This window comes from Noviherbaspirillum galbum (assembly GCF_010974945.1).
Taxonomy (GTDB): domain Bacteria; phylum Pseudomonadota; class Gammaproteobacteria; order Burkholderiales; family Burkholderiaceae_D; genus Noviherbaspirillum; species Noviherbaspirillum galbum.
This window is the reverse complement of the sequence record NZ_JAAIVB010000046.1, coordinates 1-57,671: the sequence shown is the minus strand read 5'-3', so window position 1 is coordinate 57,671 and position 57,671 is coordinate 1. Positions and strand designations below refer to the sequence as shown.

Genomic DNA, 57,671 nt, shown 5'->3' with positions numbered 1-57,671 from the left:
ATCTACGGCACCATCCTTCTCGGCGTCGAGCCCAACCTGCGTGCCGGCGTGCCCAACGTTGCCGGCGGGTCGATCACGGAAGTGGCGCGCCTCGGCGTATTCCGTCCCTTGACCGGCATTGCCCTGGCATCGCGCGTGCCTTCCCTCATCAACGTGAAGGATCCCAGCGGCATCGCGTTCAATGAAAACATGCCGTTGCGCGACCTGCCGCCGGTCATCAACAACGTGCCCGGCGCGATGGAAATCGCCAAGGTGCTGGACTGGAACCAGTGGGCCCAGCAGGCCGGCAATCCGGTAGCGTATGCGCCGTTCATCCGCAAGCAGCCGCTGCCCGGCAATGCCGCCAAGCCGATCATCTTCCAGTTCGCCAAGGGTGACCAGACGGTGCCGAATCCCACCGCGACCGCAATCCTGAGAGCGGGTGACCTGGCGGCCAATGCCACCTACTATCGCAACGACCTGGCGTATGCCTTGAATCCGGCGGTGCCGAAGAACCCGCACACCTTCCTGACGAACATCGCCAGCGCGGCCGCGGCGCCTTATGCCATCGCCGCGCAGCGCCAGATCGCGACCTTCTTCGCGACGGGAGCAGTGATCGATCCGGATGGCGCGGGCCCCTTCTTCGAAGTGCCCATCAATCCTCCGTTGCCGGAAAGCCTGAATTACCTCCCCTGATTCAGGCTGACCGCGCAGGCACGACACCCGTGCCTGCGCGGGCGGTCCGGTACCCGGGCGCACGGGCCGGGCCGCAAGTCTTACTGCATTTGATGCAGATCCATAGTCCTGGCCCCTCCCGTGGACAAGCGCAGCATTGGCCCTTAGCCTGATTGATTCAAGGCAATCGCATTCCACATGAACGGAGACAATCACATGACATCCCCCAAACCGCTCCTGCCCAAGCGTTCCACTCTCGCACTCGGCATCGCCGCCACGCTGGCCGCTGCGCTGGCCGTGCCGGCATCGGCCCAGATTTCCGGAGACGTCGTTCGCATCGGATTGATCACCGACATGTCCGGCCTGTATGCGGACATCGACGGCGCAGGCGGCGCGGAAGCCGTCAAGATGGCGGTCGCCGATTTCGGCGGATCGCTCAATGGCAAGAAGATCGAGGTCATCGTCGCCGATCACCAGAACAAGGCCGACGTCGCGGCCAGCAAGGCGCGAGAATGGTTCGACCAGCAGGGCGTGGACTTGCTGATCGGCGGCGCGAATTCCGGCGCGGGCCTGGCCATGGCCAAGGTGGCAGCGGAGAAGAAGCGCGTCTACATCAACATCGGCGGCGCGACTTCGCGCCTGACCAACGAGGATTGCACGCCGTACACCGTCCACTATGCCTACGATACGGTCGCCCTGGCGAAGGGCACGGGCGGGGCCATCGTCAAGCAGGGCGGCAAGGATTGGTACTTCCTGACCGCCGACTATGCCTTCGGCGCCTCGCTCGAAAAGGATACGTCGGATGTGGTCAAGGCCAATGGCGGCCGCGTGCTCGGCAGCGTCAAGCATCCGCTGTCGGCTTCCGACTTTTCTTCCTTCCTGCTGCAGGCCCAGGCCTCCAAGGCGCAGATCCTTGGCCTCGCCAATGCCGGCGGAGACACGATCAATTCCATCAAGGCTGCCAACGAGTTTGGCATTACCAAGCAGATGAAGCTTGCCGGCCTGCTGGTATTCATCACCGACATCCATTCGCTGGGCTTGAACCTGACCCAGGGCATGTACCTCACCGATGGCTGGTACTGGGACCAGAATGACGATAGCCGCAAATGGGCCAAGCGCTTTTTCGACAAGATGAAGAAAATGCCCTCCATGCTGCATGCCGCGGATTATTCCGCCACCATGCAATACCTGAACGCGGTCAAGGCCATCGGTACGGATGATGCCGACAAGGTCATGGAGCAGCTGAAGAAAACCAAGATCAACGATTTCTTCGCCAAGGGCGGCACGATCCGGCCGGATGGCCGCATGGTGCACGACATGTACCTGATGGAAGTGAAGAAACCGTCCGAGTCCAAATATCCCTGGGACTACTACAAGGTCGTGCAGACGATTCCTGGAGACCAGGCTTTCACGAGCAAGGCCGACACGAAATGCCCGCTTTGGAAGTGATCATGTCCGCGCCGGGACCTGGTTTCTGACCTCGCCCCAGGCGCGCTGAGGTGTTGGCAAGTCGGCTTGCCGCATCCCCATGCGGATCGGCGTTACTGCCGGGAACCGTGTATATTCATCTCATGAAGTAATGTTGAGGTTCCGCCAAGACCACGGCCTTGGCGCAGTGCATCCTTGACCGCTGGCGCATGCGGTCATGCCAACAACCTTTCATTACCGCAGCTCCGTTCAACCCATAACCTGTTTGATACCTGTACCGCCAATGCGCTATCTGCTTGCGCTCGTCCTGTTTTTGCCTGCCCTTGCGTGGGGAGCCGACTGCGTGCTGCTTGCGCGCATGCAAAACGTGCAAGTGCGGGATTGCGGACGTCCCAAGCTGGAGTCCCTCGGTCCGGCCGGTGAAATACTGAGCGAGGAAGACTTTCCCGAAACGCCGACGGGCATTGAACACTTTCGGGCAAGGCAATGCCGCTGCGAACTATGGCAAGTGGTGGGCAGCGCAGGCTCGGGGTCGCGGATCGCGCGTTTCTACCGCGCAGGCGAGAACGGCGCCTTGCAGGCCTTGAACGGCGCCAGCTTCCGTTCGGATTCCGGCCTGATAGGAAGATACGAAACCCTCGATGGCCTGTTCATCGAAGTCCAGGAAGCCGATCCCAGCGGCCGCCACCTGGCCAGGAAGGTTTATGCGTTCGACGGCAACGGCTTCGTCCTGCTGCGACGCCCTCCCAGCGACGACAGGAGCCGCTAGGCACAACGGAAAACCGGATGTCCTGACGCGGATCAAATCCTGCCAGCGAAGATCGCGCAAACCTTTTGCAGCGCCGCGTGTTCCGATGCTTCCCCCTGAGTCAGAATGAGATGGCGCATTCCCGCCCGGTGAAACCTTGACGCTGGAGGATCCATTCATGCCGTACAGCACTCATGACTTGCGTAACGTGGCCCTGGTGGGCCATAGCGGATGTGGCAAGACGAGCCTGGTCGAAGCCTTGCTGCATGCCGCGGGCATGCAGGGTACGCCAGGCAGCGTGGATCGGGGCAATACCGTTTCTGATCACGATCCGCTCGAACGGAAATACCGCCATTCCCTGTCCAGCTCGGTGATCCATCTCGAACACCGGGATTCCCATGTGAATCTCATCGATACGCCCGGCTACCCCGACTTCATCGGCCACGCGATCAGCGCCTTGCCCGCCGCGGAGACCGCTGCAGTGGTCATCGATGCCCAGGCCGGCATCGAAATGGTCACGCTGCGCATGATGGAACTGGCGCGAGCGCGCGGCATGTGCCGGCTGATCATCGTGAACAAGATCGACCTTCCCGACGTCGACCTGCCCGGACTGGTGCTGCGCATCCAGGAGGCCTTCGGCAAGGAATGCCTGCCGATCAACCTGCCCGCCGGCCACGGGCAAGCCGTGGAAGACTGTTTCTTTCACGCGGACGGCGATGCCGACTTCTCGACCGTTGCCGCCGCGCACAGGGCGCTGATGGACCAGGTGGTGGAAGTCGATGCCGCCTTCATGGAAACCTACCTCGACCAGGGAGACATCGACCCGGAAGTCCTGCATGCGCCCTTCGAACAGGCGCTGCGCGAAGGCCACCTCATTCCCGTCTGCTTCGTGTCGGCGCAGAACGGGGCCGGGCTGCCCCAGCTGCTGGAGCTGCTGGTGCGCCTGATGCCCGACCCGACGGAGGGCAATCCGCAGCAGTTCTACCAGGATGCCGTCGGCAACGATGGGGACGACGGCACCGCCGGGCGCAAGCTGCTGCATGCCAGTCCCGACCCGTCCCTGCACGTGCTGGCCCATGTCTTCAAGATCGCGGTCGATCCCTACGTGGGAAAGATGGCGATATTCCGCGTTCACCAGGGCACAGTCCGGCGCGACAGCACGCTCTACATCGGCGACAACCGCAAGCCATTCCGCGTCGCCCATCTTTACCGGCTGCTCGGCAAGGAACAGATCGAAACACCCCAGGCTGTCCCCGGCGACATCTGCGCGGTGACGCGCATTGACGAGATCGGGTACGACGCGATCCTCCATGACGCGGTCGAAGACGCGCGCATCCACCTCGAGCCCAGCCCCCTGCCGCAACCGATCTATGGCCTGTCGATCGCGCCGCGCAAGCATGGCGACGAACAGCGCTTGTGGGACCTCCTGCAGAAGCTGTGCGCCGAAGACCCGTGCCTGCGCGTCGACCGGATGGGCAGCACCGGCGAAACCGTGCTGTCGGGTCTCGGCGAACTCCACCTGCGCAGCGTGCTCGACCGCATGACCGAGGTTTACAAGACCGAAGTGATCACCCATCCGCCCAAGATCGCCTATCGGGAAACGATCGCCGCAATGGCGGACGGGCATCACCGCCACAAGAAGCAGAGCGGAGGCGCCGGCCAGTTCGGCGAGGTCTTCCTGCGGATCGAACCCCTGCCCCGCGGCGCCGGCTTCGAGTTCGTCGATGCGGTCAAGGGGGGCGTGATCCCCCGGCAGTTCCTGCCTGCCGTGGAAAAGGGCGTGCGCCAGGCCATGGAAAGCGGACCCGTCTCGGGGCATCTCATGCAGGACGTGCGGGTGACGGTCTACGATGGCAAGAGCCATCCGGTGGATTCGAAGGAAGTCGCATTCGTCGTCGCTGCGCGAAAGGCGTTCCGGGACGCCGCGTCGAAGGCGCGGCCCATCCTGCTCGAACCCGTGGTCGCCTTCGAAGTTTCGCTGCCGGAGGACAGCACGGGCGACGTCACGGCAGACCTGTCCGGGCGCCGCGGCCAGATCAGCGGCATGCGGCGCGGGCATGGCAGCGTGGCCATCATCAGCGGCCACGTTCCGCTGTCCGAACTCAACGGCTACCAGTCGCGCCTGAATGCGATGACGGCGGCCAGGGGCAGCTATACCATCAGCTTCAGTCACTACGATGCCGTTCCTCCGCTGATGCAGCAGCGCATGGCGAGCCAGCACAAGGCAGTGGAGGACGATGCCTGACCGAACTTTCCGTGGCTTCCCCCGGCCTGCGGGGCAAGTCCTCCTTGGCAACCTGCCAAGCTTCGTCTCATCCTAGCCACTGTCCATCCGCTATCGGCCGACCCTGCGGTTTATGGTTAGGAAAGGTTGCAAACTTTCTGTTAAATTGCCTGATGCCCGTTACCTGGCGTCGCATGGGCGCGCCCGATGCAGGCGGAGTGTGCAGAGGTTTCCCTTGTCGATCACCGTTTCCATCGTCGAAGACAATTCCCAGTTCCTGGACCATTTCGCCGCAATCATCAAGCAGGCGCCCGGGATGTCGCTTGCCGGCACCGCGGGCACGGCCAGCGCCGCCATCGCCATGGCCAACGCCTGCAAGGCGGACGTCTACCTCGTCGACCTGGGCCTTCCCGATGCCAGCGGCATCGAGGTCATCCGACATATACGCGCATCCCAGCCCGGCAGCGAAGTGCTCGTGATCACCGTGTTCGGCGACGAACAGAACGTCGTCGCATGCATCGAGGCGGGAGCGACGGGCTATCTCCTCAAAGACAGTGCGCCATCCGAGATCGAGCACGCGATCCGTGAGATCCGCGATGGCGGCTCTTCGATCACGCCCGTCATCGCGCGCAAGCTGCTGCAGCGCCTGCAGGTGCGGCCCCGGCCCGCCGATCCGGCGAATGCCTTGACCGACCGCGAAAACATGATCCTCTCCGGATTGGCGAAAGGCATGACCTACAAGGAAATCGCTGACAAGTATTACATTGCCGTCGGTACAGTCAGCCATCACGTCAAGAACATCTACAGCAAGCTGGCGGTGCATTCGCGCAGCGAAGCCGTGTTCGAAGCCGCGCGCCGCGGCATCATCAGCATCTGAAGCCATGGCGGCCCGCTCTCTTGCCGCCCTGCCCTCGCGCCTGACGGCGATGCCCGTCATCCTGCTTCTCATCGCGCTGCTCGTTGCGCTATGCGCCGTCGTTCCCTCCGGCCTTGCCGCACCGGCCGGGAAAGTCCAGGCAGTCACCGAAGTGCGCGAAGCATTCTACGCAGTGTCCGATTCCGCCTCGATTCCCGCCGCTGATGCCGGCTGGCGGAAGACAGCCTTGCCGCACCGCGAGCCGCGGGCCGGCGACCACCTCCTGACGCCCTACTGGTACAGGTTTTCCATCGACACGGGCGAAAAAACGGACGACACCTGGCTTTACTTCCCCAAGCTGCGCAGCGGCGGCGCCGTCTTCGTCAATGGCGTGAAAATCCAACAGGTGCGCTCTGCCGATGCGACCCACCAGGTCAGGTGGTTCCGGCCGTTCCTGTTCTATGTACCGCCGTCGGCCCTGCACGCCGGCACGAACGAAATCGCGGTCAACTTCGCCATCCGAGAGCCGCTCACCAGTTTCGGCGAAGTCTACGCGGGGCCGGGCGCGCTGCTGTCGGTACGCTTCGACCAGGCCTTGTTCTGGGAACAGACCAGCAACAAGATCGCCGCCGTAGGCTGCATGCTTGCCAGCCTGTTCGTGCTCGCGCTTTGGATTCGGCGGCGCCAGGAAACCCTGTACGGCATGTTCGGCCTGTGCCTGCTCTTCTGGGGCGTGCGGACCTTCATTTTCCGGCTGCCGGTCGTGCCGGTCGACTGTTGGCTGGCATGGCGTTGCGCGTACTATCTGACCACCAACGGGTTCATCGTGTTCATCACGATCTTCCTGCTGCGATTTTCACGATCCGAATCACGGCATGTCACGCGCATCCTGCTGACGGCCTGGCTCGGCAGCCTGCTTGCCTTCGCGGTCATTGGCGCCAGCCTCAGGCCGGCGATGGACAGCATCGGCACCCTGTTCTACCTTCCCTTCACCTGCTACGCGGTGGCCAGGCTGATCCTGCATGCCATCCGCACACGGATGCCGTCGGCCATCGCGATGGTGGCATCGATCGGCGTCGCGCTGCTGCTGGCATTGCATGACTTCGCGGTGCAGCACGGCAAGCTCGGTTTTTCCGAAACCTACCTGCTGCATCTCGGCATTCCGCTTTACCTGCTAGTCATGGGCGTGGTACTGCTCGACCGCTTCATCGATTCGCTCAATGACATCGAGACGATGAACGCCACCCTGAGCCAGCGGGTCGCGGAGCGGGAGCGGGAATTGCTGGCGAGCCTCGAGGAAGTCAGGCGAATGGAAGATGCGCAATCCCGCGCGGATGAACGCCAGCGCATCATGCAGGACATCCATGACGGCGTCGGCTCCCAGCTCCTCACCACGCTCATGCTGGTGAAGCGCGGCGGCATGGAGACCGGCTCGGTGGCGGACATGCTGCAAGCCTGCCTGGACGACATGCGCCTGACCATCGACAGCCTCGCGTCCTCGACGCCGGACTTCGCGGCGGCGCTGGGAAACCTGCGCCTTCGCATGCAAGGCCGGCTGCAAGCGCTGGGCATCGCGCTCGACTGGCCGCACGTCGACTTCCCGGCCTGGTTCTGCCCGCCGCCGAGCACCACCATCAAGCTGCTGCGCATTTTGCAGGAGGCCCTGGCCAACGTGCTCAAGCATGCCGAGGCCAGCGCCGTACAGGTCGGCTTCGATTTCAGCGACGAGGCGCTGGTAATGCGCGTCCGCGACAATGGCCGCGGAATGCCTGGCGCCGTTTCGCCGGCCGGCCACGGCATGCGGAACATGCGCTCCCGCGCCGGGTCCATCGGTGCCACGCTGGACGTCGTTACCGGAAGCGAAGGAACCGAGGTGGCGGTGCGCGTTCCGCGGTCGAATCATGTTTCCGCCGCGGCATCGTCCGCGGCTTGAACTCATTTGCCGGGCGCAGGCGCAACCGGCCTTTGCTTCGCCTGCGCGATCAGTTGCCCGCATGGCACTTCCTCGCCCGGGCCGGGATTGATCAGCGCGATCACTGCGGCAAGGGGCGCCGCAAGCGTTCCGAGCGCGGTCGCCGCGCCGGCCTTCAGTGCCACGACGCCCTTGTCGATGCCGACGTCCGGTTTCTTGAAGGTGCCGTTGACGTACAAGGGCGAACGCAGGGAAATGATGCGGATGCCCTTGCTTTCCGGGTTGACCTTCAGCTTCATTTCCTCGGTGCGCAGGTTGATGCCGCCGTCGACGAAGATCGTCGCGTCCTGGGTATCGAGGAGGAAGACCTGGCTGCGCATGAGGCCGTCCTTGATGTCGAAGTCCGCCGCCATGCAATTGAGCTTCACCTGACGGTCGCCGAACAGCTTGGTCACCACCACGCTGCCCACGTTCAGGCCGGCAGCCTCGAGGATGAACTTGCTGATGCTGCCCTCGGTCACCAGCGACTTGAGTTCGCCATTGGAAGATCCCAGCAGCGCAGCGATGGAATTGCCGGCGCCAGTGAGCTTGGCGTTGCCATTGAGTTCGCCCAGGCTGGCGCGCATCGATTCGACGCCGGGGAACAGTTCCTTGAGCTTGAGTCCTCGCGCGGCGACCTGCATGCGCGCCTTCGCCGGATCGGCATGGCCGTCGATTTCCAGTTCAGTGGTCAAGCGGCCGCCGGCAACGCCGAAGTTGAGGGGCGACAGGCTCAGCACGCCATTCTTCATGCGCACGTTGGTCTGCAGGTTGTCGATCGGATATTTCTTGTCCTTGATGATCTTCTTGCCGGTGAAGCTGACCTGCACGTCCATCTTGTCCCAGCGGTCGGTCTTGAAGGGCGAGACCGGCAGCACCTTGTCGGGCGGCTGCTTGACCGCCGAGTTGTTTTTCTTTTCCCGCTCATCGCCGCCGACCAGGGCGCCGAGATCGCTCAGGTTGAGATAGTTCGACACCACCTCGCCGCTCAGCAAGGGACGCGGATCCTGCTGCTTGTAGTCGAGCGTGCCGCCGATGTCGCTGTCGCCGACCTTGCCCTTGAACTTCTCGTAACGCAATTCGAAGGCGCGCGGCTTGAGGCGGCCGATGACACGGCCTTCCGTCGAGAACTTCGGGGTGTTGGGCAGCAGCACCCCGCTGAGGGGAAACAGATCGGCCATGCTCGCGCCGAGGATCTTCAGGTTGACGTCGATTTCCTTGAGATTCGCCGGGTCGGTCAGCGCGCCATCTGCGGTGATCGTGGTCTGTCCGACCTTCAACTCGGCACTGACCGGGTAGCGCACGTTCTTCTCGCGCAGGCTCAGCACGGACCCGGCCTTGCCATGGCCGGTCAGCTTCTCGCCATTGAACTTCCCTTTCGCCTGCCAGACGACGCTGCCATCCTTTTCGGTGTCGACCATGGCGGTCGCGTCCGCCTTCTTCTCGGGATCGACGTAGCGCACGGCGGTCTGCTCCAGCGCCAGGCCATCGAAGGCGAATTGCCAGGGTGACTTCTCCGGCTTGTCCTTGCGGTCGAAAGTCCAGTTGTTGCGCTTCCCTTTCCCCTGTTCGAGATTGACCTGCGAGCCGCTGAAGGTGACGGAATCCAGGCTGATGGTCTTGTGCAGCAGGCCCAGGGGATTGAGGCGGAAGTCCGCGTCGGCGATCTGCGCCATCAGGGGACCCGACGTGGCCCATTCCGGATTGGAAAGCGTGATGTCCTTCGCATGGAAATGAGGCCATGGAACGAATCGTTGCCAGCCGGTGACGTGCTCCGGCCGTTCCCAGCGCAGGGAAAGGTCGCCGTTGATGGCAAATTGCCGCCCGATCGCCGTGCTGACCTTGTCGCCGATCCATGGCTTGAAGCGGTTCAGGTCGAGATTGGCAAGCAGGACCAGCGCCAGCACGATGATGGCGACCAGGGCGGCCAGGCTGGCCAGTGCGATCTTTATTCCACGTGACATAGCCATGTGATGTTTCCGTGGCATGACAGTTCACCCTCTTGACAAATCGCACTGCATCAGGCGGTCTTGGAGGAAAACCGTCAAGTGGCGAAGGTGCAACGCCGGTGTCTTGCCGCAAGCTTGCAAGACCGCTAGAGTGCAACAAGAAAACGTTGCCTCTTGCTCACATGATTGCGCCTCCCTTTCGCCTGCTTGCCCTGACCCTATCTGCTGCCGCATTGATTGCCGGCTGCGGCACGCCGCCCCCGGGCGCGCCGGCAAGCGATACCAGGGCATTGGCTTCGCAGCGCCCTGCCAGCCCGGAAGCGCAGGATATCGCGCTGACGGCACTCTCCCTTCTTCGCACCGGATACCGTTTCGGCGGAAAGAATCCGGAGGCCGGGCTTGATTGCTCGGGCTTCGTCACCTACGTCTACCAGCTTGCCCTAGGCCGCCAGCTGGCGGGCAACGCGGCTTCCCTGGCCCGCCAGGGCAAGGAGATCCCCCGCCAGCAGCTCCAGGCCGGCGACCTTGTCTTCTTCAATACCCTCGGCCGCCCCTACTCCCACGTCGGCATCTATCTCGGCAGCGACGAATTCATCCATGCCCCCAATTCCCGGGGAACCGTCAGGGTCGATAAACTGACCAATGCCTACTACGCCAGCCGATTCGAAACGGCACGCACGCTGCTTGACTGACGAAGCCCAAACCGCGTTCCTTCGCTGGCGATTATGCTTGACCAGGCTTGCCACAACTTGACTGCCACAACCGGAGGCGCCAGTAAAGTGCCATAAATGTCACAAGATGATTGATGCGTTCTCTCGAAGACCGGTATAATCCGCGTCCCTTTGCCAATTGGCAGAACGCGCTTTCCCCGCCAAATAATTTCCAACCATCAGAGACAACGGTCTGACGAAAAAACAGTCAGTCCATGGAGAGGTTTTGGCGTTTTTGAAAGTGGTCTGCATATCGCCTTGCCGGTGCCCGACAGAGTTTGCTGCACGAAGGCCAGCACGAAGAGAAATCCAGGCAGGTTTTACGTATTTCCAATGAACGAAAATTCGAAGACACTGACTTTGTCTGCGCGCGGGCCGCGCGCGACGACCGCTGTTCCCGCTGAATCGACCGAGACCTCTTCCGCCGCCGAAGCGCAGGAAAAGGCCACCCGCACCCCCATCGTCGTGGTGAGGCGCGCGCGGCGCGCGGTCGCCCCGCTCGACGCCCGGGCGGACAACGACGACCTGCCCGACAACCTGCCTCAAGCGCAAGAAGATGTGCACGACCTTGCGCAAGACGACACCGAAGTGCGCGACGTTCGCACCGCCTACACGCCGGAAGGCGGCATGACCGCCGCGAGCGCGCCGGTCATCATCCGCAAGCGGTCCCGGCTGGCGCCTGCCGTCGCTCCCGTGGTCCCCGCCGCCGTTCCGACAGCGACGCCCGCACAGGAACTTTCTCCGGAGGAGGCGTCGCAACCGGCGGAGCATGCTCCGCCAGCCCAGGCTGCGGCGCAAGCTGCCGATACCGGCGAGGCAACACCCGCTCCCGGCGTGCAGGACGCGTTGGATGCGGCAACTGTCGATGCAACAACCGCCGCGCCCGCTATCTTGCAAGACGCGGCAACCTCCGACGCCGCTGAAGCGCCTGCGATTACTGAAGCCGGTGATGTTGCCGAAGCCATTGACGCGACTGAGGCCACGGAGGCCACGGAGGCCACTGAAGCCACCGGCGAAGCCATGCCCTTTACCCCGCCCGCCCCTTCGGCCCCGCCAGTGGTGGTGGTGCGCAAGCGCTCGCGCGTGGCGGCCAAGGTCCCGGCGGAGCAGGCCGTGGAAGGCAGTCAGCCGCTCGCAACGGGTCTTGCAGCCGCTCCGGACGCCAACCCGGTCACGGCCTCCCCAGACATCCCATCCCCGGTCAAGGGCAAGACGCATGTGCTCGGCAAGCGCCCGGCCGCACAGGCGCAGCCGAAAGTGCAGCCGAGGGCGCAGGCAAAGGCAGCGCCCCAGCCAGCGCCGTCCGCGACGGCAAAACCAGCCGAGCCGACCCCGGTCGCAATGCCTGCCATGTCCGCCCCGGCCGAGCCGGAATCGCCCGCGGGCGACGCCGCTTCGGCCCGCGGCGGCCGAAAGCCTTCCGCATTCGTGTCCGACAGCGACGAGGTCGCCGAGTGGAACGCTGCCGAAAGCGCGGAAATGCGCGCGGCGCGCGCCCGCCGTTCCGGCGCGCGCGGCGGCAAGGCATCGTCGGAAAACCTCGACAACCGCCGCCGGCAGCTCGCGGCGCTGATCAAGATGGGCAAGGATCGCGGCTACCTCACCCATGCCGAGATCCATGACCAGCTTCCCGAAGACGCCCTCGAGGCGGAAGCGATCGCTGGCATCCTGCGCACCATCGAAGAGATGGGAATCTCCGTCTACGAGCAGGCGCCGGATGACGCCTTGCTGCTGCTGTCGGACCGCGTGGCCACCGGCACCAGCGACGACGACGTCGAAGCCATCGCCAACACCGCCATCGCCGCCGACGAAAGCGACTACGGCCGCAGCACCGACCCGGTGCGCATGTACATGCGCGAGATGTCCGACGCCGAACTGTTGACGCGCGAAGGCGAAATCGAGATTGCCAAGCGCATCGAGGACGGCCAGCGCGAAATGATCGGCGCGATTTCCGCCATTCCGTCCGCCATCGATGACATCCTTGCCTTCATACCGAAGATCGAGGCGGGTCAGGTTGCGGTCGACAGCATCGTCGACGGCTTGTCGAGCGGCGAGGATGACGTTTCCCTGTCCGGGGCCGCCGATGACGACGATGGCGCGGACGACGAGGACCTGCCGGCAGTGAGCGACGACGGGGCAATGTCCGACGAGCAGCTGCAGCAGCTGAAGTCGGCCGTGCTGCAGAAATTCACGCACATCGCGGAGCAGGCGCACGCCATGCGCGAGGATCCGGAAGGCTTGCTGGGCGCCCGCGCCCGGGCCGCGCAGGATGCCATCACCCAGACGCTGCTCGGCATCCGCTTCACGCCGAAGATCGTCGACAAGATCTGCTCCAGCGTGCGCAAGCACATGGAAGACGTCCGCGCCATCGAAAAGCGCCTGTCCACCATCGTCGATGTCTGCGGCATGCCGCGCGAGCGATTCATCAAGTCCTTTCCCGGCAACGAGACCGACCTGGATTGGGTCCAGCGCGAAGTGGACATGGCCTATCCCTACAGCGCCACGCTGGCGCGCCAGATCCCGGCCATCCGCGACCAGCAGGTCCGCCTTGCCGGCATCGAAGCGCAGGCCGGCTTGCCGCTGCCTCTCCTGCGCCAGGCCAGCAAGCGCATGCTTGCCGGCGAACGCCGGACCATGGAAGCAAAGCGCGAACTGACCCAGGCCAACCTGCGCCTCGTGATTTCTATCGCCAAGCGCTACGTTAACCGCGGCCTGCAGTTCCTCGACCTGATCCAGGAAGGGAACATCGGCCTGCTGCGCGCGGTGGACAAGTTCGAATACCGGCGCGGATTCAAGTTTTCCACCTACGCCACGTGGTGGGTGCGGCAGAACATTACCCGCGCGATCGCCGACCAGGCGCGCACCATCCGCGTGCCGGTGCACATGATCGAAACCATCAACAAGATGAACCGCATCATCCGCCAGACCGTCAGCGCCACCGGCCAGGAGCCCGATGTCGCGACGCTGGCGACGAAGATGAACATGACCGAGCAAAAGGTGCAGGAAGTGCTCAAGATCGCCAAGGAACCGGCTTCGCTCGACGCGCCGGCCGGAGACGACGGCGATGCGGTGCTGGGCGACTTCATCAGCGACGATCCCTCGCTTTCCCCGGAGGCCGCCGCGATGCGCGCCGGCTTGCAAAAGGCCATCGCCGAGGTGCTGGAAGATCTCGCGCCGAAGGAAAGAAAGGTCCTGCGCATGCGCTTCGGCCTGGACAATGTCGACGACCACACCCTGGAAGAAGTGGGCAAGCAGCTCGAGGTCACCCGCGAGCGCGTTCGCCAGATCGAAGCGAAGGCCATGGCCAAGCTGCGCCAGCAGACGCGCATGGACAAGCTCCGCGCCTTCATCGAAAGCGAATGACGCCGCATCTGGCCTGACCGTCCCGCAGGCCGTCCGGCCCGGGCTGGTCCCCCAAACATACTCACCCTGCCGGCGCGAGCCGCCAGGGTGTTTTTACATATTGCGGCGCCCGTTCAGCAAACCTGGTGGATGTCGAGATAGACCGTGCCGCCCTCACGCACGCCGCTGCTGACGAAGATGCTGTCATTGAGCCAGTGCAGCGCACCGGGCGGCGCGCTGAAGTGCAGCACGCCGCGGAAATAAGGCCCTCCATCCGGCGTGCCGCCTTCGGGTCTGGAGTCGTCACCGGCTCGCTTCTCGCGGCGCAGCCCGGTATTTTCGATCAGCAGTTTCCCCGCATCGCCAAAATCCGCGGCATAGCGTGCCGTCAGGCTGATCGTGCCATCCGCACGCACTTCCTGCAGGTCGCTGCCGCCGGGCAGGATCTGGCCGACCCTGCCAGCAACCTCGACGCTGCCGCCGAGGATGGAAATCAGCCGCCGCTCGGTCCCCGCCAGTTCGCCCAGCATCATCGGAGGCGCCACCTTGACCTCGATGCGTCCTGCCGGCTTCAGCACCGGCACGAAAGGTGACGTGGCTTCGTTCGGAGCGATCATGACTTCTTCCCCGCACCTACCGAGTCCTTGTCGAATCCCGCCAGGCGCTTGTAGCGCAACGAGATCGCTTCGAGCTGTTCGCGCGGAATCACATCATCGATGTTGCGGAACCCGTTCGGCGCACGCTCTTCCGCGAGCTGCATGACTTGCTCGGGTCCGTTCATGCGGTTGCGAAGCACGATGCCGGCCGTGCGCGGCAGGCGCTCTGCCTCGTATTCCCGCAACGCATAGGACGTGTTGGGATCGCTCGACAGGCAATCCGCCAGATAACGCGCGTCGAGAATGGCCTGCGCGCTGCCATTCGACCCGATCGGATACATCGGATGGGCCGCGTCGCCCAGCAGCGTTACCCGTTCGTAGGTCCAGCGCGGCAATGGGTCGCGGTCGACGAGCGGGAATTCGTACACCACCTCGGCGGCGTCGATGACGGCCGGAATGTCGATCCAGTCCCATTTCCAGCTTGCGAAGGGACCGGCGAACACCGATTTGTCCACCTTGCGGTTCCAGTCCGATTTCGGCAGTTCTCCATGCGGAACGCGCAGCTCGGCGATCCAGTTGATCAGCGAGGCGCCTTGGCGGCGCAAGGATTCCGAGATCGGGTAGCAGACAAACTTCTGGTCCTGGTGGCCGGCCATGAACATGCTCCTGCCATCCATGTAGGGCTCGGCCCGGGTAACGGCGCGCCACAGCATGCGTCCCGAAAAGCGCGGCTCGTCTCCCGTCGGATACAGGAACCGGCGCACCGCGGAGTGGATGCCATCCGCGCCCACCAGGACGTCCGACTCGACCTCGAACTCGGTATTGTCGGCGCGATTCGAAAAGGTAGAGACGACCTTGTCGGCTTCCTGCCTGAACGACAGGAAGGCATGCCCGGCATGGATGCGATCCGCGCCCAGACGTTCTCGCGCCTTTTCCAGCAAGGTCATCTGCAGCTCGCCGCGATGGATGGAAAACTGGGGATAATCGTATCCGGCGGCGCGGCCGCGGGGCTCGCGCCAGATCTCCTGGCCGAACTTGTTGAAATAGGCCAGTGTCGACGTCTCGATGCCTTTTTCGGCGAGACACTCCTCCAAGCCAAGGTCGCAGAGTTGCTTGCTTGCATGCGGCAACAGGTTGATGCCCACGCCCAACGGCTTGATCTCGCCGACCGCCTCGTGGATCTCGACGTCGATGCCCTTTTCGTGCAGCATCAATCCAAGCGTCAATCCGCCGATTCCTGCCCCGGCAATGACTACCTTCATGGATATCTCCTCGTTGTTCGGGCGCCATTCCGGAGCAAAATTACCGTCGGCGCGCGTGGTTGTTGGATCGGTTGTTATACTGTATAACAGTTAATCCGCATAACACAATACACAACAGGCGCTCGGCGAACGGGAATCCGCAAGGCGGTTCGCGCACCCGTCCGGACCGTGGCATCGGAGACAGGCATGGGACGGAACAAGGATCCGGAAACACCCAAGGAACTGGCGCACTTCAACGCCAGGATCGAAGGCATCGACTATGACGTGCTCGATGAACTCGTCGGCTATGCCGTGAGGCGCGCGCAACTCTCGATCTACGAAGACTTCGCCGCCTCGCTTGGCGAGGAAGACATCACGCCGCAACGCTTTTCTTCCCTGGTCATCATCGAGAACAATCCCGGCATTTCCCAGACCAGGTTGTCCGAAGTCATGGGCATCGCCCGTTCCGGCGTGGTCTCGATCATCGATCGTTTCGAGGCGCAGGGACTGGTGGAAAGGCAGGACGCCGGCGACCGGCGCTCCTACCAGCTCAGGCTCACCAGGGAAGGGCAGAAACAGCTGCGGCGCGTCAAGAAAATGGTGAAGGAGCACGACGAGCGCATTTCCGGAGCGCTTACCCCGGACGAACGGGTCCAGTTGTGCCGGCTGCTTCGGCAGCTCTGCAATTGACGGCCCCCAGCCAGCGGGGATCCAAGGCAAATCCCGGAACGGCAAGGTTTCCCACTATTGCATTAGGTACTCGACTTAATTATAGTGACTAACTGTTATGCGCCATAACAATCGACAACAGATTGGCGCTGACGCATGTTGGAGACGCGGGTGACGCGGCTACCTCGAATGGAAAGCCCGCATCCGACAGGTTGCCATGGCGGAAAACCGGCATGGCAGCCGATCTGGAGGAGCGATGGACTGGCAAATCATAGGAATCCTGACGCAGGATGGCGTGACATCGGGGGCAGTGTATGCCCTCCTCGCCCTCGCGCTCGTCCTGGTCTTTTCCGTTACGCGGGTCATTTTCATTCCGCAGGGCGAGTTCGTGTCGTTCGGCGCGCTGACCCTTGCCGGCATGCAGTCCGGCGCGATGCCGCAGATCACCTTGCTGCTCATGGCGATGGGGGCGGCAGTCTTCCTGCTCGAAGCGGCCGACGTCTTCCGGCGGGCAGCAAAAGGCGAGCGAGGCAATGAAGTGAACGGCGCCTCACCGGGAGCACGGACCTGGCTTCTTCTCGCATTGAAATACCTGGCGTTTCCTGCCGCGCTGCATGCCATCTGCCGCATCGTTCCCCTGGCCAGTTTGCCTGCGGCATTGCAGGCGGCGCTGGCAATCCTGATCGTCACCCCCATGGGTCCCATGCTGTATCGGATTGCCTATCAGCGCCTGTCCGAGGCAACCACCCTCGTGCTGCTGATCGTGTCAGTCGCCGCGCACTTGGTGCTGACCGGCGTGGGCCTGCTCGTGTTCGGCGCGGAAGGATCCCGCACCCGGCCATTCAGCGAATTGTCGCTGGACCTCGGCGGCGTTCCGGTCTCCGGCCAGGTGCTCAGCGTCATCGCGATTTCCCTATTGCTGATCGTTGCGCTCTACCTGTATTTCGATCGTTCCCTTTCCGGCAAGGCTTTGCGTGCCACAGCGGTGAACCGGGTCGGCGCGAGGCTCGTCGGCGTGGGAACGAACCAGGCCGGCAAGCTGGCATTCACGCTGGCGGCGGCGATCGGCGCCTTGTCGGGCGTGCTGATCGGCCCGATGACCACGGTTTTTTATGACTCAGGCTTCCTGATCGGACTGAAAGGCTTCGTCGGCGCGATCGTCGGCGGCCTGGTCAGCTACCCCCTGGCGGCGGCCGGTGCGGTGCTGGTCGGCTTGCTGGAATCCTATTCTTCGTTCTGGGCCAGCGCATTCAAGGAAGTCATCGTGTTCACCCTGATCATTCCAGTGCTGCTCTGGCGTTCGCTCACAAGCCGCCACGCGGACGACGAGCACTGAGGCGAAGGCATGACAAACATCCGCCATCAAGCGTTTTCGCTCCCGCTTCTGCTTCCCGTTGCGCTGCTCTGCATCGCCATCGCCTTGCCGCTGCTGCCGACGCCGGAATACTGGATCAACCTGCTGAACTACATCGGCCTGTACAGCCTGGTCGCCATCGGCCTGGTGCTCCTCACGGGCGTGGGCGGAATGACCTCGTTCGGCCAGGCTGCGTTCGTCGGCCTCGGGGCTTATGCAACGGCCTATCTGTCGACCAGGCATGGTGTGTCGCCCTGGCTCGGCCTGCTGGCGGGACTGGCGATCACCGTCATCTCGGCCTACCTCATCGGATTGATCACCATGCGCATGTCCGGGCATTACCTGCCGCTGGCGACGATCGCATGGGGAATTTCCCTTTACTTCATCTTCGGCAACGCCGAGATGCTCAACAAGTACGATGGCCTCAGCGGCATTCCGGCGATCAGCCTGTTCGGCATCAGCCTCGCCTCCCCGCGCGCCATCTATTTCCTGATCTGGGGTGCCGTCCTGCTGGCGATCCTGTGCCTTCGCAACCTGCTCGCCTCGCGGCCGGGACGGGCCATCCGCGCGCTCAAGGGCGGCAGCATGATGGCCGAGGCGATGGGTGTCGATACCCGGCGCATGAAAGTGACGATCTTCGTCATCTCCGCCATGCTGGCGAGCATTTCCGGCTGGTTGTATGCGCACTTCCAGCGTACGGTGAATCCCTCGCCCTTCGGCCTGGGCTACGGCATCGAGTATCTCTTCATGGCGGTGGTGGGCGGCGTCGGACACCTCTGGGGCGCGGTGCTTGGCGCCGGCCTGCTGACGCTGCTCAAGGACGGCCTGCAGAGCGTCCTGCCCCGCCTGCTCGGAAGCAGCGGCAATTTCGAGATCATCGTCTTCGGCGCCTTGATGATCTTCCTCCTGCAGTATGCGCAGGAGGGCATCTGGCCCCACCTGCGACGTCTTTTCCCCGACAAAGCCAACCCGGCGCCGCCCCCGCGCGCCGACGCGATCGCACGCTCCCCCAAGCCCCGCGCGGGCGAGCGCATCCTCGACGTGCAGCGCGCGAGGAAGCAGTTCGGCGGACTGGTGGCGGTGAACGATGTCAGCTTTGGCGTGGATGCCGGAGAAATCGTCGGCCTGATCGGGCCCAACGGCGCAGGCAAGTCGACCACGTTCAATCTGGTGACCGGGCTTCTTCCGCTGACCTCGGGCAGCATCGCTTACCGGGGCCAGGATATCAGCCGGTTTGCATCGCGCGACATCGTCCGCCTCGGCATCGGCCGGACCTTCCAGCACGTCCAACTGCTGCCGGGCATGAGCGTGCTCGAGAACGTCGCGCTTGGCGCACACCTGCGCGGCGATTACCGGCCGCAAGGCGGCGTGCTGGCCAGCGTGCTTCGCCTCAACCGCAGGGAGGAGGCCAAGCTGCTGCACGAGGCGGCATGCCAGCTCGAGCGGGTCGGGCTGAAGGAATGGATGTTCGCGGAGGCGGGAAGCCTCGCATTGGGCCAGCAGCGCATCCTGGAAATCGCGCGCGCCTTGTGCAGCGATCCGGCGCTGCTGTTGCTGGATGAACCCGCCGCTGGCCTGCGCTACCAGGAAAAGCAGGCGCTGGCGACCTTGCTCAGGCAACTGCGCGACGACGGCATGAGCATCCTTATCGTCGAACACGACATGGATTTCGTGATGAACCTCACCGACAAGCTCGTGGTGATGGAATTCGGCACCAAGATCGCGGAAGGAACGCCGGAGACCATCCAGCAGCATCCCGCGGTGCTCGAGGCTTACCTCGGCGGCATCGAATAAGGAAGGGGCATGGAGACCATACTCGAAGTCGACGACATGCATGTCAGCTACGGCAAGGTGGAGGCGGTACACGGGGTATCGCTGCGCGCCGGAGCCGGTCGCATCGTGTCGGTGATCGGTCCCAACGGGGCCGGCAAGTCCTCTACCCTCGCGGCGATCATGGGGATCCTTCCGGCCTCGGGAAACGCGCGCGGCAACGTTCACTTCCTTGGCGAGAACCTGGCAGGCGTGCCGGTGGAAGAGCGGGTGCAGCGGGGCATGTCGCTGGTGCCTGAAACGCGCGAGCTGTTTTCCACCATGAACGTGGAAGACAACCTGAGGCTTGGCGCCTACCCGCGCAAGCGGGCGGGAGAGAGGCATTACATGGACCAGCTCGACACCGTCTACCAGCTGTTCCCACGGCTGAAGGAAAGGGCATCGCAGGAAGCAGGAACGCTTTCCGGCGGCGAGCGCCAGATGCTGGCGCTGGGCCGCGCGCTGATGGCCAAGCCTAGGCTGCTGATGCTTGATGAGCCCAGCCTCGGCCTCGCACCGCTGATCGTCAAGGAAATCTTTCGCATCATCAACGGACTTCGCAGCACCGGCGTCGCCATCCTCCTGGTTGAGCAAAACGCGCGCGCGGCCTTGCAGGTCTCGGATTACGGCTATGTCATCGAAACCGGCGATCTCGCGCTCGAAGGCGAAGCGTCCGCGCTCGCGGCCAATCCGAGGGTCGTCGAAACCTATCTCGGACTCACGAAGAAGACAGCACCACAAGCCCCATGATCTACCGCATCGCAATTCATTCACCGACCAAGACACGAGGAGACATCATGAAACCCGCATTCCGACCGCTCATCGCTTCGTTCGCTCTCGCGTTCAGCTGCGCCGCCCAGGCCGACATCACCATCGGCGTCAGCTTACCTCTGACCGGCCCCGCCTCTGGCCTGGGCATTCCCACCAAGAACGGCATTTCCCTCTGGCCCGAGACCATCGGCGGCGAAAAGGTAAAGATCATCATGCTGGACGATGCTTCCGATACCACCCAGTCGGCCAAGAACGGGCGCCGTTTCATCACCGAAGACAAGGTGGACGTCATCGTCGGCTCGACAGCCACGCCGGCATCGGTGGCGCTGGCCGATGTCGCCTCGGAAGGAAAGACGGTGCAGATCTCGACCTCGCCGGTCGAACTGCCCGAAGGCAAGGGCACCTATACCTTCCGCGTGGCGCAGTCCACCGCCTTGATGGCGAGCGCGATCGTCGACCACATGAAGAAAGCCGGCGTCAACACCTATGCCTACCTCGGTTATTCGGACGCGTACGGCGAAACCTGGCTCAAGTCATTCAACGAGCTCGCCGCCAAGGCAGGCTTGAAGTCGGTGGCCACGGAGCGCTTCGCGCGCGCCGACACCAGCGTGACCGCGCAAGCCCTCAAGATCGTCTCTGCCAAGCCGGATGCGGTCCTCATCGGCGCCTCAGGCAGCGGCTCGGCAATGCCGCACAAGGCGATCGTGGAGCGCGGCTACAAGGGCAAGATCTACCAGACCCACGGTGCGGCGTCCCGCGACCTGATCCGCCTCGGCGGCAAGGACGTGGAAGGCTCCGTGGTCGTCGCCGGCCTCGCGGTCATGCCCGAAGCGCTGCCGGACAATCATCCGTCGAAAAAGGTCGCGGTCGATTTCGTCGACCGCTATGAAAAGCAGTTCGGCGCCGGGTCGCGCAACCAGTTCGCGGCGCATGGCTACGATGCGCAGCTGCTCTTGCAAGCAGTGGTCCCCGAGGCGCTCAAGAAAGGCAAGCCGGGCACCCAGGAGTTCCGGACGGCGATCAAGGACGCACTCGAAAGCGGCAAGAGCATCACCATCACCCAGGGCGTAGTCCGCTACACGCCCAAGGATCACTTTGGCCTGGAAGACAACGCGCGCGTGCTGCTTACCATCGATAACGGCAACTGGAAGCTGGCAAACTCTAAGTAATCAGCAACGCGGCGGAGGGCGCTCCCCTCCGCCGCGGCCGCGATGGCCTGGGCAGGGTTTTAAATGGCCGTTGCGATCGTCATTGCGCCTGCTGCGGTCCGCGCTGCCGATGTTGTCGGAAGGCATGGACGAGTAGCGCCCATTCCAATTCTTCCTGATAGAGGGTGGCGCTGCGTTCGACGTAGTGATAAACCCACGTGCATTCGCAACATTCCGGGCAATCCAGGTCCGGAATGGCGGCCGCCATGCGCGCCGCCAGCTCTTCCAGCTGCGCGAGGCTGAGTTCCTTCTCGTTCATCGTCTTTCCATTGGCAATGTTGTATTGACTGTTTGATACGTATGACGCGAATGAATTCCGTTGCGTGCGGTTTCGCCCGCCATGCAGGGATTCTTTGCCGGCCGCGCGCATCTATTCATGACAAGGAGGTGGTCATGAAAGATGAATTCAAGACGGGCGACAAGGTGCAATGGCATTCTTCGCAAGGCTTGGTCAAGGGAACGATCAAGAAAAAGCTGACGGCTCCCATGGAAATCAAGGGCCACCACGTGAACGCCTCTCCGGATGAACCGCAATACTTGGTCGAGAGCGACCAGACCGGCAGCGAAGCAGCGCACAAGCCCGATGCGTTGAAGAAACTACACTAGATCCATCATTCCAGTCCCTCGCCTTCGATATAGCGACGAAGGCCGGCGCTGCAAGGTCCTCGCGACCTTTCGGCGCTCAATCGTTCGACCCTCCTCCGGGCGGCGTCCTTGCGCCCGCGCCCTCCGTTGCCCCCTTCAATAACCGTGCGATGGGCTTCTCCCCGAATTTCCCAATCACCGGCCTAGCCCGCACTTAGGCCGCTACGTGCCGTACAGCGGGGCTATAATGGAATTTCCCCATGGCAGCATCGACCGGGAACAAACGGAAACGACTGGCGCTATTGCACCGAGCGGCATCCAGCCTGAGTGAAAGAGAAGCAATGATAGATTGGCCCTATCCGCCCCATTACGAGCGAATTCCCGAGCAGGATCCGATGATGAAGGATCTGTCCACCATCGCTACCGTGGTTCACCGGAACGGCAAGCGAACGGTGGGAAAGGTACTCCGCATCGACACCGGCGCCGAGATCATCGACTTTCGCGCGGCACGGGGCGACACCAATGCCCTCATTCCCTTCTCCCAGATCCACAGCCTGCATTTCAAGATGCCGATCGGCATGCGCCGGCTGGATCTTTCCGCCGAATCGGCACTCGAAGATTTTTCCAAGACGCAGGCGGTGCAGCGGTTCAGCGTCCGGTTCAAGGACCAGACCACGCTCGACGACGAAACGATGGGATATGTGGCAGAGGAATGCGGCCTGTTCCTGTTTCTGGTAAGCGCGCCGGAAAAGGTGCACCGCATGTTCATCCCGGCGGACGTCATCGATAGCTACCAGATCGGCGAACAGCTGGGCAAGCTGCTGGTGGAAAGGAATCTGCTGTCGATGGAGGAGGTCGAAGCCGGCCTCGCCGAACAGAACAAGCTGCGCGAACGCAAGCTGGGCGATTACCTGCAGATCAAGCAACTCGCCACCCAGGAACAAATCGAAAAGGCACTCGTCGCCCAGAAGAACCGTCCCCAGCTCCGCCTCGGCGAAGCGCTGCTGCAGGAAGAAGTCATCACCAAGGACCAGCTCGAGCTTGCCCTTCAGGCGCAGAGCAAGGACCGCACGAAGCCGCTCGGGGACATCCTCGTCAACATGGGCATGGTGTCGTTCGAAGCGATCAAGCGCGTCCTGGCGCAGAAGGTCGGCATTCCTTTCGTGGGCCTGGAAAACTATTCCTTCCAGTCCAGCATGACGCGCATCCTTCCGGGAGACCTGGTCAGGAAATACGTCGTCATGCCGCTCTACCATACCGAGACGCGGATCGTGGTGGCGATGGAAAACCCGCTGATGCCGGACGCGCTCAAGGAAATCTCCTTCGTCACCCGCCTCGCGGTCGATCCGGTCATGGCATCGGGAGAGGAAATCCGCACGGCGATCGACCGCATCTATGGTCCGGAGGCGAGCGGCACGGACATCTCCGAGCTTGTATCGCAGCTCGACGCGCAGCGCGACATCGACTTCGAACTCGAAAACCGCGCCCATGTCACCGAGTCGGACAACCTCCTGGTGCGGCTAGTCAACAAGATCATCATCGATGCCTATGTCGCCGGCGCGTCTGACATCCACATCGAGTCCATGCGCGACAACAAGCCGACCCGGGTGCGATTCCGCAAGGATGGCATCATGTCGGACTACTCCAACCTGCCGGCCAATTTTCGCAACGCCGTCGTCTCGCGCATCAAGATCATGAGCCGTCTCGACATTTCCGAGAAGCGCCACTCGCAGGACGGCAAGATCAATTTCGAGCAGTTCGGGCCGGTGAAGCTCGAACTGCGCGTGGTAACGATCCCCACTACGGATGGCGTCGAGGACGTCGTGATGCGTATCCTGGCGCCTCCCAAGGCGGTATCGCTCGGCGCGATCGGATTGGCAGAGGGCGTGCTGGACATGCTGCAGCAGGCGGTCACCAAGCCGCATGGCCTCCTGTTCGTCTGCGGACCCACCGGTTCCGGTAAGACCACGACCCTGCATGCCCTGCTCAGCTACATCAACACGCCGGAGCGCAAGATCTGGACGGTGGAAGACCCGATCGAAATCACCCAGGACGGCCTGCGCCAAGTGCAGGTCCAGCAAAAGGCCGAATGGACCTTTCCGCTGATCCTGCGCAGCTTCCTGCGCGCCGACCCGGACGTCATCATGGTCGGCGAAACCCGCGACAAAGAAACCGCCCACATCGTCATCGAAGCCTCCCTCACCGGGCACCTCGTGCTGTCGACCATGCACACCAACAGCGCGGTGGAGAGCGTGATCCGGCTGCTCGACTTCGGACTCGACCCGTACAACTTCGGCGACGCGCTCATCGGCGTGGTCGGCCAGCGGCTCGCGCGGCGCTTGTGCCAGTCATGCCGGCGTCCGGTGGCGGCCACCGAGGAACAGCTGGCCATGCTGGCCCACGAATATTGCGCCGACACCGATAGCAATCCTGCCGACGTGCTCTCCGATTGGCGCAGTCGTTACCAGCAGTCGGATGGCAGCATCACCATCTTCCAGGCGGTGGGCTGCAAGCTCTGCAATGAAACGGGGTACAAGGGACGCGTCGGCATCCATGAATTCCTGCGCAATACCAGCACCATCAAGCGGCTGATTCACACCAAGGCGAGCGTGCCGGACATCCAGGCGCTCGCGATGAAGGAAGGCATGCGCACGCTTCGCCAGGACGGCATCGAAAAGATCTTCAGCGGCGTCACGGACTGGGAACAGGTCAAGGTGATCTAGCGGGGATTTGTTTTACTGGCTTGGTCGAAGCCGCTCAGCGAACAGGTCCAGGATGTGCTCAAGCTCGCGGTCGGGCATCTGCAGCAGGGCATCGCCGACGTACCATTCGAAACTGCTTTCCCCGGCCAGCGGCGCATGGCGCGCCGCGCCGAACAGCCAGATGCCATGGGCGCCGGCGAGCTCGTCACGGATGGCTGTCAACCGCTCCCGCGAAGCGGCGCAGTACACATGCATCATGTTCACTTGCGGCTCGGATGGATTGACCCGCATTCCGGGACGGGCGGACACCACGCGCGCGACTTCCTTCGCGCGCTCCAGGTAGCGCGGCATCCTGGCGATGCGTTCGTCGAAGCGTGCCGCGGCAGCGGCCACATAAGGCGTCGCCCGCGCCACGTTGCCGCCGAAGCGCCTGAGCCAGACTTCGGCACGTGCAATGAAGTCGACGTCGCCGGCAAGCATCGCCCCGGCAAGCCCGCCGATTCCCTTGTACAGCGAGACATACACCGAATCGAATATGGCGGCGATGTCGGACGCCGGCTGGCCGTATCCTGCCGCGGCTTCCCAGAGGCGAGCGCCATCCATGTGGAAATGAATGCCGCGCTTCCGGCAGTGTTCCCCCAAGGCTTTCAGGCTTTCCCACGACGGCAGCTGGCCGCCGATTTCGCGCATCGGCAATTCATAGAACGCCGCGCTGACAGGGCCGGGCCACGCCTGCAGATCCTCGGCGCTCCAGGTCCGGAAGGGATCGCCCACGCGGACTGCACGGAACAGATCCAGGAACTGGTAATTCTCGCGCTCGTGCAGCAGGACATGCGCGGTCGGATGCAAGGCTACCGTATCGCCTCCCTTGGCCTCGCATGCGATCCGCAGCGCGATGGCTTGCGCCATCGTTCCGCTGATGCAGAAGAGCGCGCGCTCCTTGCCGAGAATTTTTGCGATGCGCCGCTCGAAACCCTGGATCAGGTTTCCGCTGCCATAGAGGTCATGGTCCGCCTCGTTGACTTCGCACCAGCGCGACAGCTCGGCAAAATCCTCCGCTGGCGTGGTCGGCAAGCTGCCCGAGATGAAGACACGGCATTGCGCACGCAATTCAGCTGTGGATGGCAAACGATTTCCCCTTGGCGGGCGATGGGCCGCATGGTTCCTGGCCGGCGTCCCCGCCGGGCTTATTCGACCTTGATTTTAAAGTATTCCGGATTCGGCGGCGGGTAGCTCAATTTCATGTCTTGCAGGACGTCGATCATGACGGACGCGATCGCGAGGTTGCGATGCGTCTTGCTGTCGGCGGGGATGACGTACCACGGCGCGGGATCGGTATCGGTCTCGCGGATCGCGCGTTCGTAACGCTCCTGGTAAGCATCCCAGTAACGACGCTCCTTCAGGTCATTCAAGTCCACTTTCCAATGCTTGTCGCCCTCCTGAAGCCGCGCTTCGAGACGCCGCTTTTGCTCATCCCTGGAGATGTGCAGGAAGAACTTGACCAGCACCGTGCCTGTCTCGCAAAGCATGCGCTCGAATTCGCGGATGTGCCGGTACCGCCGCTCGCATTCCGGTTCGTTGATGTCTCCATGAACGACCGGCACCAAGACATCCTCGTAGTGACTGCGGTTGAAGATGACGAGCTGCCCCATGGCGGGCACCTGCTCATGGACGCGCCAGAGAAAATCATGTTCCCGCTCATCGGTGCTGGGCGCCTTGAATGCGACGCTGCGAACGCCCAGGGGATCGAGCCTGCCGAATACGCCGCGCACCGTACCATCCTTGCCGCTGGTATCCATGCCCTGCAGGACTACCAGCAGCTTGCGGCGATGTTCCGCATAGAAAATGTCCTGGAACGCCGCGATCTGTTCAGCCAGTCCGGAAACACGCAGCTGATCGGCCGGCTTGTCGCCGCTCGACAGCGGCTTGTCGCCCGGATGGTGGTCGGCGATCCTGAATTCCGATCCGGCGCGAAACTGTTTTCTGACGTTCATGGCAGGCGATCGAAGTGTCATGCGATAAAACCCAGCATAACTCCTCGCCGAAAAGTCATGTTGAGCTGTATGGCAACCCGGCTTCCCGCCTTGTCATGCATCAAGGCATGCCTGCACGTGCGTTACCCTCCTGATTGGCACCAGCTTGCCCGCGGAAACATCGCGTGGACCTTTATTCCGCAATGCAGCATCAACATTGTTTTGGTTAAAAAACCGAACGGCTTTCCAAGAAAATCGAAATTCAGCCTGCAGGGACGCAGGTTTTTCGAGAAATTTGCATCTTATTTGTCAAATGAACACCACATATGCCAAAAAAAATGCAGACAAACTTTGTGCGTTGCACTAAGATGATCCCTGTCTCCTCCACCTCTCCTTGAGATGGATTCGCCCGCAAACCGCAAGGTCTGCGGGCTTTTTTTCGTCCATGGCAATCTGAACAAGGATGTAACCGGGGCGAGATGCCCGCGGCACCGACCGATCGGGAAGCAGACAGGGGGCGCGTTCAGGGGAGCGGGTCAAGCGGGGGAAGGTGGTCGGCATGCCGCCCTTTCGAAGAAGTTCTGACGGCATGCCTGCTTTCGCCATACATATCGGTTGCATGTGCAAAAGATGCCTGGATATTAGTCCCGGTTGATGACGGCATCATGACCGGGCACTCCGGCGATCCGCATGGATGCAATCAAGACGGTTGGCGCCGCCATTTCAAATCATGTTTCTTGATTTTCCCGCGCAGCGCTTTCAGCCGGGACTTGTCCGCGCCATCTTGCGCGCTCATCAGTCCGCGAAGATAAGCCACGGTTTCCAGGTCATGGGGGAACCGATCACGCGAATCCTTCAACAGGTTGCCACCGACGGCCGTGTCATTGTGGGCTCCGAGTTCCTCCTGCAAGGCGGTGAGCAGCTTGCCTTGGCGGCGCACGGATTTTCTCGAACACAAGGCTTGAAAGAATTCCGACGCATAGCGGGCTCGCTTGGTGGCGATGCGGATCCGGTGCAGCACATCGCTATCGGCCTGGGACAATGACTTGCTGCGCTTGAGGACCTGCGCCAGGGCGTGTGCCATCACCTGCCGGGCATGCCCCGACAATGGCGCGGCGAGCACCTCCTGGGTGGCTTCCGTGGCCGTGTGCCGCCATCCCTTGCCTTGCACCCAGCCGAAAGTTCCAAGCATCAGCCGGGCATAACGGGGCGATTGCAAGGCTTCCTGCACCGCATTGCGTTTTTCCTCCGCGAGTTGAAGCGACCTCTCCTGCACCACGGAGAGATTCGCTTCGCCTGCCGACCTGCGCCCGTATTCTGCCAGCGTCTCGTGAGACAGGACATCCCAGTCCCTTGCCTGGCCCAGCAAATCGTTCAGCCAGTCCATTTCTTCCGCAAGCCCGGAGGGAAACGCCGCCACCGCGCCGAACTGCTTCAGGGCGGAGCGAAAGCGCCGCAGTCCGACGCGCATCTGGTGCAATGGTTCCGGGCGGTTCCCGTCGAGAACGCCGGCCTCGTTCGCCGCCACCTGATCCAGGCAGTTTTCGAAGATGGCCTGCATCCCCTGTTCGACGTTCATCTTCGGTGACAGCGTGACCGCTGCCGCTTTCGACGCCTCATGCAGGACCGGGGAGATCATGGCATAGCCGCGCTCGGCCTTGCTTTCCCTCTGCAATCGCATGGGCACCAGCTCGATCAGCTTGAGCGACAGATCGTACAGCGCTTCCACGGTCCCGGACTTCAGCTCCAGCTCGACCTCGCTGACCGGCTCGCTCTTGTCCGACCGAGCGATGTTGCCCTCATCGATGGCGAGCTCGATTTCCGCGCCCTGGTGTTTCACGAGCCAGGTCGCCCGATGCACGCGCACGGTAAAGACATCCTGCAGGGCACCCTTGATCGATTCCAGGTCGGCCGCCCGGCAGAGTTCCGGATGGGATCGCATGACTTCGGTGAACAAGTCCAAGTCCGGCGTCCCTGAATGGATTTCCTTTTCCCACTCGTGGCGCTCATGCAGCCCTGCCCTTGCGCGCCCGCCTGCCTTGATGGTCTGCACCCAGTTGCCGTTGGCCTTGCGCACGCGAAGGCCGATGCGGCGCGCCTTCAATTGAAGATCAGGCGTATCGAAGTACTTGGCATTGAGGTCTTGCAGAGCCGGCTTGCCGAGGTCGGCCAGCAATGGATGCTTGTAGAGACGGGGACGGTCTTCGGCAGAGACCGCGAGCTTGAGTTCGATTTCCATGGAGGTCACCCGGATTTCACGCGGAAGGGGATTGGTTGGACAGGAAGAACGGCGAGACGAGTGCAGATTCCTCGCACCCATTTTCGCCGACACCCGGCCCACCCATATTGCGCTATGGCAGAGCACGCGACATGCAACCACCCTCTTCGTGCCGCAAGGCATCGCCTCCAATGCTGTCATTGCCACGTCACATCAGGCGGATATTCTTCGCGGCGCAATAGTTAGCCATGCATCGCATCAAGAACATTAGCGCTCCTGCTCAAGAGATGGCAGCACGCCATCGAGATCGTCAAACCCAACAAGGATAAGGCATCCATGCATAACATCGACGCTCCCCGCCGCCGGCTTCTGAAAATCCTGTCTGGCGCTCCCCTGCTTCCCCTTGCCAGCGGCAGCAGCGCCGCGCTGCTCGCCGCCTGCGGCGGTTCCTCCGCCGCCGTTCCGGCCGAAACCGCTCTGCCCGCGGTTAGCCTGAGTTCGATTTCCTTTTCCGGAATGGCCGCGCCGACGCTCGCCAATCCGGCGGCCATGGCGACCATGAGCATTGCATCGGGCATGACGGCTACCTACAGCGATGGCCGGAAACAGGCCTACACGCTGGGCTACGAGCCCTTCTTCATCACCGGCGCGCAGGTTCCCAACGGCTCCGGCGGTACGATCCTGGCCGGCGGATACTACGACATCAACAACCAGCCGATCCTAGACGCCAGTGCCGCCGGAAGTCCGCAGTTCTATTCCGACTCGCCCGATGGGTCGTCATTCATCACCCTGCCCAATGCGACTGTCGCCGGCGTCAAGGGAAACACCGTATTCGCGGTCGTGCAGTTCGAGTACACCACGCGAAATGCAGGCGGGACATCGATGTATGGCCTGTTGCCCTCGCCAATCGCCGTGCTGACCCTTGACCAGGACAAGGCGACCGGAAAGCTTACCTTGGTGAAGTACCACAACGTCGACACCAGCCCGGCGAAAGGCTTGTGGATCACGTGCGGCGCATCGCGCTCGCCATGGAACACGCATCTGTCCAGCGAGGAATATGAACCGGATGCGACTACGGCCGCAAGCAATGCGCAGTATCTTGGATTCGCGAAGAACACCTTCGGCGATGCAGGCAAGACCAGTCCATATCACTACGGCCATCTGCCGGAAGTGACGGTCAACCCGGACGGCACGGGCACCATCAGGAAACACTACTGCCTGGGACGCATCTCCCACGAGCTCGTGCAGGTCATGCCTGACGAACGCACCGTGCTGATGGGTGACGATGCCACCAATGGCGGCGCCTTCATGTTCATCGCCGACAGGGCGCGCGATCTTTCGAGCGGCGTGTTGTACGTCGGCAAGTGGAACCAGACCTCCGGAACCGGACCGGGCTCCGCCACTCTGGGCTGGATCAGGCTTGGCAGCGCGACCAGCGCGGAAATCAAGGCACTCGTCGATGGCGGAATCACCGCCGCCGACATCATGGACGTCAAGACGTCGGACCCGCAGGATGCCAGCTACAAGAAGATTCCCTTCGGCGGAAAATTCAACTGGATTAAAATCAAGCCAGGCATGGAGAAGGCGGCCGCCTTTCTCGAAACGCACCGGTACGCCGCGCTTGCCGGCGGTTCGATGGGCTTCACCAAATGGGAAGGCACGACGGTCAATGCGAAGGACAAGATCGCCTATGTGGCAATGTCGCGCATCGAGGCATCGATGCTGGATGGCTCCGGCGACGTCAAGGTCGAGGGCCCGTATTCAGGGGCGGTGTATCAGCAGAATCTCAAGGCCGGACAACGGGATACCGGCGGCGCTGTCATCGACTCGGAATGGGTGCCCGTCGACATGGCGGCGGTGCCCGCCCTCGTCTCCGAGGACCTGGGCGGCGGAAAGATGAAAGCGCAGGACGCGCTGGGCAACTATGCCAATCCGGACAAGATCGCCACGCCCGACAACCTCAAGTTTTCCGAGAAGCTGCGCACGCTTTTCATCGGCGAGGACAGCAATACCCACGTCAATAATTTCCTCTGGGCCTACAACGTCGATACGAGGCAACTCTCTCGCATCTTGTCCACGCCGGCGGGCGCGGAGTCGACCGGCTTGCATGCCGTGGACGACATCAACGGCTTTGCCTACATCATGAGCAACTTCCAGCATGCCGGCGACTGGGAATTGACCAAGGACGCAAGCGGCAACGTCACGGGCGGCCTGCATTCCAAGGTGTACCAGCAGCTCGATCCGCTGTTGAAGGCGAACTACCGCAACCTGTACGGCGCGGCGGTCGGATACATCACGGGCATGCCGACTTTGGCCTGATGAAGCCTAGCGTTCCGACGGCAGGCCTTGCAGCCTGCCGCGGACGCCAGCTTGCCTTGCGGATGCCTTCATTTATCCGACACATGGGCATCGGCATTTCCATTGATATTCCGGTCTCGACAGATGATGGCGGGGCGATTATGTTTACTTCCTGATTCCGGTTTTCCGGCCCTCAGCACTACCTGTTCTGGAAGGTCATGCCATGGCGTCACGCAATCACTCGGCACCCCTCGATCCCGATGACGACATCAACCCTCCCGGGATGGCGGACCGCCATGTGCACAGCATTCATGCGCTGGCCGAGGAAATAGGCATGCCGGTGGATGAAGTTGCCGCGGCGTATGAGGAAGTCCTCGACGAGCTTTCCGATCAGGCCGAAGTCACCGATTACCTTCCCATTCTGGTGTCGAAGCGCGTCAAGAGGTATTACCGCGCGAGTCGCTAACGGCGGAACAATCCCGCCTCCGGGAATGTATTACTCTATGGCAAGACCAGGAAGGCCGTCGGGCTCTGCCCGCCTGCGCGGCTAAATTGGGAGTTCCTGTTCTCCGTCACAAACTTGTCATATAAGCTAATTACACTCTGACGGATGACCACAGGAATCATCCGTTTCCATGAATAAAAAGACCTCGTCACCAAGCGAGCTGTCCTCCATCCCGAAACAGACAGGGACATTCCTCAACCGGGAACTGTCGCAGATCGAGTTCAACCGCCGGGTGCTGGCCCAGGCGGAAGATGCCTCCATCCCGCTGATGGAGCGCTTGCGTTATCTATGCATCGTCAGCAGCAACCTCGATGAATTCTTCGAAGTCCGCATCGCAAGCCAGCTGGCCCAGAACCGGCTGGGAGGCGACAGCACGGCGCTGCCGCCTTCGCTGGCAACCAATATCGACATGGCCATCGCGGAATGCAAGCAGATCGTCGCGCGCCAGTACCAGCTGCTGAACGACACCATCCTTCCCCAGCTGTCGGCGAACGGCATCCACCTCCTGCGGCATCAGGACCGGACCGAGGAGCAGCGTGCATGGGTGAAGGATTATTTCAACCGCGAAGTCCGCCCCCTGCTCACGCCGATCGGTCTCGATCCCGCGCACCCTTTCCCGCAGGTGGTGAACAAGAGCCTGAACTTCATCGTCGAGCTGTCCGGCAAGGACGCATTCGGCCGGGGCACCGGAATTGCGATCCTGAAGGCGCCGCGTGTGCTGCCGCGTGTCATCCGCCTTCCCGACGAGTTGTCGAAGAAGGGAACGTCCTTCTGCCTGCTGTCATCGGTGATCCATGCGCACATCGCCGATCTGTTCACCGGACGGGAAGTCATTGGATACTCCCAATTCCGCGTGACCCGCAACAGCGATCTCTGGGTCGACGAGGAAGAAGTGAAGAACCTGAGGCAGGCGCTGCAGAGCGAACTGCACAGCCGGCAATTCGGCTTTGCCGTCAGGCTCGAGGTTGCCGACAAGTGCCCTGAGCACCTGTCGCAATTCCTGCTCAACCAGTTCAACATCGACCGCACGCGTCTGTTCGCAGTTGATGGCCCCGTCAACATGGTGCGGCTTCTCGAACTGATCAATTCGGTGACGACGCCTTCGCTCTACTTTTCCCCGTTCACGCCCGGCCTGTCGCCCAAGGTACACAATACCGATCTGTTCGCCCGGCTGGACAAGGAAGACGTGCTGCTGCACCATCCCTTCGAGTCGTTCGAGCCCGTCGTGGAATTCATCCGCCGGGCCGCCCTGGATCCGGATGTCGTCGCCATCAAGCAGACCATCTACCGTACCGGCATGAACTCGGACCTGATGGAATCGCTGATCACTGCCGCGCTGCGCGGCAAGGAAGTGACAGTCATCGTGGAACTGATGGCGCGTTTCGACGAGGAAGCAAACATCAACTGGGCGGAGCGGCTGGAGCGCGTGGGCGCCCAGGTCGTCTACGGCGTGGTAGGCCTGAAGACGCACGCCAAGCTCGCCCTCGTCCTGCGGCGCAACGAGTCGGGCCTGAGGCGGTATGCGCATCTCGGCACGGGCAACTATCATCCCAGGACGACCAAGCTGTACACCGATTTCGGCCTGCTGACCGCGCACCCCGGACTCACTTCCGACGTCAACGAGGTGTTCATTCATCTCACGAGCCTCACCAAGCCGAAGAATCTGGAATACCTCTGGCTGGCGCCATTTTCGCTGCAGAAGGAAATCATCCAGGCAATCCGCCGCGAAGGCGCGATTGCCAAGCAGGGCAAGCCAGCCAGGATCATTGCCAAGATGAACGCCTTGCTCGATGAATCGGTGATACGCGCGCTGTATGCCGCGTCGGCGGACGGCGTGAAGATCGACCTGATCGTGCGCGGCGCCTGCGCGCTGCGGCCCGGCGTCCCCGGGCTGTCCGAGAACATCCGGGTCCGCTCCATCGTCGGGCGCTTCCTCGAACACAGCCGCATCTATTACTTCAAGAACGACAGGCGCCATGACGTCTACCTCGCGAGCGCGGACTGGATGAACCGCAATCTGTTCCGGCGGGTGGAAGTGGCGTTTCCCATCCTGGATTCCAGCCTGAAGAAGCGGGTCATCAACGAAGGCCTTACCCCCTACATGAGGGATACGGCGAATGCTTGGGAACTCAATGCCGACGGCAAGTATCGCCGACGCAAGCCAAGAAGCAAGGAAGGGACATTCAGCGCGCAACTGCATCTCGCCCGTTCGCTGGGCACGATCGGATCAAGCAATCCGCTGCCAGATAAATGATCTTGACCGGAGAAAGGAACTTGTGTGGAACTCATACTTTGGCGGCATGCGGATGCCGCACCGGGAGAGGATGACGCGGCGCGCCCGTTGACCGCGAAGGGCGTGAAACAGGCGGCCAAAATGGGAAAGTGGCTGGACCGGCACCTGCCGGGAAGCTGCCGCATCCTGGCGAGCCCCGCGGTCAGGTGCGTTTCAACCGCCGAGGCGCTCGGACGGAAATTCAAGACGCATGCCGCGCTGTCGGTCGATTCCACCCCGGAGCAGATCATTGCCGCCATCAACTGGCCCGACAGCCGGGAGACCGTCATGATCGTTGGCCACCAGCCGCTGCTCGGCGAACTCATGGCAATGCTGCTGTTCGGCGAAAAGAAAGACCTGGAGATACGTAAGGCGCATGCTGCCTGGCTCGCACATGACGCGGAGCACAAGGTCTACGTCAAGGCTTGGATGGGGCCGGGGTTCACGAAATAGCGGCCCGCGGCGCATTTCACATGAGTCGCGCCGCGAGCCTGCATCTGCTTCAATTGCTGCGGATGAGCATGTCGATGCCGATCTCATCCCACCACGACGCCTCTTTCTCAAGCCAGTAGACGAAGGTGGGATGCCTTGCGATCCATGATTTGCGGAACTCTACCTCGATCTTGTTCTTCATTCGCAGCCGGAGTTCGCTGACTTCGGCGTCCAGCTTCGCGTGCATGAGCATGGTCCCGAAGCGCAGCGAAAGCACGGCCTTGGCAAGATCGGATTCGGAGAGCGTGCCGGCAATCTTCCTCAGGTTGCCCTTCTGTCCAAGGATGAGCTGGCTCATCAGCTTTTGTTCGCGCGTGGTGAAGCCAGGCAGGTCGGCGTTTTCCACGAGATAGGCGGAATGCTTGTGGAAGCCGGTGTGGGACACGCACAGTCCGATCTCGTGCAGCATGCCGCTCCATTGCAGGTAACGCCCAAAAGCATCCGACGAGGGCTTGAGCTGGGCGTAGAGCGCCTGCGCGGATTGCACAGCGCGCCGCGCACGGTCCGGGTCGGCGTGGAAGCGGCGCATGCATTCCTTCACCGACAGCTCGCGCCGGTCCTGCTTCATCTCGCGCAACTGAAGGTCCCAGATCACGCCAACGCGCAGTCCGGCATTGATGGCCCGCATGCCGGCCATGCCGAGTTCCTGCATGATGCCGATGAGCACCGCAAGCCCGCCCACCATCACGATCACGCGCTCCTGCTTGATGCCGGCCAGGTCGACCTGGCTGACGTGGCCCAGGCTGACCAGGCGGTCGCGCAGCGCGAGCAGATTCTCGTAGGACATCGTTCCATCGCCGATGCCGTTTTTGGAAATGACGTCATTAATGGCGCGTATGGTGCCCGAGGAACCATACGCGCCGGTCCAGTGCTGGGGACTGTACAGGGTGGCGGCGTCCTCGAAATAAGAACGCGCTGACAAAATGGCGGCCTCGAAGGAAGGGGCGCTGATGCGGCCGTCCGGAAAGAAGGAGGCGCCCTGCTTGAAGGTGCCGATGCTGAATGATTCCACATGGACGATGTCCCTTCCCTTTCCGAGAATCAGTTCGGTCGATCCGCCGCCGATGTCGATCACCAGGCGTTTCTCCCCGGGGTCCGGCAACGTGCTCGCCACCCCCATGTAGATCAGGCGGCCTTCTTCCTCGCCCGAGATGATCTCGATGGGATACCCGATCGCGGCCTCGGCGCGGGGCAGGAATTCGGCGGCGTTCCTTGCCACCCGCAAGGTATTGGTTGCCACCACCCGGACCGCATCCAGCGGCTGTTCGAGCAGCACCTTGCGGAAGTTGGCGAGGCATTGCACCGCCGATTTCATGGCCGCTTCGGTCAGCTTGCTTTCGTCATCCAGCCCCGCCGCGAGACGGATAGGGTCGCGCGCGGTTTTCACGATGCGAAGCTGCTGGCCTTCGAACGCGCCGACATGTAGACGGAAACTGTTGGATCCCAGATCGACTGCTGCAAACATAAGTCTTCCCGAAAGATGAGGTGCTCAAGACGAGTTACCTGACAACGCGATTAAGCGGCGTTCAAAACCTGTCAGAATATACCAGCCGGCTGACATCCCGGTAACAGGCGATTTCCGCATTCCCGACCGACGACCGCATGGCTTTGACAGAATCGCTTCGCGCCTGAGCGCGCAAACTCAAACGCGACAGTGTTACCCTCTGGTTCGCAATGAAACATCCCGGCCTGCCCTAGCTTCCCAGGGCGATCTGCATGTCGGTCGTCTTCTATGCGCTCAGTCCCATCGACCTCATTCCAGATTTCATCCCGGTGCTCGGCTTCTTGGACGACATTATCCTGCTATGGAAAAATGCCGCGCGAAAGCGGCCTCCTGGATGGAGACCGAAGGGAAAAAACCGCGCAGCAACTGGGGCGTCGCGCTCGTGCTCGCCGCATGGGTATTCGCTGCCGGGATAGGCTGGCATTATCTCTCGCCGATGTTCTCTGGCTCCTGACCATTTGCCGCACGGCCTTTCAAGACGGCAATACCCTCTGATGGTTCGCACGTTGCATGATTTGACGCGCGAAGACCGATCGAGTTGCCGGTTAGAAGAGCGCGATGCCGCCCATCATGCATGCGCCCGACTCAACCCGAAATGATGAGCTTGATGGCATGCGCAAGGTTGGAAGTGTCAGGGCTGGGTGGACTTGGGCGGCTGCCAGTTGCGCAGGAAGTCTTCCAGGTCCGCGACCGGCATGGGCTTGGCAAGCAGGTAGCCCTGCGCTTCATCGCAATGCATGGCGTGCAGAAACGCCAGTGTTTCGGCGCGCTCCACGCCTTCCGCCACCACGCTCAACCCCAGCGAGTGCGCCATGTCGATGAAGGCCTTGATGACCTTGTGATTTTCTCCACCCGGCTGGTTGACGAAGCTTTTATCCAGCTTGAGGGTATCGAGGGGAAAGTGGCCAAGGTAGGCGAGGCCCGAGTAACCCGTGCCGAAGTCGTCGACCGCGATCCGGATTCCCTGCGACTTCAGCGACCGGAAGGTGGCGACGGTGGCATCCATGTCCTTCACCAGCGCCGATTCCGTGAGTTCAAGTTCAAGCAGGTCCGGCGGCAACGCCGACTGCGCCAGGATATGCCTGATGTCGGCGCCTAAGGTAGATTGATCGAGCTGGCGGGCGGACAGGTTCACCGAGACGCGCAGGGGCTTGCCTGACAGTTCGCCAAGGCGCCGCGCCTGAAGGCACGCCTCTTCCAGCACCCAGCGTCCGATGTCCTTGATATAGCCCCGCTCCTCGGCGAAGGGAATGAAATCGAGCGGCGAGATGCGCCCCATCCTCGGATGGTTCCAGCGAATGAGCGCTTCCATGCCCAGCACTTCCATGGTCCGCAGGTCGATCCGCGGCTGGTAGTGCAATTCGAACTCGCGGTTTTCCAGGGCACGCGGCATGGAGGTCTCGAATGCCATTCTCGTCTTCATCCGCACGCTCATTTCCGGTTCGAAAAACCTGAATGCATTGCGGCCTTCGGCCTTCGCCTGGTACATCGCGATATCTGCGTTCTGGAACAGCAATTCGCGCGTCGCGCCATCTTCGGGGCAGAGGCAGATGCCGATCGACGCGCGGATTCTCACCTCCTGGTCCTGGATGACGATCGGCTGCGCCATCGCGTCCAGCAGCTTCTGCGCCAGCGCCGCCAGGCCGGGGCGATCGACGCTTCCCCTCACGCAGACGACGAACTCGTCCCCGCCGAGCCTGGCAACGATCCCTGCATCGGCAAGTGTCTTTTCCAGGCGCCGCGCGACCTCGCGCAGCAGCAGGTCGCCGGGAACATGTCCCATGGCGTCATTGATTTCCTTGAACCGGTCGAGATCGATGAACAGCACGCCCACGGTATCGTCGCCGCGCGTGCTCAGCATGTTCTGCAGGCGCTCGAAAAGCGATGCGCGGTTGGGCAAGCCGGTCAGGACATCATGCATCGCAAGATACTCGAGCTGCCTGGCAACGTCGATCTCGCTGGTGATGTCCCGGCCCACGCCGCGGTAACCGAGGAAGACGCCGTCGGCGAACACCGGCTCTCCCGAGATCGCCGAATGGCGCACCCGCGTCTTCGAATCGCCATAAGAGGAATACAGGATGTCGCGGAACGGCAACCTCGCGGCACAGCGCTGCTCGTAGGCGGCCAGTCCCGGCTGGTTCGGATCGGCGGCGCGCTCACGCCTGGTCTTGCCGAGCACCTCGGACGGCAAGGCGCCTAACAGGCGGTACAAGCCGTCGGAAAAGTAGGTGAACCTGCCTTCGTGGTCGGTTTCCCAGTACCAGTCGGATGACAGATTCATCAGGCTGCGCAGCCGCGCTTCGCTCAGCATGAGCTCTTCGCGCGCCTGGCGCTCGCGGGTAACGTCACGGCTGATCACCACCGCGCCGAGCTTGGTGCCATTCAATGGGTCGATCAGCACGGTAATGCTGGAGCTGACCCAGATGTAGTCACCGCTGGCATGGCGGACGCGATGCTCTAGGACTTCCGGCGGGTTGCCGCGCATCTGGCGCTCGACCTCTTCGCGGATGTTGGGAATGTCTTCAGGATGGATGTACTGGTAGGCGCTCTTGCCCACCAGTTCATAAGGTTCGTAACCGAGCGACTTCTTGACCGAAGCGGAAGCGTACAGGTAATTGCCGCTGTCCGGAGCGTGGTGGGTGATGATGTCCGTACTGTTGGACGCGGCCAGCTGGTGGGCAAATTCGATGCGGGTGGAGCGGAAGGTGGTGGACTGGTCGGTCACATCGACGACCGAGCCGATGTAGCCCTCGAACTTGCCGTCTCCGCCGATGCGCGGCGTTGCCGCTCCCATCACCCAGCGATAGGCGCCGTCGCTTCGACGCAATCGGTATCTCACCTGGTAAGCTTCGCGCGCATCCCAGCATTTCTTGACCAGCGGGCCGAGCAGCACCCGGTCTTCCTCATGGATGAGATCGACCCAGTTTCTCATTACGAACTCGGCGCGCTGCTCGGGCGTGGCCGTCTTCACCTGGGTCAGGTAGATGCAGGTACCTTCCGCGTCCGTCATCCAGAACATGGTCGCGGACGAGTCGACGATCTGCTGGAGAAACAAGCCGGGTTTGTTTGATTGAAGGGTGGACGTCATTGCGTGAGGATCCGGTGTCCGCAGCTTGCTCGTGGCAATGCGCAACAAATTGCTTATGAACAATAATCATATCGGTTCGCGCCGGTTTGGACCAGTGGCAACGACGCAAATGTTGGCAAGCCGACCTTGCTTGTGCTACATCAGCAAGTGTCCGGGAGCATGCGGCGATCCATGCCATCGAACGACAATACTCTGATTTTTCAAACTCTTCAGGATCTGATATGGCCGGAGCCAGCCTTCTCGCGCTTCTCGATGACATTGCCACCCTGCTGGACGACGTGTCCCTGATGACCAAAGTCGCCGCCAAGAAGACGGCCGGCGTGCTTGGTGACGACCTCGCCCTGAATGCGCAGCAGGTCACCGGCGTGCAGGCCGACCGCGAGCTTCCGGTGGTGTGGGCGGTCGCGAAAGGGTCATTCCGGAACAAGCTGATCCTGGTTCCCGCAGCGCTTGCCATCAGCCTGATCGCTCCCTGGGCCATCACGCCCTTGCTGATGGTGGGCGGCACCTTCCTGTGCTTCGAAGGATTCGAAAAAATCGCGGAGCACTTCCTGCATGCGGAAGAAGACGCGGCCGACATGGACAAGCGCCGCAGCGCGCTGGCCGATGAACGGGTCGACATGGTAGCTTACGAAAAAGACAAGGTGAAGGGCGCGATCCGCACCGACTTCATCCTGTCCGCCGAAATCATCGTCATTGCCCTGGGCACCGTGGCGGACGCGCCTTTCGCGCAGCAGATCGCCGTGCTGGCGGGAGTTGGCGTCATCATGACGGTGGGCGTCTATGGCATCGTCGGCGCCATCGTGAAGATGGACGACGCCGGGCTTTACCTCAGCCGGCGCGCCGGGGCGCTGGCCCGGCAGGTGGGTCGGTTCCTCTTGTGGGCCGCGCCGGCATTGATGAAGTCACTGTCCTACATCGGCACCGCGGCCATGTTCATGGTCGGCGGCAGCATCCTGGCGCACGGCTTCCACGTGGTTGGGGAAGGCATCGAGCAGCTTGCGCTGCGGGCGGCCGCGGTTCCGGGAATCGGTACCCTGTTCGGCGGCGTGACCTCGGTGCTGCTGGACGCCCTGATCGGCCTGGCGGCCGGCGCCGTCGTCTTCGGCGTGATCACGGTGGCGGGCAAGCTGTTCCGGAACGTCAGGACTTAGGGCCGCGCCTCCTTCTGCTCGCGGGCGTAGATGTCGAGCAGCTGTTTCAATGCCTGCACCGTGGAAGCGTGGTCGCCCTTGTGCAGGATGCCATATCCGCCGGCCTCTATCCACTGCGCGATGTTTTCGGGGGTGTCGTCGATCAGTACCTTATGCGGGCCGCTGAACTCCCGCTTGCGCCGCTTCGGCACCACGTGCACCGTGAATTCGGGCCCGAAGATGCGGCTGACCCATTCCCGCTTTTGTTCCTGGAACACCTTGGAACTCGGGGCGCCGGTCAGGAAGACCGGTTCGAGGTCGCGCGTGGCTTCCCACAATTGCAGGCAGCCCTCGATGAGCTCGAGCTCGGCGAAGAAACGCGCGTCGCGGTTGATGATCTTCCATAGCCGCGCCCGGTCGATTTCATCCGGGTGCTTGCCGCACAGGCGCTTGACGCGCGCATCGAAATCGGCGAATACGCCATCCAGGTCAAGGTAGACTTGCAGTCTGGGTTGGGTCATCGGGAAAGGAAGGGGTACCGCCGGCGAATCGAAGGCCGGCGGCCGGGAGAGGCGTTGCCCGGGTTACTGGCGCATGCCGCGCTGCGCGCTCTGCTGTGCCTGTGCGTGCACAAGATTGGCTTCGAACGCCTGCATCTGCAATCCGATCGGCGTCATGTCGATGTTCGCCTGCTGCAGCTTCGGGAAGAAGTCGTTTTCCTCTTCCTGGATGTGGTGCATGGTCATGTCGATCAATTGCTGCAGCAGCTGCTCCGAACGCTGGTCGTCGAGCGAACCGTTCTTCAGGGCCTGCACCAGGTCGTCCGCCTTCTGATGTTCCTGCTCGAAGTGGCCGATCATCTGCGGATCGATATTGCGCACCGCCGGATAGAACACGCCCTCCTCAAGCTGCGAATGCATCTCCAGAAGCGTCAGGATCTGCTGCGCGGCCTGCATCTTGGCCTCCCTGCTGTGATCCTGCTGGTACGCCTCGACCAGGCGGCGCACGGTGTTGTGGTCGCGAATGAGTGCTTCGATCGGTTGATCGACGGGGAAGGCGCCACGGTTTTCCATCATGTCGTTGTCCATGTCATGCTCCATGCAAATTTTGGTTGAATGACATGCCGCGAGAGGCGCGTTTTGCCGCGCCGCGGCATTGCCCGGCCCGCGCTCGTGCTCCCGCTTCGTATCGCGGCCACGGCTGGCGAGCGCCTGACAGGCATGTTCGATGAAGGACGCGTACCGAAGTTCAAAAACGGCAACGACGGAGTGGCTGGCAAGAGCATGCCGATTTCCCCGCCCGGTTTCCCGGGAAGTTTAGACTCTCCCTGACACGGGAATGAGCGCTCCCGTCACGGCCTGGCTCAGGTCGGAGAGCAGGAATGCAATTACCTGTCCGATGTCTTCCGCCTTTACCCATCGGCTGAAGTCGGCATCCGGCATGTCCTTGCGGTTCTGCGGCGTATCGATGATGCTCGGCAAGACCGCGTTCACGGTGATTCCCTTGTCCTTCAGTTCTTCCGCGAGGCTTTCCGTCAGCCGCGCCACGCCCGCCTTCGATGCGGCATAGGCGCCCATGCCCAGGCCCGCCCGGTTGGCCGCCCCGGCCCCGATGCTGATGATGCGTCCGCCGGATGACGCGAGATGGGGAAGGACCGCCTTGCTGGCAACCAGCGCCGTGCGCACATTCACCTTGTAAAGGAAGTCCCAGGTTGCCGGATCGCCGTCGGCGACCGTTTCCCACCTGAACGTGCCGGCGATGTTGACGAGCCCATGAACTGGGCCGAGCGTGCTTGCCACGCGCTCCATGGCAGCGGCGGCCTGTCCCGGGTCGGAAAGGTCCACCCCACCCACCATCATGCAACGGGTTGCATCGAACTCCAGCGCGGGCGGCGGAGCGGCGTCCAGCATGGCGACCTTCGCGCCGAGGCCAAGGACTACGCGCGCCGTCGCCTGGCCGAGCTGCCCGAAGCCACCTGTCACCACCACTACCTTTTCGTCGAGACGCATGCTGTTCACCTTGTCTTATAAGTCATGTCGAAGCCAGCATCATATCGAAACTGCATCGACCCGCGCGACACCTGGGATCGCACGACGCCCCCTGCTTTGAGCGCAGCGTACTGGCCGGATGATGCTTTACCAATTTTTACGTTCCTGTTACGATAAATCGCAGGCCAGAATCAAGTTCTGCATCGCAGAACACAGGCCGACGACAAGTTGTACCTTCAAAGCGGAGGAAACATGCAGTGCGCCAGACGGATAGCCAGCCGGGCGGAACACGCCCTTCCCGTTTCGACCATGGTGCTGCCGGAGAAGCGGGAAGCGCCATTGCAGATCCTCGAGCAACCCGCGCTTTTGCTTCTGCGTCAGGGCAACGTCCGCATCCATGAGCGCAAGTCTTCGCCCAGGCAGTTGCCCAAGGGCTCGATCGGCTACTACCCTGCCGGTGCGGATTACGACGGCTGCACTTGGACCGCCGGCAATGACAGCCTCTATTGCGTGCTGGACCTTCCGGAAACTATCTGCGCCAGCCTGCTCGACAGGCAGCCGACCTGGCTGAGCGAAATCCGCCAGCCGCTGCGGTTTCTCGACCCCAAGCTGATGTGGTGGATCGACGAAATCGAGCAGCATTGCGTCGCCGGCGAGCCGAACGGGGCCTTGTACACCGAAGCGGTCAGCCTGGCCCTCTTGACCTACCTCGACGCCCGCCTGTGCCAGCGTGGGGACGCAGCGCCCGCACGCCATGAATCCTTGTCGCAGCAATCAGTGCGCAAGATGCAGGATTACATCGATGCGCACATTTCCGAGTCGCTCAGCATCCGGGAACTGGCGCTGGTATGCGGCTACAGTCCGACGCATTTCGCGCGCATTTTCAAGGAAGGATTCGGAATGCCGGTTCATCAGTTCGTCATGCAACGGCGCATCGCGCTGGCGAGGAACATGCTGCATTCGGACGATGCCTCGCTGGCGGAGGTCGCCGTCAGTTGCGGCTTCTCGAGCCAGGCGCATTTCAACGTCAGCTTCAAGCGGCGGGAAGGCATGACGCCGGGAGATTTCCGGGCGGCGCGCCTGCGATAGAGCGGCATGTCGCATGAGCGGTTTTCGCAAGCCGTGCCGCGTTTTTGAAATACCGCTTCCATTCCACGGTTCAGAATCAGGTTTCAACCAATAAAGAAAATGCCAGGCGGATCGCCCCAAGCCATGGCCGCCTGCATTCATCCATCAAGGAGACAACCGTTGAAGACCCGTTTAATTTCAGAATGCCGGCTGGGACTGGCCCTTGCCACCGCATCGCTTTGCGTCCTGACCGCCTGCGGCGGAGGCGGTGCCAAGGCGCCCGACACGGCAAACACCACGGGTGGCGCCGTCAAGGCGGTCGACCGTGGCGGCATGCGCAGCTACTTCGGCATTCCGTTTGCCGCGCCGCCGGTAGGCAACCTGCGCTGGGCACCTCCCGCGCCGGTGACGAAGTGGACCACGCCGCTGGCGAAGACGCAGTCGGCCAGCCCCTGCCTGCAGACCAGCGCCAGCCCCTTCCGCCTCGCCGGTGGCCAGGAAGACTGTCTTTACCTTGACGTGCACGCGCCGACTACCGAAGGGCCCTTCCCGGTCATGGTCTGGATCCATGGCGGCGCCTTCAACACCGGCGGCACGACGACCTATGCCGATCCTTCGCCGCTGGTCAGCAAGGGGGTGATCGTCGTCAACATCGCCTACCGCCTCGGCGCGCTCGGCTTTCTCGGCCACCCGGCCCTGCGCGCCTCCGACGGCAGCGTCGGCAACTACGGCATCATGGACCAGCAGGCCGCGCTGCGCTGGGTGCAAGACAACATCGACGGCTTCGGCGGCGACAAAGGAAACGTCACCATCTTTGGCGAATCCGCGGGCGGCTTCAGCGTCCTGACCCATCTCGCCTCGCCGCTGTCCAAGGGCCTGTTCTCGAAGGCAATCATCGAGAGCGGCGGCTACGCTTTCGACCGCCAGCCTACGCAGGCAGCGGTCGAGGCGCAAGGAACGACCATCGTGAACAACGCGCTTGCCGCCGCAGGGGTGGCCTGCGCGACCGTCGATGCGGCCTGCCTGCGGGGCCTGTCGACCGACGTGGTCAACAACCAGCTTGCGACCGCCTTCACCACGCTCAATTCCAGCCCGGTGCCCTCCATCGACGGCAAGGTCCTGCCAAAGTCCATCAAGGCTGCCTTTGCCGCCGGAGAGAACAACAAGGTGCCGCTCGTCAATGGTTCCAACCGCGATGAATGGGGCCTGTTCGTGGCGATCCGTGAACTGGCCGCGCCGCCGCTGACCAGCGCGGGTTATCCGACCTACCTCCAGACCGGCCTGGGTTTGCCGCAGACTACCGCAGCGGCCTACCCGCTGACCGACTACGGCACCAATACCGCGCAGCAAGCCAGCCTGGCGGCGACCGCCGTGGGGACGGACCTGCTGTTTTCCTGCCCGGCGCTCAACCTGTCGAAACGGGCAGCGGCACAGAACACGCCGATCTGGATGTACGAGTTCCGCGACCGCACCGCCGTCCCGAGCGTTGCCCGCACCACGGCAAGCTTCCCGCAAGGCGCGGCGCACTCGTACGAACTGCAGTACCTGTTCAACCTGCGCGACCTCGAGAACGCCGAACGGCGCGACCTGCAAGATTCCATGTCGCGTTACTGGACCAACTTCGCGCGCACCGGCAATCCGAACGGTGGCAATGCGGTCCCGGCCGAGTGGCCCGCATTCACGGCCCCCGACAAGGTCCTCGGACTCGACGTTGCATCGGGCGGCGGCGTCAAGGTGCTGAGCACCTTCGAGAAGGACCACAAGTGCAACACCGTGTGGTCGACCCTGACGTTCTGAGGACGCGATGCATCATCCCCATGCTTGACTGCTTTCTTGCCGTACTTTGGCCCGCCTCGGCGGGCCTTTTTTATGTTGGCGAACGTTATGCTGGCCGAAACCCGGCGACGACGGGGAAACCTTTTCTCAGCAAGGACGCTCCAATGCTGCCTGGTGACCTCATTTGCCAGACATCATGTCTTTTCCGCTTTCACGCTTCGCTCTCGCCGTCTCGCTTGCTTTGACCCTGCCGCCGTTCGCCCTGTCGCGGGCGCAGACCGATGCGCAACCTGATGACGGGCTTGAAGAGCCGGTTCGCCAGTTCATCGAAGGCTTCATCAATCCGGCCCAGACTCCGGAGCAGCAAGTCGCCTATTTCGCCGACGGCGTCCGGTATTACCGGTTCGGACCGACCAGCAAGGAAGAGATCGTCAAGGACATCCGCAGGACAGCGCGGCGCTGGCCTTCCCGCACTTATGTCCTGTCCCGCATCGAGTACATCCGCAAGGATCCTGATTCGGATGATGTGTTCGTCAGCTACGTACTCGACTACGAAGTCGCCAACGGGCCGCGGTCGGCGAGCGGCACGGCCAGTTATGGCGCCATCATTTCCGGCATCCACGACCAGCCGAAGATCACCATGATCATGGAGAAGCTGGGCAGCGCCTCCTCCGGGCAATGACAAGCTCAACGGCCCCGGCCGCTCCGCCTCTTGCGCGCCGCGGCATTCTGCGCCTGCAGCATGGCATCGACGCGTTCGGACGCCTCGCGGGCGAGTTCATGCCCGAACTCGCCGTCCGGGAAAAACTCCGGGATGCGAAAACCAAGCCATGCGTAGGCGGAATACATTCGGCAGGTATCCTCGACCTCCTGGAGATTCTTATGGAACAGGTCGTGCGGATCCCTGCTCAAGGTAACGACCTTCCTGCGGGCCAGGTTGCGCGCCCATCCTTCCCAGATCTGATGCAGCGACACGATGCGCGATGACAGCGGCACCAGAGACATCGTGAACTTCTCGGCGATCGACAACTGCAGGGTATCGAGCCAGATCGCGCGTTCCATCTGTTCTTCCGTGATGCGCGGATAGAAGAAGCCATCCGGCACATCGATGTTGTGCACGAAGCGCTTGAACAGGCGGGCCAGCGACTGCTCGCCGGTGACCGATGAAATCTTGTGGAGATGGTCGAGGGAGGGAGCGACCGCGAATCCCGTCGGAGGAATCGGCGGGATCTTTTCCTTGAGCAAGGCGCGCAGCACCTGGTGGGTCTCGTCGTCGTACCCGGCGACGAAACCTTCCTCGTGCACACCGAAGCGCCCCGCCCTGCCGGCGATCTGCTTGGCGAGGGCGACGGAAATCTCTTCTTCCTCCACGCCATTGAACTTGACCGAGGTGGTCAGGACGACGCGCTCGATGGGGAGGTTCAGCCCCATGGCAATGGCGTCGGTTCCCACCACGATGTCCGCGCTGCGGTCACGGAAGCGCGCCGCCTGCGCCTGGCGTACCTCGGGCGACAGATTGCCATAGATGGTGGACACCGAATGCCCCTGTTCGGCGATCATGTCCCGCCACATCAGCACGTCACGCCGCGAGAAGGCGATCACCGCATCGCCGCTGCGCAGGTTCTTGATCTTGCGCACCGCGCCCGGCTCCAGGTTCAGCGGGGCCTTGCGCTTGAGGACGTGGACTTCGACGGGACACTCGAGCCGCTCCGCAAGCGCTTCCACGGCCTGCCGCGCTTCCGGCGCGCCCACGAGATATACCACGCTGGCCGGCGCTCCGCAGACCGCCGCCGTCCACGCGGCGCCGCGGTCCCGGTCCGCCAGCATCTGGATTTCGTCGATGACGGCGACCTCGACGCGATTGCGCGGATCGAGCATCTCCACGGTGCTTGCCACGTGAGTGGCGCCGTCGACGATGCGCCGCTCTTCACCCGTAACGAGGTTCACTTTTAACGGTTCGCCATGCGGCCGGGCTTCCAGCAGGCGCTCGTAGTTTTCCAGGGCCAGCAGGCGCAGGGGCGCGAGATAGATGCCGCTCTTCGCCCTGGCAAGAGCTTCCATGGCGCGGTGGGTCTTGCCGGAATTGGTCGGCCCAAGCAGGGCGATGAAGCGGCGGGGCAAGCGGCTCGCGACGTCGAAGGATTGCGGATACTCGGCCAGGTTGATGCTCTCGCGAGTGAGGATCGCATGTCTTTCCTCGCGCCGCCGTTCGATGGCGTGTTCCAGCCGTTGCTCTATTCGCTCGAAGACTTCCTGGGCGATCATCGTTCCCGAACCTTGTGCCAGGCTGCCGAGAAACGCCATGGGGTCGAGATTGTCGTCTTCGGCGAGCGCCGCGACGCGGTGCACGAATGCACGGGTTGCGGCATGCAATTCCTGCCGCGCCCCGGGCTGCGCCCGCTCCCTGATCAATGCCAGCTGAGCCTCGGGCTCCATGCGCCGCCATTTCGACGGCTTCGCCAGCACGCCCTTGTTGGGCACGAGCGCATAAGGCACGTCCAGCCCGTCCGCCTGCACGGCGCCGGCAAAGCGGATGGCGACGCTGCCCTCGAGCTTCAGCAGCTCCGCGCCGCATTGCAGCGCGCACTCTTCCGCCGATGCTGCCGCGTCCGAAGGCGTGCCCGGGTCGGACCGGGGTTGTGTGTGAGCTTGTTCCTGGAGTGGTGACTCCGCCGGCGAGCCGGATTGATCATCGGATTCGGCGTGTCCTGTAGCCATCGGGGTGCCATAGAGGGAATATTTGCCGGTTCGACGGATGGAATTCCCACTTCGTTCCGGGCCTTGTCCTTGCGCGCGCCGGAGGCGAGGCATTGCCGGCAATCAAATGCGTAAACATTCCGATACAAATGTGCCGGTGACGGACAAGTTGAGGATACACGACTCTGCCAAACTTTTTCCCAAGCGATTGTCATACGAACATTGCGTCCGCGATATCCCGCCAACCGAAAATAAGAACCCTAGGAAAATCCTGTGACCATTCCCGAAGATACCGCTCCCGCCGCGCGTCCGCGCCGGCGATTTCCCCTCGGCGTGTTGATGACCCTGCTTGGCGTAGGGCTGCTGCTGGGACTGGCATGGTACCTGGTCAACCATCAGGGTAAGGAAGGAGCGGGACAGGCAGGAGGGCGGCGCAGTCCGCCCCCGACAACCGTGGGCATCGCGCAGGTTGCCCGCGCTGACTTGCCCGTGATCATCGAAGCGCTCGGGACGGTCAATGCATCGGCGGCGGCTACGGTGAGGCCGCAGGTCTCCGGGGTACTCAAGGAAATCCTCTTTTCGGAAGGCCAGCCGGTAAAGGCGGGACAGACTTTGGCCGTGATCGATCCGCGCCAGTTCGAAGCGACGCTGATGCAGGCAACCGGGCAGCGCCAGCGTGACGAAGCCCAGCTTTCCAATGCGCGCCAGATGCTGGATCGTTTCCAGACTTTGCTCGCGCAAGATTCAATCGCGCGCCAGGAGGTCGATACCCAGGCCGCCCTTGTCAAGCAGCTCGAGGGAACGGTGGCGGCCGACAAGGCGGCGGAGACCACAGCCAAGCTCAACCTCGGCTATTCACGCATCGTCGCGCCGATTTCCGGACGCGCGGGCTTGCGCAACGTCGACCTCGGCAATGTCGTCAGCCCGAACGACACCAACGGCATCACGGTCATTACCCAGACCACCCCGATCGATGTGCAGTTTGCCCTGCCTCAGGATCGCATTCCCGAGCTCACCGCGCGCCTGTCCGGCATGGCTGACGGAACTTCCCTTCCCGTGACCGCGCTCGACCAGGGAAGGCAGAATACCCTCGATACCGGCCGCTTCCTGGCGCTCGACAACCAGGTCGATCCCCAGACCGGCACGGTGCGCGCGAAGGCCCGCTTCGATAACAGCCGCGGCGCCTTGTATCCCAGCCAGTTCGTCAATGTGCAGTTGCTGCTGCGCATGGAACCGGGTGCGCTGGTCGTTCCGGTCAATGCGGTCCGGCATGGCGCCAACGGCGACTACGTGTACGTGGTCGACCCGGCGCAGCGAACGGCGATGCTGCGCAACGTGAAGCGCGGCCTGGCGACGGCCGACAAGGTGCAGATACTCTCCGGGCTGCAAGCCGGAGAGCAGGTCGTTACCGAGGGCGCGGACCGCCTCAAGGACGGCGCGAAGGTCAACCTGCCGGGCGAGCGGCCCGGCGCCGGAGCGCCCGGCGGCCAGGGTGGAAACCGCCGCAATGCCGGCAGCGGACAGCGCCGACCCACGCCCGCGGGCACGCCATGAGTCCGTCGCGTCCCTTCATCCAGCGACCCGTGGCGACGTCGCTGCTGATGCTGGCCATCGTCCTGGCGGGATTCCTCGGATTCCGCTTCCTTCCCCTGTCCGCCCTGCCCCAGGTCGACTTTCCGACCATCCAGGTGCAAACCCTGTATCCCGGCGGCAGTCCTGAAGTCATGAGCCAGAGCGTCACGGCGCCGCTGGAGCGCCAGTTCGGGCAGATGGCCGGGTTGCAGCGCATGAGCTCGACCAGCGCTGCCGGCGTGTCGATCATTACCTTGCAGTTCGGCCTCGGACTTGCGCTCGACGTCGCGGAGCAGGAAGTGCAGGCGGCCATCAATGCCGGCAGCTCCCTGCTGCCAGCCGACCTGCCCGCGCCGCCGGTCTACGCCAAGGTCAATCCGGCGGACGCCCCCGTGCTCACGCTGGCCATCACTTCCGATACCCTGCCGCTCACAGAGGTGCAGAACCTGGCCAATACGCGGCTTGCCTTGAAGATCAGCCAGGTCCCCGGCGTGGGCCTCGTGACCCTGTCCGGCGGCCAGCGTCCGGCCATGCGCATCCAGGCCGACACCCAGGCCCTTGCTTCCTTCGGGCTCGGGCTGGATACGGTGCGCACGGCGATCGCGGCGGCCAATGCCAACAGCGCGAAGGGGAACTTCGACGGGCCGACCCGGGCGTTCTCCATCAATGCCAATGACCAGTTGCTGACCGTCGACGATTACAAGAACCTCGTCATCGCCTACCGCAACGGCGCGCCGGTGCGCCTGTCGAACGTGGCGCGCGTGGTCGAAAGCGCGGAGAACGTCAAGCTCGCCGCCTGGGCAGGAACCAAGCCGGCCATCATCCTGAACGTGCAGCGCCAGCCCGGCGCCAACGTGATCGCCACCGTCGACGCCATCAAGGAACGCTTGCCCGAGCTGCAGGCGGGCCTGCCGGCTGCGCTGCAGGTCAACGTGCTCAGCGACCGCACGACGGGCATCCGCGCCTCGGTGGAGCACGTGGAGATCGAACTCGTGCTGGCCGTCCTCCTCGTCGTGCTGGTGATCTTCGCCTTTCTGCGCGACCTGCGGGCAACCGTCATCGCCAGCCTCGCCGTGCCGATTTCCCTGATCGGCACCTGCGGCGTCATGTACCTGCTCGGATACAGCCTCAACAACCTGAGCCTGATGGCCCTGACGATCGCGACCGGCTTCGTGGTGGACGACGCGATCGTGATGATCGAAAACATTTCGCGCTACATCGAGCAAGGGGAACGGCCGATGGAAGCCGCCCTCAAGGGCGCCACCCAGATCGGCTTTACCATCATATCGCTGACGGTATCGCTGATCGCCGTGCTGATTCCGCTGCTGTTCATGGGCGACGTCGTCGGGCGGCTGTTCCGGGAGTTCGCCGTGACCTTGTCGATCACCATCCTCATCTCGGCGGTCGTGTCGCTCACCCTGGTGCCGATGATGTCGGCGCGCTGGCGGTCGGCCTCCGGGCATGGCGGTTCTCCCGGCAGGATGCAGCGCCTGTTCGATCGGGTCATCCATCGCTACGATATCGCCCTGCAATGGATCCTCGCACGCCAGGCCCTCACGCTCATCGTTGCCGCCGGCACGCTGGCACTGACCGTCCTGCTGTACCTCTGGATACCCAAGGGCCTGTTCCCGCAGCAGGATACGGGGCAACTGCAGGCGCGCATCGAGGCGCCGCAGGCCGTGTCGTTCGAACGCATGAGCGCGCTGCAACAGGAAGTGGCGGCGTCCATCCTGGAAGACCCTGCCGTCGAAAGCCTCAGCTCGCTGGTCGGGGTGGATTGCGCATCCAATACCATGCTTCATACCGGGAGCATGCTCATCCATCTCAAGCGTGACCGTCCATCCCTGCAGGAAACGATGCAGCATCTGCGCGATCGCGTGGGCAGGATTCCCGGCGTCACCCTGTATCTCCAGCCCACGCAGGACCTGACCATCGATGCCGAAAACGGTCCGACGCAATTCCGGCTCTCGCTCGAAGGCGCCGACAGCGCGTCCGTGCAGAAATGGTCTTCCCTGCTGGCCGACCGGATGCGCGAGAGCGATGCCCTGCGCAACGTCACGTCGGATGCGGGCGCCAGCGCGCCGGCGGCATTCGTGCAGATCGACCGCGACACGGCGGCGCGCTTGTCGATCAGCGCCGCCTCGATCGACGACGCGTTGTACAGTGCTTTCGGCCAACGCATCGTGTCAACCATCTTCACGCAGAGCAACCAATATCGCGTGATTCTCGAGGCCAGCCCGGGACTGCTTTCCACGCCCGAATCGCTTGGCCTGCTGCCGTTGCGCACGAGTTCGGGCAAGACCGCGCCCCTGTCGGCAATCGCCCGCGTGGAGGAACGACAAGCGCCATTGCAGGTGACGCGGGTAGCGCAGTACCCCGCGACCACGCTGGGTTTCGATACGGCTTCCGGCGTCTCACTGGGCGAAGCCGTGCAAGCGATCCGTGCGGCCGCCAAGGACATCCAGCTTCCGCCCGCGGTATCGATCAGCTTTCTTGGAGCCGCCGGCGCGTACGAAGCCTCGCTGACCAACCAGCTCTGGCTGATCCTTGCCGCCGTGGTCTGTGTCTACATCGTGCTAGGCGTGCTCTATGAAAGCTACATCCATCCGCTGACCATCCTCTCGACCCTGCCTTCGGCAGGCGTCGGCGCCCTGCTGGCGCTGATGCTGACCGGGAACGATCTTGGCGTGATCGGGATCATCGGCATCATTCTGCTGATCGGCATCGTGAAGAAGAACGCCATCATGATGATCGACTTCGCCATCGATGCGGAGCGCAACGAAGGCAAGGCGCCGCGCGAAGCAATCCACCAGGCCGCTCTGCTGCGCTTCCGGCCCATCCTGATGACGACGCTGGCCGCCCTGTTCGCGGCCGTGCCGCTCATGTTCGGCTGGGGCGAAGGCGCGGAACTGCGGCGGCCGCTCGGCCTGGCGATCTTTGGCGGCCTGATCGTGAGCCAGTTGCTGACGCTGTTCACCACGCCTGTCATCTACCTGGCCTTCGATCGCCTGGGAAGGCGGTCTACTAAGTCCTCGGCGGCGAGGCCCGAGGAGAACCCGGCATGAACCTGTCCGCACCCTTCGTGCGCCGGCCGGTCGCGACCGTGCTCTTGACGATCGGACTCGCGCTGGCCGGCATCGCCGCGTTTTTCGTGTTGCCGGTATCCCCGCTGCCGCAGGTCGACTTCCCCGCGATTTCGGTGAGCGCGTCGCTTCCGGGCGCTAGCCCTGAAACCATGGCGACCAGCGTCGCCACGCCTCTTGAACGACGGCTGGGAACGATTGCCGGCGTCAACGAAATCACCTCGAGCAGCGGCACCGGATCGAGCCGGATCAACCTGCAGTTCGAACTGAATCGCAAGATCGATGCCGCGGCCCGTGAAGTCCAGGCGGCAATCAATGCCTCCAGGGCGGACCTTCCCGCGACCCTGCGTAGCAATCCAACCTATCGCAAGATCAATCCGTCTGATGCGCCGGTCATAATTCTCGCCCTGACGTCCCAGACACGGTCGCCCGGGCAAATCTACGAGGAAGTCGCAAACCTGGTCCAGCAGAAGCTTGCCCAGGTGCCTGGCGTGGGAGACGTCGAGATCGGCGGCGGATCGCTGCCAGCCGTCAGAGTGGAGCTGTTGCCGTTCGCCTTGAACCGGGAAGGCATCTCGACCGAGGACGTGCGCGCCGCGATCCAGGCTGCGACCGCCAACCGGCCCAAGGGCGCCATCGAAGGCGAAGGTCGCAGGTTGCAGATCTACAGCCAGGCCGGTCCCGGCCAGCGCCGGCTGATGGCCGCCGACTACCGCGGGCTGATCGTCGCCTGGCGCAACGATGCGCCGGTGCGTTTGCAGGATGTGGCAGAAGTCAGTGACGGCGTAGAGGACATCCGTACCTTGGGCCTATTCAACGGACAGCCCGCCATCGTGGTGCTGATCACGCGCCAGCCGGGGGCCAATGTCATCGAAACCGTGGACGGCGTGCGGGCTGCCTTGCCGACGCTGCAGGCCCAGCTGCCCCAGGACGTGAACTTGCAGGTAGCCTCGGACCGCACGATATCCGTTCGTTCCTCGCTGCATGAAATCGAGGTTACGCTGATCATTGCCGTCGTGCTCGTCGTTATCGTGGTTGGCCTCTTCCTGCGTTCCCTGCGGGCCACGATCATTCCCGCCGTAGCGACGATCGTTTCCCTGCTCGGCACCTTCGGCATCATGTACCTGTTGGGCTTCAGCCTGAACAACCTCAGCCTGATGGCCCTGACCGTGGCGACCGGATTCGTGGTCGACGATGCCATCGTGGTGCTGGAAAACACCAGCCGGCATATCGAGGCGGGAATGGACCGCTTCCAGGCGGCCCTGCTCGGCGCGCGCGAAGTGGGCTTTACCGTGGTTTCCATCAGCCTGTCACTGGTTGCCGTCTTCATTCCCTTGCTGTTCATGGGCGGACAGGTTGGCAGGCTGTTCCGGGAGTTTGCGGTGACGCTTTCCGCGGCGGTGCTGATTTCGATGATCATCTCCCTGACGACCACGCCGATGATGTGCGCGTGGCTGCTGAAGCCTGGAGCGGCACACCGCCGGCAAGGGCGGATTGCCAGGTTCCTGGAACGCGGTTTCGGCTCCGTGCAGCACGCCTACGAGCGAAGCCTGGACTGGGCCTTGCTGCACCGCTGGCTCATGCTGTTCGTGCTTGCCGTCGTGGTCGGCGTGAACGTCTACCTGTTCGCCGCCGCGCCCAAGGGATTCTTTCCCCAGCAGGATACCGGCCAGCTCAATGGCGGCCTGCGCGCGGACCAAAGCATCAGCTTCCAGGCGCTGCAAGGAAAACTCCGGCAACTGGTTGACATCATCCGTCGCGATCCCGCGGTGGACACGGTAGTCGGCTTCATCGGCGGGGGACGTGCGGGGGGCGGTTTTCTATTCGTCAACCTGAAGCCAGCCAGCCAAAGAACCGACACCGGCCAGGCGGTGATTGCGCGCCTGCGTCCCCAGTTTGCGCGCGTGACCGGCGTCAGCCTTTTCCTGAACCCTGTGCAGGACGTACGCATGGGTGGCCGGCAAAGCCTGTCCACCTACCAGTACACGCTGAAGAGCGACAACACCGCCGATCTCAAGCAGTGGTCGGCCCGCCTTGCCGACGCATTGAAACAGCGCCCGGAACTGACGGACATCGACACCGACCAGCAAGACAGCGGCGTGGAAACCTACGTGGATATCGACAAGGATGCTGCCGCGCGATTTGGCATTTCGGCGCGCGATATCGATAACGCTCTCTACAATGCCTTCGGCCAGCGCCAGGTGGCGACCATCTATGACGAGCTCAACCAGTACCGCGTGATCATGCAGGTGGCGCCACGCTTCGCAGCGGGGCCCCTTGCCTTGAACGACATCTACGTGCCGGCAAAGTCGTCCTCTACGGCAGCGGCGAGTGCGGCCTCGACTTCCGCCGCGCCGGCTGGCGCGAGCGGCGCCGCCGCGCTCGCAACGTCGGCATCGAGCGCAGGCAATGGCGCAGCGTCTACGTCGGCGTCCGGCGCAACTGTATCTGCGAATCCCGGGTCGCGTGATCAGGCAACGGGACAGACGGTCAGCACCACGCCCTCCACGATGATCCCCTTGTCGGCCTTCGCAAAGTATGCCGAGCGACCCACCGCCAGTTCGGTCAGCCACCAGGATGCCGAACTCGCCACGACCGTCTCGTTCAACCTGGCTGAAGGAAAATCGCTCAGCGATGCACAGGAAGCCATCCGGCAAACCGAAGCTGCGATCGCAATGCCCGGCAACGTCAGGGGCAGTTTCCAGGGGACGGCCCGGAGCTACCAGGAATCGCAGGGACAACAGCCCCTGCTCATCATGGCAGCGCTGATTGCCATCTATATCGTCCTTGGCATACTTTACGAAAGCCTGGTGCATCCTGTCACGGTGCTGTCGACCCTGCCTTCCGCCGGCGTCGGCGCAGTGCTGGCCCTGCTCATGTTCCGCATGGAGTTTTCCCTGATTGCCCTGATCGGGGTCTTCCTGCTTATCGGCATCGTCAAGAAGAACGCAATCCTGATCATCGACTTCGCGCTGGAAGCAGAACGTTCCCGCGGCCTATCTGCACTTGAGGCAGTGCGCGAAGCGTGCCTGCTGCGCTTTCGCCCAATTCTCATGACCACGCTTGCTGCTGCGTTTGGCGCATTGCCGCTCGCGATCGGATTCGGGGAAGGATCGGAGCTACGGCGGCCGCTCGGCGTAGCCATCATCGGAGGATTGATTGCAAGCCAGCTCCTGACCCTGCTCACTACCCCGGTCGTCTATTTGCTGCTGGATCGCCTGCGACGACGCGGCAGCGCGGAACACCAACTTAGCCGGAACCTGGATGCGCATTCCGCTTGAGCTCAATTCACCCTGGACCGCAATGATGGATATGCCAATTCTTCGAGATTTCCCTAGCCGCAGAGCGGGTCTGCTCATCCTGGCGGCAAGCTGCCTTGGCGGCTGCGCGCTTGCGCCGCAGTACGTCCGGCCGGACATCGAGGTGCCGGCCCAGTTCAAGGAGGCCCAAGGATGGGTTCAGGCTGCTCCGGCTGACGAAGCGTCGCGCGGGACATGGTGGACCGTGTTTGGAGATCGCTGGCTGGATGACACGCTTCCGCTTGTGTCGGTATCCAATCAAAACGTTGCGATTGCCACGGCCGCGTATGCGCAGGCGCGTGCCCTCGTGTCTCAGCAGAGAGCGGCGCTCTTCCCGTCATTGACGCTCGATGGCGGCGTCACGCGTTCCGGTGGGGGATCAGGGGCGGTGTCCGGGACCACGGCCGGCAGCACGACGTCAAGCTCGCGGACCGGAACGACCATGCGTCTCAGTCTTGGTGGAAGCTGGGAGCCGGACGTTTGGGGAAGACTGGGTGCGAGCGTCAATAATGCTCAAGCCAATGCAGCGGCCAGCGAAGCGGACCTTGCCGCGGCGACGCTGTCCGCGCAAGCGGAGTTGGTCACAGACTATTTCTCCGTGAGGTTCAGCGATCTCCAGGCTGCCTTGCTGGCGCAGTCGATTGACGGCTATCAACGTGTATTGCAGATTACCCAGAATCGGTATGCTGCCGGCATTGCCCCGAAAAGCGATGTCCTTCAGGCCCAAACGCAGCTGGCAAATGCACAAGCAGAGTTATCCGGGCTGGACCGGCAGCGAGCCCAGTTCGAGCACGCAATAGCCGTCCTGCTCGGCAAGGCTCCCGCGGCGTTCAGTCTTCCTCCTCTTCAGCAGTGGACGTCCGCGATTCCCGTCGTTCCTGCGGCACTTCCTTCGGGCTTGCTGCAGCGACGTCCTGATATCGCCGCATCCGAGCGGCGTGTCGCCGCAGCGAACGAGTCCATCGGAATTGCGCGCTCCGCGTATTTTCCCGCCCTCACTCTCAATGCCTCGTATGGTTCGAATGCGAGTCGTTTGCCGGAGTTGCTTACGGCATCATCCACGCTTTGGTCTTTAGGGATCGCAGCTGCGCAAACCTTGTTCGATGCGGGCGCCACGAAGGCAAGGGTGGAAGAAGCCAGGTCAGCTTACGATCAAACGGTCGCTCGCTATCGACAAACCGTCTTGGTGGCTTTCCAGGAGGTCGAGGATTACTTGGCCGCTTCGCAAGTCCTGGACCGGCAGCAGCAGCTGCGGCAAGACGCCGTTCGTGCCGCGTCGGAAGCGGAAGTGCAGATGCTCAATCGTTATAAGGCTGGTCAGGTCAGTTATTCCGAAGTCGTGACGGCGCAGGTGACTGCGCTGACCGCCAAACGTGCGTTGCTGCAGACCCAGGCAGACCGACAAACCGCGTCAGTGGGCCTTCTCCAGGCGTTGGGGGGAGGCTGGTCAAGTGATCAGATTGCTTCGAACGCTGCGCCTTGATCATGGCTGTTGAACTGGCATGCATGTGAGGAGCGGTTGGAAAAGGTGGCAATGATCTTTTGATCGATATCCATTCTGCGAATGAGGGGGAGCTTGCAGGTCGTCGTTGCGGGGTGAGTGGTTTTAAACGTTTGTTCGGAAAAGCTTTTGCCATACTTTCAGTTGTCGTTAAGACCGACAATGCTGGAGAAAGGGGTTTATAAGTGGAATATGCCCGCATGAGATGCGTCGGATGCAGCGGACAGTGTGAGCAGCGTATCGTAAGCATTGAGCGCGGTTGGCGGTAGGCGGTTGCCTGGTTGGGCGATACTCGGGGCTGGGATGGACGAGGCGGCACTCGTTGCGGACGGCGAGTCGCCGTCATCCCAGCGCCCTGCGGCTGCAGCACGCGCTGCGCATGGTCAGCATGGAACGTGCAACCAGCA

Annotated in this window: 40 protein-coding genes and 1 pseudogene (1 of these 41 running past the window's edge); 28 read left to right on the top strand and 13 right to left on the bottom strand. The window is 62.7% G+C overall.

Going from position 1 to position 57,671, the window contains the following annotated elements:
* The 6 genes from G3574_RS14305 to G3574_RS14280 form a co-directional block, all read left to right on the top strand.
* Positions 1 to 675 carry the end of an Ig-like domain-containing protein gene (locus tag G3574_RS14305; protein ID WP_163964311.1) on the top strand. 1,449 nt of this gene lie to the left of the window's left edge, so only the last 675 of its 2,124 coding nucleotides appear in the window; its start codon lies beyond the left edge, outside the window; its stop codon occupies positions 673 to 675.
* 195 nt (positions 676 to 870) lie between these two features.
* Positions 871 to 2,103: an ABC transporter substrate-binding protein gene (locus G3574_RS14300; protein ID WP_163964309.1), complete on the top strand. Its 1,233-nt coding sequence runs from the start codon at positions 871 to 873 to the stop codon at positions 2,101 to 2,103.
* A gap of 262 nt (positions 2,104 to 2,365) precedes the next feature.
* Entirely contained in the window at positions 2,366 to 2,851 is a 486-nt protein-coding gene (locus tag G3574_RS14295) for a hypothetical protein (protein ID WP_163964307.1), read from the top strand.
* Between the two features lie 157 nt (positions 2,852 to 3,008).
* Complete coding sequence (gene fusA, locus G3574_RS14290; protein WP_163964305.1) at positions 3,009 to 5,075, top strand: elongation factor G; 2,067 nt, start codon at positions 3,009 to 3,011, stop codon at positions 5,073 to 5,075.
* Between the two features lie 214 nt (positions 5,076 to 5,289).
* Complete coding sequence (locus G3574_RS14285; protein ID WP_163964303.1) at positions 5,290 to 5,931, top strand: response regulator; 642 nt, start codon at positions 5,290 to 5,292, stop codon at positions 5,929 to 5,931.
* 4 nt (positions 5,932 to 5,935) lie between these two features.
* Positions 5,936 to 7,843: a sensor histidine kinase gene (locus G3574_RS14280; RefSeq protein ID WP_163964301.1), complete on the top strand. Its 1,908-nt coding sequence runs from the start codon at positions 5,936 to 5,938 to the stop codon at positions 7,841 to 7,843.
* Positions 7,844 to 7,845: 2 nt separating this feature from the next.
* Here G3574_RS14280 and G3574_RS14275 read toward each other — a convergent pair whose 3' ends face one another.
* Positions 7,846 to 9,831, bottom strand: coding sequence for an AsmA family protein (locus tag G3574_RS14275; RefSeq protein ID WP_163964299.1), 1,986 nt, complete (start codon positions 9,829 to 9,831; stop codon positions 7,846 to 7,848).
* Positions 9,832 to 9,992: 161 nt separating this feature from the next.
* Here G3574_RS14275 and G3574_RS14270 point away from each other — a divergent pair, with 161 nt between their 5' ends.
* Positions 9,993 to 10,502, top strand: coding sequence for a C40 family peptidase (locus tag G3574_RS14270; protein WP_163964297.1), 510 nt, complete (start codon positions 9,993 to 9,995; stop codon positions 10,500 to 10,502).
* A gap of 351 nt (positions 10,503 to 10,853) precedes the next feature.
* Positions 10,854 to 13,883 carry an RNA polymerase sigma factor RpoD gene (gene rpoD, locus G3574_RS14265; protein WP_235953439.1) on the top strand — a complete coding sequence of 1,010 codons (3,030 nt, stop codon included), beginning with the start codon at positions 10,854 to 10,856 and terminating at the stop codon, positions 13,881 to 13,883.
* Positions 13,884 to 13,996: 113 nt separating this feature from the next.
* Here the strand turns inward: rpoD and G3574_RS14260 are convergent, their stop codons facing one another.
* Together G3574_RS14260 and G3574_RS14255 are read right to left on the bottom strand one after the other, a co-directional pair.
* On the bottom strand, positions 13,997 to 14,479 hold the full coding sequence (locus G3574_RS14260) for a DUF3237 family protein (protein ID WP_163964294.1): 483 nt from the start codon (positions 14,477 to 14,479) through the stop codon (positions 13,997 to 13,999).
* Positions 14,476 to 15,720: a flavin-dependent oxidoreductase gene (locus G3574_RS14255; RefSeq protein WP_163964292.1), complete on the bottom strand. Its 1,245-nt coding sequence runs from the start codon at positions 15,718 to 15,720 to the stop codon at positions 14,476 to 14,478. The genes G3574_RS14260 and G3574_RS14255 overlap by 4 nt, the downstream gene beginning before the upstream one ends.
* 186 nt (positions 15,721 to 15,906) lie before the next feature.
* Here G3574_RS14255 and G3574_RS14250 point away from each other — a divergent pair, with 186 nt between their 5' ends.
* The 5 genes from G3574_RS14250 (at position 15,907) to G3574_RS14230 (ending at position 21,471) form a co-directional block, all read left to right on the top strand.
* Positions 15,907 to 16,389 carry a MarR family winged helix-turn-helix transcriptional regulator gene (locus G3574_RS14250; RefSeq protein WP_163964290.1) on the top strand — a complete coding sequence of 161 codons (483 nt, stop codon included), beginning with the start codon at positions 15,907 to 15,909 and terminating at the stop codon, positions 16,387 to 16,389.
* A 235-nt stretch (positions 16,390 to 16,624) separates the two neighbouring features.
* The gene (locus G3574_RS14245; RefSeq protein WP_163964288.1) at positions 16,625 to 17,704 is read left to right on the top strand and encodes a branched-chain amino acid ABC transporter permease; all 1,080 of its coding nucleotides are present in this window, start codon (positions 16,625 to 16,627) and stop codon (positions 17,702 to 17,704) included.
* A gap of 9 nt (positions 17,705 to 17,713) precedes the next feature.
* Complete coding sequence (locus G3574_RS14240; protein WP_163964286.1) at positions 17,714 to 19,516, top strand: branched-chain amino acid ABC transporter ATP-binding protein/permease; 1,803 nt, start codon at positions 17,714 to 17,716, stop codon at positions 19,514 to 19,516.
* A gap of 9 nt (positions 19,517 to 19,525) precedes the next feature.
* On the top strand, positions 19,526 to 20,281 hold the full coding sequence (locus G3574_RS14235; RefSeq protein WP_163964284.1) for an ABC transporter ATP-binding protein: 756 nt from the start codon (positions 19,526 to 19,528) through the stop codon (positions 20,279 to 20,281).
* Between the two features lie 47 nt (positions 20,282 to 20,328).
* Positions 20,329 to 21,471, top strand: coding sequence for an ABC transporter substrate-binding protein (locus G3574_RS14230; protein ID WP_163964282.1), 1,143 nt, complete (start codon positions 20,329 to 20,331; stop codon positions 21,469 to 21,471).
* Positions 21,472 to 21,550: 79 nt separating this feature from the next.
* On the opposite strand, the gene G3574_RS14225 is transcribed toward G3574_RS14230, so the two are convergent.
* On the bottom strand, positions 21,551 to 21,769 hold the full coding sequence (locus G3574_RS14225; protein ID WP_163964280.1) for a hypothetical protein: 219 nt from the start codon (positions 21,767 to 21,769) through the stop codon (positions 21,551 to 21,553).
* Positions 21,770 to 21,903: 134 nt separating this feature from the next.
* Between G3574_RS14225 and G3574_RS14220 the strand changes: the two genes are divergently transcribed.
* Both G3574_RS14220 and G3574_RS14215 read left to right on the top strand, forming a co-directional pair.
* The gene (locus tag G3574_RS14220) at positions 21,904 to 22,116 is read left to right on the top strand and encodes a hypervirulence associated TUDOR domain-containing protein (RefSeq protein ID WP_163964278.1); all 213 of its coding nucleotides are present in this window, start codon (positions 21,904 to 21,906) and stop codon (positions 22,114 to 22,116) included.
* 320 nt (positions 22,117 to 22,436) lie between these two features.
* Positions 22,437 to 24,818, top strand: coding sequence for a GspE/PulE family protein (locus G3574_RS14215; RefSeq protein WP_163964275.1), 2,382 nt, complete (start codon positions 22,437 to 22,439; stop codon positions 24,816 to 24,818).
* A gap of 12 nt (positions 24,819 to 24,830) precedes the next feature.
* Here G3574_RS14215 and G3574_RS14210 read toward each other — a convergent pair whose 3' ends face one another.
* From G3574_RS14210 to G3574_RS14200, 3 genes are all read right to left on the bottom strand, one after another.
* A complete protein-coding gene (locus G3574_RS14210; protein ID WP_163964273.1) occupies positions 24,831 to 25,925 on the bottom strand; it encodes a threonine aldolase family protein in 1,095 nt (364 codons plus the stop codon).
* Positions 25,926 to 25,984: 59 nt separating this feature from the next.
* Positions 25,985 to 26,791: a PPK2 family polyphosphate kinase gene (locus G3574_RS14205; RefSeq protein ID WP_163964271.1), complete on the bottom strand. Its 807-nt coding sequence runs from the start codon at positions 26,789 to 26,791 to the stop codon at positions 25,985 to 25,987.
* Between the two features lie 679 nt (positions 26,792 to 27,470).
* A complete protein-coding gene (locus G3574_RS14200) occupies positions 27,471 to 29,009 on the bottom strand; it encodes a CYTH and CHAD domain-containing protein (RefSeq protein WP_163964269.1) in 1,539 nt (512 codons plus the stop codon).
* A 315-nt stretch (positions 29,010 to 29,324) separates the two neighbouring features.
* Here G3574_RS14200 and G3574_RS14195 point away from each other — a divergent pair, with 315 nt between their 5' ends.
* From G3574_RS14195 to G3574_RS14180, 4 genes are all read left to right on the top strand, one after another.
* A complete protein-coding gene (locus tag G3574_RS14195; protein WP_163964267.1) occupies positions 29,325 to 31,307 on the top strand; it encodes a PhoX family protein in 1,983 nt (660 codons plus the stop codon).
* 202 nt (positions 31,308 to 31,509) lie between these two features.
* Positions 31,510 to 31,752 carry a DUF3562 domain-containing protein gene (locus G3574_RS14190; RefSeq protein ID WP_163964265.1) on the top strand — a complete coding sequence of 81 codons (243 nt, stop codon included), beginning with the start codon at positions 31,510 to 31,512 and terminating at the stop codon, positions 31,750 to 31,752.
* 169 nt (positions 31,753 to 31,921) lie between these two features.
* Entirely contained in the window at positions 31,922 to 34,045 is a 2,124-nt protein-coding gene (gene ppk1, locus G3574_RS14185) for a polyphosphate kinase 1 (protein WP_163964263.1), read from the top strand.
* A 24-nt stretch (positions 34,046 to 34,069) separates the two neighbouring features.
* Positions 34,070 to 34,516 carry a SixA phosphatase family protein gene (locus G3574_RS14180; protein ID WP_163964260.1) on the top strand — a complete coding sequence of 149 codons (447 nt, stop codon included), beginning with the start codon at positions 34,070 to 34,072 and terminating at the stop codon, positions 34,514 to 34,516.
* 49 nt (positions 34,517 to 34,565) lie between these two features.
* Here G3574_RS14180 and G3574_RS14175 read toward each other — a convergent pair whose 3' ends face one another.
* Positions 34,566 to 36,020, bottom strand: coding sequence for a Ppx/GppA phosphatase family protein (locus tag G3574_RS14175; protein ID WP_163964258.1), 1,455 nt, complete (start codon positions 36,018 to 36,020; stop codon positions 34,566 to 34,568).
* Between the two features lie 209 nt (positions 36,021 to 36,229).
* Between G3574_RS14175 and G3574_RS28955 the strand changes: the two are divergent.
* Positions 36,230 to 36,513: pseudogene (locus G3574_RS28955) on the top strand (YkvA family protein).
* Positions 36,514 to 36,690: 177 nt separating this feature from the next.
* Here G3574_RS28955 and G3574_RS14165 read toward each other — a convergent pair.
* Entirely contained in the window at positions 36,691 to 39,147 is a 2,457-nt protein-coding gene (locus G3574_RS14165; protein ID WP_163964255.1) for a sensor domain-containing protein, read from the bottom strand.
* Between the two features lie 221 nt (positions 39,148 to 39,368).
* On the opposite strand from G3574_RS14165, the gene G3574_RS14160 reads away from it, so the two are divergent.
* A complete protein-coding gene (locus G3574_RS14160; RefSeq protein WP_163964253.1) occupies positions 39,369 to 40,301 on the top strand; it encodes a DUF808 domain-containing protein in 933 nt (310 codons plus the stop codon).
* Here G3574_RS14160 and G3574_RS14155 read toward each other — a convergent pair.
* The 3 genes from G3574_RS14155 to G3574_RS14145 form a co-directional block, all read right to left on the bottom strand.
* Positions 40,298 to 40,801, bottom strand: a complete 504-nt coding sequence (locus G3574_RS14155; RefSeq protein WP_163964250.1) for a 5' nucleotidase, NT5C type — start codon at positions 40,799 to 40,801, stop codon at positions 40,298 to 40,300. The genes G3574_RS14160 and G3574_RS14155 overlap by 4 nt on opposite strands.
* A 63-nt stretch (positions 40,802 to 40,864) precedes the next feature.
* Positions 40,865 to 41,368 (bottom strand): hemerythrin domain-containing protein, encoded by a 504-nt coding sequence (locus G3574_RS14150; RefSeq protein ID WP_163964248.1) that lies wholly within the window; start codon positions 41,366 to 41,368, stop codon positions 40,865 to 40,867.
* A gap of 228 nt (positions 41,369 to 41,596) precedes the next feature.
* Positions 41,597 to 42,289 (bottom strand): SDR family NAD(P)-dependent oxidoreductase, encoded by a 693-nt coding sequence (locus tag G3574_RS14145; protein ID WP_163964246.1) that lies wholly within the window; start codon positions 42,287 to 42,289, stop codon positions 41,597 to 41,599.
* Between the two features lie 231 nt (positions 42,290 to 42,520).
* Here G3574_RS14145 and G3574_RS14140 point away from each other — a divergent pair, with 231 nt between their 5' ends.
* From G3574_RS14140 to G3574_RS14130, 3 genes are all read left to right on the top strand, one after another.
* Positions 42,521 to 43,357: a helix-turn-helix domain-containing protein gene (locus tag G3574_RS14140; protein ID WP_163964244.1), complete on the top strand. Its 837-nt coding sequence runs from the start codon at positions 42,521 to 42,523 to the stop codon at positions 43,355 to 43,357.
* A 159-nt stretch (positions 43,358 to 43,516) separates the two neighbouring features.
* Positions 43,517 to 45,133 carry a carboxylesterase/lipase family protein gene (locus tag G3574_RS14135; protein WP_163964242.1) on the top strand — a complete coding sequence of 539 codons (1,617 nt, stop codon included), beginning with the start codon at positions 43,517 to 43,519 and terminating at the stop codon, positions 45,131 to 45,133.
* Positions 45,134 to 45,308: 175 nt separating this feature from the next.
* Entirely contained in the window at positions 45,309 to 45,794 is a 486-nt protein-coding gene (locus G3574_RS14130) for a hypothetical protein (RefSeq protein ID WP_163964240.1), read from the top strand.
* Positions 45,795 to 45,799: 5 nt separating this feature from the next.
* Here G3574_RS14130 and G3574_RS14125 read toward each other — a convergent pair whose 3' ends face one another.
* Positions 45,800 to 47,830, bottom strand: a complete 2,031-nt coding sequence (locus tag G3574_RS14125; protein ID WP_163964237.1) for a helicase-related protein — start codon at positions 47,828 to 47,830, stop codon at positions 45,800 to 45,802.
* 252 nt (positions 47,831 to 48,082) lie between these two features.
* Between G3574_RS14125 and G3574_RS14120 the strand changes: the two genes are divergently transcribed.
* The 4 genes from G3574_RS14120 to G3574_RS14105 are packed head-to-tail and all read left to right on the top strand — an operon-like array spanning position 48,083 to position 57,246.
* Positions 48,083 to 49,363: an efflux RND transporter periplasmic adaptor subunit gene (locus G3574_RS14120; protein ID WP_407941672.1), complete on the top strand. Its 1,281-nt coding sequence runs from the start codon at positions 48,083 to 48,085 to the stop codon at positions 49,361 to 49,363.
* Positions 49,360 to 52,446, top strand: a complete 3,087-nt coding sequence (locus G3574_RS14115; protein WP_163964235.1) for an efflux RND transporter permease subunit — start codon at positions 49,360 to 49,362, stop codon at positions 52,444 to 52,446. Before G3574_RS14120 ends, G3574_RS14115 begins: the two co-directional genes overlap by 4 nt.
* Positions 52,443 to 55,745 (top strand): efflux RND transporter permease subunit, encoded by a 3,303-nt coding sequence (locus tag G3574_RS14110; protein ID WP_163964232.1) that lies wholly within the window; start codon positions 52,443 to 52,445, stop codon positions 55,743 to 55,745. Before G3574_RS14115 ends, G3574_RS14110 begins: the two co-directional genes overlap by 4 nt.
* Positions 55,746 to 55,776: 31 nt before the next feature.
* Positions 55,777 to 57,246, top strand: a complete 1,470-nt coding sequence (locus G3574_RS14105) for an efflux transporter outer membrane subunit (protein WP_163964327.1) — start codon at positions 55,777 to 55,779, stop codon at positions 57,244 to 57,246.
* The last annotated feature ends 425 nt before the right edge of the window (positions 57,247 to 57,671 follow it).

Excerpts from the sequence above, each read along its gene's own strand:
- G3574_RS14300 (WP_163964309.1), top strand. The coding sequence starts at position 871 with ATGACATCCCCCAAACCGCTCCTGCCCAAGCGTTCCACTCTCGCACTC.
- G3574_RS14295 (WP_163964307.1), top strand. The coding sequence starts at position 2,366 with ATGCGCTATCTGCTTGCGCTCGTCCTGTTTTTGCCTGCCCTTGCGTGG.
- fusA (WP_163964305.1), top strand. The coding sequence starts at position 3,009 with ATGCCGTACAGCACTCATGACTTGCGTAACGTGGCCCTGGTGGGCCAT.
- G3574_RS14280 (WP_163964301.1), top strand. The coding sequence starts at position 5,936 with ATGGCGGCCCGCTCTCTTGCCGCCCTGCCCTCGCGCCTGACGGCGATG.
- G3574_RS14275 (WP_163964299.1), bottom strand. The coding sequence starts at position 9,831 with ATGGCTATGTCACGTGGAATAAAGATCGCACTGGCCAGCCTGGCCGCC.
- G3574_RS14270 (WP_163964297.1), top strand. The coding sequence starts at position 9,993 with ATGATTGCGCCTCCCTTTCGCCTGCTTGCCCTGACCCTATCTGCTGCC.
- rpoD (WP_235953439.1), top strand. The coding sequence starts at position 10,854 with ATGAACGAAAATTCGAAGACACTGACTTTGTCTGCGCGCGGGCCGCGC.
- G3574_RS14260 (WP_163964294.1), bottom strand. The coding sequence starts at position 14,479 with ATGATCGCTCCGAACGAAGCCACGTCACCTTTCGTGCCGGTGCTGAAG.
- G3574_RS14255 (WP_163964292.1), bottom strand. The coding sequence starts at position 15,720 with ATGAAGGTAGTCATTGCCGGGGCAGGAATCGGCGGATTGACGCTTGGA.
- G3574_RS14250 (WP_163964290.1), top strand. The coding sequence starts at position 15,907 with ATGGGACGGAACAAGGATCCGGAAACACCCAAGGAACTGGCGCACTTC.
- G3574_RS14245 (WP_163964288.1), top strand. The coding sequence starts at position 16,625 with ATGGACTGGCAAATCATAGGAATCCTGACGCAGGATGGCGTGACATCG.
- G3574_RS14240 (WP_163964286.1), top strand. The coding sequence starts at position 17,714 with ATGACAAACATCCGCCATCAAGCGTTTTCGCTCCCGCTTCTGCTTCCC.
- G3574_RS14235 (WP_163964284.1), top strand. The coding sequence starts at position 19,526 with ATGGAGACCATACTCGAAGTCGACGACATGCATGTCAGCTACGGCAAG.
- G3574_RS14230 (WP_163964282.1), top strand. The coding sequence starts at position 20,329 with ATGAAACCCGCATTCCGACCGCTCATCGCTTCGTTCGCTCTCGCGTTC.
- G3574_RS14225 (WP_163964280.1), bottom strand. The coding sequence starts at position 21,769 with ATGAACGAGAAGGAACTCAGCCTCGCGCAGCTGGAAGAGCTGGCGGCG.
- G3574_RS14220 (WP_163964278.1), top strand. The coding sequence starts at position 21,904 with ATGAAAGATGAATTCAAGACGGGCGACAAGGTGCAATGGCATTCTTCG.
- G3574_RS14215 (WP_163964275.1), top strand. The coding sequence starts at position 22,437 with ATGATAGATTGGCCCTATCCGCCCCATTACGAGCGAATTCCCGAGCAG.
- G3574_RS14205 (WP_163964271.1), bottom strand. The coding sequence starts at position 26,791 with ATGAACGTCAGAAAACAGTTTCGCGCCGGATCGGAATTCAGGATCGCC.
- G3574_RS14200 (WP_163964269.1), bottom strand. The coding sequence starts at position 29,009 with ATGGAAATCGAACTCAAGCTCGCGGTCTCTGCCGAAGACCGTCCCCGT.
- G3574_RS14195 (WP_163964267.1), top strand. The coding sequence starts at position 29,325 with ATGCATAACATCGACGCTCCCCGCCGCCGGCTTCTGAAAATCCTGTCT.
- G3574_RS14190 (WP_163964265.1), top strand. The coding sequence starts at position 31,510 with ATGGCGTCACGCAATCACTCGGCACCCCTCGATCCCGATGACGACATC.
- ppk1 (WP_163964263.1), top strand. The coding sequence starts at position 31,922 with ATGAATAAAAAGACCTCGTCACCAAGCGAGCTGTCCTCCATCCCGAAA.
- G3574_RS14175 (WP_163964258.1), bottom strand. The coding sequence starts at position 36,020 with ATGTTTGCAGCAGTCGATCTGGGATCCAACAGTTTCCGTCTACATGTC.
- G3574_RS14165 (WP_163964255.1), bottom strand. The coding sequence starts at position 39,147 with ATGACGTCCACCCTTCAATCAAACAAACCCGGCTTGTTTCTCCAGCAG.
- G3574_RS14160 (WP_163964253.1), top strand. The coding sequence starts at position 39,369 with ATGGCCGGAGCCAGCCTTCTCGCGCTTCTCGATGACATTGCCACCCTG.
- G3574_RS14155 (WP_163964250.1), bottom strand. The coding sequence starts at position 40,801 with ATGACCCAACCCAGACTGCAAGTCTACCTTGACCTGGATGGCGTATTC.
- G3574_RS14150 (WP_163964248.1), bottom strand. The coding sequence starts at position 41,368 with ATGGACAACGACATGATGGAAAACCGTGGCGCCTTCCCCGTCGATCAA.
- G3574_RS14145 (WP_163964246.1), bottom strand. The coding sequence starts at position 42,289 with ATGCGTCTCGACGAAAAGGTAGTGGTGGTGACAGGTGGCTTCGGGCAG.
- G3574_RS14140 (WP_163964244.1), top strand. The coding sequence starts at position 42,521 with ATGCAGTGCGCCAGACGGATAGCCAGCCGGGCGGAACACGCCCTTCCC.
- G3574_RS14130 (WP_163964240.1), top strand. The coding sequence starts at position 45,309 with ATGTCTTTTCCGCTTTCACGCTTCGCTCTCGCCGTCTCGCTTGCTTTG.
- G3574_RS14125 (WP_163964237.1), bottom strand. The coding sequence starts at position 47,830 with ATGGCTACAGGACACGCCGAATCCGATGATCAATCCGGCTCGCCGGCG.
- G3574_RS14115 (WP_163964235.1), top strand. The coding sequence starts at position 49,360 with ATGAGTCCGTCGCGTCCCTTCATCCAGCGACCCGTGGCGACGTCGCTG.
- G3574_RS14110 (WP_163964232.1), top strand. The coding sequence starts at position 52,443 with ATGAACCTGTCCGCACCCTTCGTGCGCCGGCCGGTCGCGACCGTGCTC.
- G3574_RS14105 (WP_163964327.1), top strand. The coding sequence starts at position 55,777 with ATGCCAATTCTTCGAGATTTCCCTAGCCGCAGAGCGGGTCTGCTCATC.